Annotated in this window: 55 protein-coding genes, 3 pseudogenes and 1 riboswitch (2 of these 59 running past the window's edge); of the genes and pseudogenes, 19 read left to right on the forward strand and 39 right to left on the reverse strand. The window is 55.0% G+C overall.

Going from position 1 to position 57,671, the window contains the following annotated elements:
• Positions 1-300, forward strand: partial view of a hypothetical protein gene (locus Q7F15_RS12025; RefSeq protein ID WP_171565683.1) — the 3' portion only. It extends 36 nt beyond the left edge of the window; the window shows 300 of its 336 coding nt (coding positions 37-336); its start codon lies beyond the left edge, outside the window; its stop codon occupies positions 298-300.
• 89 nt (positions 301-389) lie between these two features.
• Here the strand turns inward: Q7F15_RS12025 and Q7F15_RS12030 are convergent, their stop codons facing one another.
• The 5 genes from Q7F15_RS12030 to rnz all read right to left on the reverse strand — a co-directional run bounded on the left by Q7F15_RS12030 (position 390) and on the right by rnz (position 3,697).
• Positions 390-1,313 (reverse strand): S8 family peptidase, encoded by a 924-nt coding sequence (locus Q7F15_RS12030; protein ID WP_171565684.1) that lies wholly within the window; start codon positions 1,311-1,313, stop codon positions 390-392.
• Positions 1,314-1,522: 209 nt separating this feature from the next.
• Positions 1,523-1,621, reverse strand: coding sequence for a YjcZ family sporulation protein (locus tag Q7F15_RS12035; RefSeq protein WP_029099369.1), 99 nt, complete (start codon positions 1,619-1,621; stop codon positions 1,523-1,525).
• 146 nt (positions 1,622-1,767) lie between these two features.
• On the reverse strand, positions 1,768-2,388 hold the full coding sequence (locus Q7F15_RS12040; RefSeq protein ID WP_171565709.1) for a YczE/YyaS/YitT family protein: 621 nt from the start codon (positions 2,386-2,388) through the stop codon (positions 1,768-1,770).
• 82 nt (positions 2,389-2,470) lie between these two features.
• Entirely contained in the window at positions 2,471-2,695 is a 225-nt protein-coding gene (locus Q7F15_RS12045; RefSeq protein ID WP_171565685.1) for a hypothetical protein, read from the reverse strand.
• A 24-nt stretch (positions 2,696-2,719) separates the two neighbouring features.
• A complete protein-coding gene (gene rnz, locus Q7F15_RS12050; protein WP_171565686.1) occupies positions 2,720-3,697 on the reverse strand; it encodes a ribonuclease Z in 978 nt (325 codons plus the stop codon).
• Between the two features lie 134 nt (positions 3,698-3,831).
• Here rnz and Q7F15_RS12055 point away from each other — a divergent pair, with 134 nt between their 5' ends.
• From Q7F15_RS12055 to Q7F15_RS12065, 3 genes are read left to right on the forward strand one after another with little or no spacing between them, the layout of a single operon-like run.
• Positions 3,832-4,824 (forward strand): ABC transporter substrate-binding protein, encoded by a 993-nt coding sequence (locus Q7F15_RS12055; RefSeq protein ID WP_171565687.1) that lies wholly within the window; start codon positions 3,832-3,834, stop codon positions 4,822-4,824.
• A 5-nt stretch (positions 4,825-4,829) separates the two neighbouring features.
• Positions 4,830-5,627 carry an ABC transporter ATP-binding protein gene (locus tag Q7F15_RS12060; RefSeq protein ID WP_304414413.1) on the forward strand — a complete coding sequence of 266 codons (798 nt, stop codon included), beginning with the start codon at positions 4,830-4,832 and terminating at the stop codon, positions 5,625-5,627.
• Positions 5,614-6,381 (forward strand): ABC transporter permease, encoded by a 768-nt coding sequence (locus Q7F15_RS12065; protein ID WP_212132340.1) that lies wholly within the window; start codon positions 5,614-5,616, stop codon positions 6,379-6,381. Before Q7F15_RS12060 ends, Q7F15_RS12065 begins: the two co-directional genes overlap by 14 nt.
• A gap of 42 nt (positions 6,382-6,423) precedes the next feature.
• Here the strand turns inward: Q7F15_RS12065 and Q7F15_RS12070 are convergent, their stop codons facing one another.
• The 3 genes from Q7F15_RS12070 to Q7F15_RS12080 all read right to left on the reverse strand — a co-directional run bounded on the left by Q7F15_RS12070 (position 6,424) and on the right by Q7F15_RS12080 (position 8,436).
• The gene (locus Q7F15_RS12070; protein WP_253264271.1) at positions 6,424-6,915 is read right to left on the reverse strand and encodes an arsinothricin resistance N-acetyltransferase ArsN1 family A; all 492 of its coding nucleotides are present in this window, start codon (positions 6,913-6,915) and stop codon (positions 6,424-6,426) included.
• A 149-nt stretch (positions 6,916-7,064) separates the two neighbouring features.
• Entirely contained in the window at positions 7,065-7,931 is an 867-nt protein-coding gene (locus Q7F15_RS12075) for a permease (protein ID WP_212132338.1), read from the reverse strand.
• A gap of 55 nt (positions 7,932-7,986) precedes the next feature.
• Complete coding sequence (locus tag Q7F15_RS12080) at positions 7,987-8,436, reverse strand: MarR family winged helix-turn-helix transcriptional regulator (RefSeq protein ID WP_171565691.1); 450 nt, start codon at positions 8,434-8,436, stop codon at positions 7,987-7,989.
• A 178-nt stretch (positions 8,437-8,614) separates the two neighbouring features.
• On the opposite strand from Q7F15_RS12080, the gene Q7F15_RS12085 reads away from it, so the two are divergent.
• Positions 8,615-9,661 (forward strand): flavin-containing monooxygenase, encoded by a 1,047-nt coding sequence (locus Q7F15_RS12085; RefSeq protein ID WP_304414414.1) that lies wholly within the window; start codon positions 8,615-8,617, stop codon positions 9,659-9,661.
• A 64-nt stretch (positions 9,662-9,725) separates the two neighbouring features.
• On the opposite strand, the pseudogene Q7F15_RS12090 reads toward Q7F15_RS12085, so the two are convergent.
• From Q7F15_RS12090 to Q7F15_RS12100, 3 genes and pseudogenes are all read right to left on the reverse strand, one after another.
• Positions 9,726-9,899, reverse strand: a pseudogene (locus tag Q7F15_RS12090) (low molecular weight phosphatase family protein); the annotation flags it as partial.
• Positions 9,900-10,101: 202 nt separating this feature from the next.
• Positions 10,102-10,368, reverse strand: coding sequence for a hypothetical protein (locus Q7F15_RS12095; protein ID WP_171565693.1), 267 nt, complete (start codon positions 10,366-10,368; stop codon positions 10,102-10,104).
• The gene (locus tag Q7F15_RS12100; protein WP_171565694.1) at positions 10,337-11,371 is read right to left on the reverse strand and encodes a TIR domain-containing protein; all 1,035 of its coding nucleotides are present in this window, start codon (positions 11,369-11,371) and stop codon (positions 10,337-10,339) included. The genes Q7F15_RS12095 and Q7F15_RS12100 overlap by 32 nt, the downstream gene beginning before the upstream one ends.
• A 418-nt stretch (positions 11,372-11,789) precedes the next feature.
• On the opposite strand from Q7F15_RS12100, the gene Q7F15_RS12105 reads away from it, so the two are divergent.
• The 3 genes from Q7F15_RS12105 to Q7F15_RS12115 all read left to right on the forward strand — a co-directional run bounded on the left by Q7F15_RS12105 (position 11,790) and on the right by Q7F15_RS12115 (position 13,375).
• Positions 11,790-12,272, forward strand: coding sequence for a DUF2975 domain-containing protein (locus Q7F15_RS12105; RefSeq protein WP_171565695.1), 483 nt, complete (start codon positions 11,790-11,792; stop codon positions 12,270-12,272).
• A 10-nt stretch (positions 12,273-12,282) separates the two neighbouring features.
• The gene (locus tag Q7F15_RS12110) at positions 12,283-12,498 is read left to right on the forward strand and encodes a helix-turn-helix domain-containing protein (RefSeq protein ID WP_171565696.1); all 216 of its coding nucleotides are present in this window, start codon (positions 12,283-12,285) and stop codon (positions 12,496-12,498) included.
• A 79-nt stretch (positions 12,499-12,577) separates the two neighbouring features.
• Positions 12,578-13,375, forward strand: a complete 798-nt coding sequence (locus Q7F15_RS12115; RefSeq protein WP_304415535.1) for a DUF817 domain-containing protein — start codon at positions 12,578-12,580, stop codon at positions 13,373-13,375.
• Between the two features lie 179 nt (positions 13,376-13,554).
• Here Q7F15_RS12115 and Q7F15_RS12120 read toward each other — a convergent pair whose 3' ends face one another.
• Positions 13,555-13,713, reverse strand: a complete 159-nt coding sequence (locus Q7F15_RS12120) for a hypothetical protein (protein WP_171566549.1) — start codon at positions 13,711-13,713, stop codon at positions 13,555-13,557.
• Between the two features lie 187 nt (positions 13,714-13,900).
• On the opposite strand from Q7F15_RS12120, the gene Q7F15_RS12125 reads away from it, so the two are divergent.
• Positions 13,901-15,373 carry a recombinase family protein gene (locus tag Q7F15_RS12125; protein ID WP_171566548.1) on the forward strand — a complete coding sequence of 491 codons (1,473 nt, stop codon included), beginning with the start codon at positions 13,901-13,903 and terminating at the stop codon, positions 15,371-15,373.
• Between the two features lie 22 nt (positions 15,374-15,395).
• Positions 15,396-15,500, forward strand: a pseudogene (locus Q7F15_RS12130) (ABC transporter permease); the annotation flags it as partial.
• Positions 15,501-15,654: 154 nt separating this feature from the next.
• On the opposite strand, the gene Q7F15_RS12135 reads toward Q7F15_RS12130, so the two are convergent.
• Positions 15,655-16,620 (reverse strand): tetratricopeptide repeat protein, encoded by a 966-nt coding sequence (locus Q7F15_RS12135; RefSeq protein WP_171566547.1) that lies wholly within the window; start codon positions 16,618-16,620, stop codon positions 15,655-15,657.
• Between the two features lie 105 nt (positions 16,621-16,725).
• Positions 16,726-17,100 carry an ATPase gene (locus tag Q7F15_RS12140; protein ID WP_171566546.1) on the reverse strand — a complete coding sequence of 125 codons (375 nt, stop codon included), beginning with the start codon at positions 17,098-17,100 and terminating at the stop codon, positions 16,726-16,728.
• Between the two features lie 294 nt (positions 17,101-17,394).
• Between Q7F15_RS12140 and Q7F15_RS12145 the strand changes: the two genes are divergently transcribed.
• A complete protein-coding gene (locus Q7F15_RS12145; RefSeq protein WP_171566554.1) occupies positions 17,395-17,829 on the forward strand; it encodes a DUF2621 domain-containing protein in 435 nt (144 codons plus the stop codon).
• A gap of 77 nt (positions 17,830-17,906) precedes the next feature.
• Complete coding sequence (locus Q7F15_RS12150) at positions 17,907-18,146, forward strand: hypothetical protein (RefSeq protein WP_171566545.1); 240 nt, start codon at positions 17,907-17,909, stop codon at positions 18,144-18,146.
• 86 nt (positions 18,147-18,232) lie between these two features.
• On the opposite strand, the gene Q7F15_RS12155 is transcribed toward Q7F15_RS12150, so the two are convergent.
• From Q7F15_RS12155 to Q7F15_RS12235, 17 genes are all read right to left on the reverse strand, one after another.
• Positions 18,233-19,420 carry a CaiB/BaiF CoA transferase family protein gene (locus tag Q7F15_RS12155; RefSeq protein WP_304414415.1) on the reverse strand — a complete coding sequence of 396 codons (1,188 nt, stop codon included), beginning with the start codon at positions 19,418-19,420 and terminating at the stop codon, positions 18,233-18,235.
• 22 nt (positions 19,421-19,442) lie between these two features.
• Positions 19,443-20,594, reverse strand: a complete 1,152-nt coding sequence (locus Q7F15_RS12160) for an alpha-hydroxy-acid oxidizing protein (RefSeq protein ID WP_304414416.1) — start codon at positions 20,592-20,594, stop codon at positions 19,443-19,445.
• 18 nt (positions 20,595-20,612) lie between these two features.
• Positions 20,613-21,392, reverse strand: coding sequence for an enoyl-CoA hydratase/isomerase family protein (locus tag Q7F15_RS12165; protein WP_304414417.1), 780 nt, complete (start codon positions 21,390-21,392; stop codon positions 20,613-20,615).
• Positions 21,393-21,418: 26 nt separating this feature from the next.
• The gene (locus Q7F15_RS12170; RefSeq protein ID WP_497197336.1) at positions 21,419-22,072 is read right to left on the reverse strand and encodes a methionine ABC transporter permease; all 654 of its coding nucleotides are present in this window, start codon (positions 22,070-22,072) and stop codon (positions 21,419-21,421) included.
• Positions 22,073-22,081: 9 nt separating this feature from the next.
• Complete coding sequence (locus Q7F15_RS12175) at positions 22,082-23,104, reverse strand: methionine ABC transporter ATP-binding protein (RefSeq protein WP_304414418.1); 1,023 nt, start codon at positions 23,102-23,104, stop codon at positions 22,082-22,084.
• A gap of 116 nt (positions 23,105-23,220) precedes the next feature.
• Positions 23,221-24,027 (reverse strand): MetQ/NlpA family ABC transporter substrate-binding protein, encoded by an 807-nt coding sequence (locus Q7F15_RS12180; RefSeq protein ID WP_304414419.1) that lies wholly within the window; start codon positions 24,025-24,027, stop codon positions 23,221-23,223.
• A 366-nt stretch (positions 24,028-24,393) separates the two neighbouring features.
• A complete protein-coding gene (locus Q7F15_RS12185; protein ID WP_171566544.1) occupies positions 24,394-25,137 on the reverse strand; it encodes a LytR/AlgR family response regulator transcription factor in 744 nt (247 codons plus the stop codon).
• A gap of 252 nt (positions 25,138-25,389) precedes the next feature.
• The gene (lanM, locus tag Q7F15_RS12190; protein WP_304414420.1) at positions 25,390-28,239 is read right to left on the reverse strand and encodes a type 2 lanthipeptide synthetase LanM; all 2,850 of its coding nucleotides are present in this window, start codon (positions 28,237-28,239) and stop codon (positions 25,390-25,392) included.
• 15 nt (positions 28,240-28,254) lie between these two features.
• Entirely contained in the window at positions 28,255-28,437 is a 183-nt protein-coding gene (locus Q7F15_RS12195) for a mersacidin/lichenicidin family type 2 lantibiotic (protein WP_304414421.1), read from the reverse strand.
• A complete protein-coding gene (locus Q7F15_RS12200; protein WP_304414422.1) occupies positions 28,434-29,933 on the reverse strand; it encodes a hypothetical protein in 1,500 nt (499 codons plus the stop codon). The genes Q7F15_RS12195 and Q7F15_RS12200 overlap by 4 nt, the downstream gene beginning before the upstream one ends.
• On the reverse strand, positions 29,918-30,691 hold the full coding sequence (locus Q7F15_RS12205; RefSeq protein WP_171566540.1) for an ABC transporter ATP-binding protein: 774 nt from the start codon (positions 30,689-30,691) through the stop codon (positions 29,918-29,920). Before Q7F15_RS12205 ends, Q7F15_RS12200 begins: the two co-directional genes overlap by 16 nt.
• A gap of 82 nt (positions 30,692-30,773) precedes the next feature.
• Entirely contained in the window at positions 30,774-32,039 is a 1,266-nt protein-coding gene (locus Q7F15_RS12210; RefSeq protein WP_304414423.1) for a M16 family metallopeptidase, read from the reverse strand.
• A gap of 1 nt (position 32,040) precedes the next feature.
• On the reverse strand, positions 32,041-33,234 hold the full coding sequence (locus Q7F15_RS12215; RefSeq protein ID WP_304414424.1) for an insulinase family protein: 1,194 nt from the start codon (positions 33,232-33,234) through the stop codon (positions 32,041-32,043).
• Positions 33,231-33,920 (reverse strand): nitroreductase family protein, encoded by a 690-nt coding sequence (locus tag Q7F15_RS12220; RefSeq protein WP_304414425.1) that lies wholly within the window; start codon positions 33,918-33,920, stop codon positions 33,231-33,233. The genes Q7F15_RS12215 and Q7F15_RS12220 overlap by 4 nt, the downstream gene beginning before the upstream one ends.
• A gap of 28 nt (positions 33,921-33,948) precedes the next feature.
• Positions 33,949-35,277 carry a YcaO-like family protein gene (locus Q7F15_RS12225; RefSeq protein ID WP_304414426.1) on the reverse strand — a complete coding sequence of 443 codons (1,329 nt, stop codon included), beginning with the start codon at positions 35,275-35,277 and terminating at the stop codon, positions 33,949-33,951.
• Complete coding sequence (locus Q7F15_RS12230) at positions 35,274-35,861, reverse strand: TOMM precursor leader peptide-binding protein (protein ID WP_230076809.1); 588 nt, start codon at positions 35,859-35,861, stop codon at positions 35,274-35,276. Before Q7F15_RS12230 ends, Q7F15_RS12225 begins: the two co-directional genes overlap by 4 nt.
• A gap of 204 nt (positions 35,862-36,065) precedes the next feature.
• Entirely contained in the window at positions 36,066-37,034 is a 969-nt protein-coding gene (locus Q7F15_RS12235; protein WP_304414427.1) for a GNAT family N-acetyltransferase, read from the reverse strand.
• A gap of 286 nt (positions 37,035-37,320) precedes the next feature.
• Here Q7F15_RS12235 and Q7F15_RS12240 point away from each other — a divergent pair, with 286 nt between their 5' ends.
• Positions 37,321-38,166, forward strand: a complete 846-nt coding sequence (locus Q7F15_RS12240; RefSeq protein WP_304414428.1) for a sulfurtransferase — start codon at positions 37,321-37,323, stop codon at positions 38,164-38,166.
• 16 nt (positions 38,167-38,182) lie between these two features.
• On the opposite strand, the gene Q7F15_RS12245 is transcribed toward Q7F15_RS12240, so the two are convergent.
• Positions 38,183-39,376: an MFS transporter gene (locus tag Q7F15_RS12245; RefSeq protein WP_230076807.1), complete on the reverse strand. Its 1,194-nt coding sequence runs from the start codon at positions 39,374-39,376 to the stop codon at positions 38,183-38,185.
• Between the two features lie 241 nt (positions 39,377-39,617).
• Here Q7F15_RS12245 and Q7F15_RS12250 point away from each other — a divergent pair.
• A pseudogene (locus Q7F15_RS12250) lies at positions 39,618-39,994 on the forward strand (MaoC/PaaZ C-terminal domain-containing protein).
• Positions 39,995-40,093: 99 nt separating this feature from the next.
• Here Q7F15_RS12250 and Q7F15_RS12255 read toward each other — a convergent pair.
• Complete coding sequence (locus Q7F15_RS12255) at positions 40,094-41,692, reverse strand: peptide chain release factor 3 (RefSeq protein ID WP_304414429.1); 1,599 nt, start codon at positions 41,690-41,692, stop codon at positions 40,094-40,096.
• A gap of 544 nt (positions 41,693-42,236) precedes the next feature.
• On the opposite strand from Q7F15_RS12255, the gene Q7F15_RS12260 reads away from it, so the two are divergent.
• Positions 42,237-43,757: a carboxypeptidase M32 gene (locus Q7F15_RS12260; RefSeq protein ID WP_304414430.1), complete on the forward strand. Its 1,521-nt coding sequence runs from the start codon at positions 42,237-42,239 to the stop codon at positions 43,755-43,757.
• A 429-nt stretch (positions 43,758-44,186) separates the two neighbouring features.
• Positions 44,187-44,765, forward strand: a complete 579-nt coding sequence (locus Q7F15_RS12265) for a mismatch-specific DNA-glycosylase (protein WP_171566529.1) — start codon at positions 44,187-44,189, stop codon at positions 44,763-44,765.
• Between the two features lie 114 nt (positions 44,766-44,879).
• Here Q7F15_RS12265 and Q7F15_RS12270 read toward each other — a convergent pair whose 3' ends face one another.
• Positions 44,880-46,751, reverse strand: coding sequence for a bifunctional homocysteine S-methyltransferase/methylenetetrahydrofolate reductase (locus Q7F15_RS12270; protein WP_171566528.1), 1,872 nt, complete (start codon positions 46,749-46,751; stop codon positions 44,880-44,882).
• A gap of 37 nt (positions 46,752-46,788) precedes the next feature.
• The gene (metH, locus tag Q7F15_RS12275) at positions 46,789-50,235 is read right to left on the reverse strand and encodes a methionine synthase (RefSeq protein ID WP_230076803.1); all 3,447 of its coding nucleotides are present in this window, start codon (positions 50,233-50,235) and stop codon (positions 46,789-46,791) included.
• Between the two features lie 115 nt (positions 50,236-50,350).
• Positions 50,351-50,449: riboswitch (SAM riboswitch) on the reverse strand.
• Between the two features lie 202 nt (positions 50,450-50,651).
• Here metH and Q7F15_RS12280 point away from each other — a divergent pair.
• From Q7F15_RS12280 to argS, 3 genes are all read left to right on the forward strand, one after another.
• Positions 50,652-50,759 (forward strand): YjcZ family sporulation protein, encoded by a 108-nt coding sequence (locus tag Q7F15_RS12280; RefSeq protein WP_171566526.1) that lies wholly within the window; start codon positions 50,652-50,654, stop codon positions 50,757-50,759.
• 173 nt (positions 50,760-50,932) lie between these two features.
• Positions 50,933-51,412 (forward strand): hypothetical protein, encoded by a 480-nt coding sequence (locus Q7F15_RS12285; protein WP_212132794.1) that lies wholly within the window; start codon positions 50,933-50,935, stop codon positions 51,410-51,412.
• A 346-nt stretch (positions 51,413-51,758) separates the two neighbouring features.
• On the forward strand, positions 51,759-53,474 hold the full coding sequence (argS, locus tag Q7F15_RS12290; protein WP_230076801.1) for an arginine--tRNA ligase: 1,716 nt from the start codon (positions 51,759-51,761) through the stop codon (positions 53,472-53,474).
• Positions 53,475-53,563: 89 nt separating this feature from the next.
• Here argS and Q7F15_RS12295 read toward each other — a convergent pair whose 3' ends face one another.
• The 4 genes from Q7F15_RS12295 to Q7F15_RS12310 all read right to left on the reverse strand — a co-directional run.
• Positions 53,564-53,947 (reverse strand): hypothetical protein, encoded by a 384-nt coding sequence (locus Q7F15_RS12295; RefSeq protein ID WP_171566523.1) that lies wholly within the window; start codon positions 53,945-53,947, stop codon positions 53,564-53,566.
• 71 nt (positions 53,948-54,018) lie between these two features.
• Positions 54,019-54,852, reverse strand: coding sequence for a deoxyribonuclease IV (locus Q7F15_RS12300; RefSeq protein ID WP_230076800.1), 834 nt, complete (start codon positions 54,850-54,852; stop codon positions 54,019-54,021).
• Between the two features lie 554 nt (positions 54,853-55,406).
• Positions 55,407-56,963, reverse strand: a complete 1,557-nt coding sequence (locus tag Q7F15_RS12305; protein WP_171566521.1) for a solute symporter family protein — start codon at positions 56,961-56,963, stop codon at positions 55,407-55,409.
• Positions 56,964-57,047: 84 nt separating this feature from the next.
• Positions 57,048-57,671 carry the 3' end of a solute symporter family protein gene (locus tag Q7F15_RS12310; protein ID WP_171566520.1) on the reverse strand. Its footprint extends 903 nt past the window's final position, so only the last 624 of its 1,527 coding nucleotides appear in the window; its start codon lies off the right edge, out of view; its stop codon occupies positions 57,048-57,050.

Below are 57,671 nucleotides of genomic sequence, written 5' to 3' on the forward strand. Positions count from 1 at the left end.
CAGTACGACGAACGGCTGGGCGTTCGGCTTCCCGTCCTCTACCACGACTGGGACGAGTATTCGCCGGAAGAACGGGCCAGCATGCTGCTGGAGTGGGAAGAAATTCGCGCAACCATTCCCGATCGCATCATTCAGTTGGAAGCCATTATCATCGAAAAGCAAAAACAGATGTTTGAGGAAGAAAACTTCGCCCGCTCCTGCGAATTGAACAGCGAAATTCACGAATTGGCCAGCATTATCAATGATCTTAATATATGGTTTCGCGTCCAACAAGACTACGAAACAAAAACGCACCAGTAACCGCAGGCAAACACGGGACGGCACAAAAGGGCAGGCGATAAAGAATCGCCTGCCTCTCTTTTTTAGACGTTTTATTAGGCGTTGGCCGGTCAACTCGCGGCCGATTTTTTCCGCGCCAGGCGCAGCGCGATCAATCCGGTCACGTGCGGCGCCGCCATCGACGTCCCGTTCAGCTTTTTGAAGCTGTTGCCCGGCCAGGTGGACAAAATGTCCACGCCCGGCGCCGTCGTCGTCATTCCTTTGCCGCGCGAGCTGAATTCCGCCAGCTTGCCGTTTTGCGCCACTGCCCCGACACCGATTACCTCCCGATACCGGGCCGGGTATTCCACCTGTCCCCCGTTGTTGCCGGCTGACGCCACCATGACGATTCCCCGGTCCGCCGCCTTTTTGACAATCCGCGCCAGCGCTTCGCTGTACTGCGGCATGCCGAAGCTCATGTTGATGATCTCCATGTTGTTTTTGATCGACCAGTTCAAGGCCCGCATGATGTCGGCCAACCTGGCTGTGCCGTCCTCCCGGAACGTGCGCACATCGTAGAGATCAGCCTCCGGGGAGACCCCGACTATCCCCCGCTTGTTCATTTCCGCTACGATGATGCCGGCCACATGGGTGCCGTGCCCGTTGCGTTTGCCCCGGACCAGTTCGATGCCTCCCTTCACTCGATTGCGCAGCTCGAAATGATTGCGGTCTATCCCTGTATCGATGACGGCGATCTTCACGCCGGCTCCCTTGCTTCTCTTCCACAACCGTTCCGCCCCGACATACTTCACGCCCCAGGGCACCTCTTCTTGCGAGTGCACCCTGACCACCACGTTTTCTTCCACGATCGGATTGTGCCGTAAAAAGTGGTCCTGGTACATCTCAAAAAGTTCATCGCGAACGCACATGCAGGAGACGTCGTCAAAGCAGCGCCACGGCTGTTTCGCCGCCCGGGTAGCCAACTTCAACTTCGCCTTCAGCTCCGCCAAAATGTCGGCAAACGGCGCTTGATGATGAAACGTCAAAATCTTCACCTGGATTCCTCCCTGTCGTGACGAATGTCTGCATCATCCTATGTACAGATGCTGCCTTTTGGGTTGGGTGTTCACACAGGAGCGAGAAAAAGGGCGATTGTCTGAGCGCAGTTCAAACTGTCCGCCGCGCTGCGTCACCGCAAAAGCGCAAAGCAAAAGGGAGCGCGTGTCCGCTCCCTGTTTGCTCATACCCGCCAGTTGTGCCTGGATTAGTTGTCGCAGGCGCACCCGACGATCGTCAGCAATACGAACAACACCAGCACCAAGGCAAAATCGTCAAAGAAACCGCCGTTAAACAGGCTACTCATTACGCTTCCCCTCCTTTGTTGGCAACTACTCATACGGTATGAGCCAAACGGGTGGATTGATTGGACGGACGCCCATGTCCTGCATTTCAGCACCGTCCAATTTGGCTGGCCTGACGCTCGCAAACGCCAAAAAAGCCTGCGCTCCATCAAGAAGCTGCAGGCTTTTTGGATTGGGGGGCAGGCGCCATCCCGTACGGTTTTTGCATGACGGTCTGCCAGAAGGGGATCGTGCGCTGGATCAGCGGACCGGTCAACAGCGCGATCAGCACGGTGCCGATCGACACCGGTCCGCCCAGGGCCGCACCCGCCAACAGGACGGTTACCTCGATGGCGATGCGTACCTTTTGAATGCTCCAGCCCATCCGTTCGTTCATCGCCAGCATGAAACTGTCGCGCGGTCCAGCGCCCAGCCGCGGCGAGATGTACATCCCGATGCCGACGGCCATTATCAGCAAACCGGCGAGCAGCATCAGATACTGTTCCAGCATGGTTTCGGCTGTCGGGACAATGTCCAGCCAGAGAAAAAAGTCGAGAAAACTGCCAAAGCAGACCATATTCAAAAACATGCCAAACGTCGGCTTGATCTTAGCCAGCACATACGAAAGCAGGATGACGATGACCCCTACGATTTGCGTCCAGATGCCGATGGTCAGTCCAAACGTTTTTTGCAGACCGATGTGCAGCACATCCCAGGGCGAGACGCCCAGGTGTGCCTTGATCGTCAGTACGCAGCCAAATGCGCCAATGAACAGCCCCAGCACAAACATGGCGTAGCGAACCGCGAGCGGCCCGCCAAGTCGTTTCCCATACACTCCTGTTCACCTTTCCGTTCTCTCTGTTCTCTGCCGGTTAGCGCCAACCGGCCACCACTTCGTGAAAGATCCCGGCACTGCGGAAGTACGCCTCTGCTTTTGGGCGGTTGATGTAGGTTTCCAGCTCGTTCAGCCGCTCTCCCTCCAGGACGACCTGCCGCTGCCGGTTTTCCTCGTCACGGTACTCCACGATCAGGGACAGGTTCTCCCGCAGACAGTGTTCCCGCAGTTCTTCCGGGGTAGCAAAGGTAACCCGTTTCATGCTCTCCCTCTTTCCTGATGATGATCATTCATTATAGCAGGGATTCGCCGTTTCGCCCACTCCGCCGCGCACTCGTTTTACAGGTAGGCTGGCCAGATCTTCCGCCAACGTCGTATTGGGAAAGACGTCCCTGGCCTCCGCCAAGAGATCGGCCATTGTCAGGTCCCCGTCTTCATTTTCATAGCGCGGGCTGAAGTGGGTGAGGCAGAGCGCCTTCACCCCCGCTTCCCGGGCCAGAAGGGCCGCTTCCCGCGCCGTGGAGTGGCCGCTGCGCACGGCCAGCTCCTTGTCCCGGTAGGCGTACGTCGCCTCGTGAATCAGCAGGTCAGCACCGGCCGCCAATTCCCGGACGGCGCGGCACGGCTGGGTGTCTCCGCTGTAGACCACTTTGCGCCCCGGCTGGACTGGTCCGACAAAATCGCGGCCGTCAAAGACACGACCGTCTGGCAGGGTGATCCGCTCCCCCCGCTTCAACGCCCCGTACAGCGGCCCCTGCGGGATGCCCGCCTGTTCGGCTGCGTCCGCCAGAAACGCGCCGGGGCGATCCTTTTCCACCACCGCATAGGCGTACGCCGGCACCCGGTGCTGCACCCGGCGGCAGGACACCGTGAACGCTTCGTTTTCCCAGATGGTGCCTTCCTCGACGATGTGCACATGAAGCGGGTAATGCAGATGGACGGGACTTACGTCCATCACCGCCTGGATGTAGCGGTCCACGCCCGGCGGCCCGTACAGTTCCACCGCCGATGCTTCGTCGTTGCGCAGCGAGCGGCTGGCCAACAGGCCGATCAAGCCGTACAGGTGATCCCCGTGCAGGTGGGTAATGAAGATTTTTTCCAATTGACTTACTTTTAGCGGGGAACGCAAAATCTGGTGCTGTGTGCCCTCACCGCAGTCAAACAGCCACCACTTGCCTGTTTGAATAAAGCGGAGGGCGATCCCGCTGACGTTTCGACGCGTCGACGGAGCACCCGATCCGGTTCCCAGAAAGGTAATGATCATGCTGCGAGTGGTCTCCTTTTCATTCTGACGTTCAGGTGCCTGTCAGGTTGCTGGGCATTCACCCTTTTTTCCGAGGGCGCATACCCTACATCAAGCAGATTGTTCAGGCACTTGCCTTGTCAGGAGGGATGATGATGAAGCGACTGCTCTCTCTGGGGCTTGCCGCCGGACTGGCGCTGACGGCGCTGTTGACCGGCTGTGCCGACGCCCCGGAAAAAATACGGATCGGGGAAGTAACCCGATCGATCTTTTACGCCCCCCAGTACGTCGCGCTGGAAAAGGGCTTCTTCAAGGAAGAAGGGCTCGACGTGGAACTGACCACCACGTGGGGCGGCGACAAAACCATGACCGCCCTGCTCTCCGGCGGCATTGACGTGGCGCTGGTCGGTTCGGAGACGAGCATTTACGTCGCCCAGCAGGGAGCGGCCGATCCGGTTATCACCTTTGCCCAATTGACGCAGACGGACGGCACCTTCCTCGTCTCGCGCCAAAAAGTGGAACACTTCAGCTTCGACCAACTGAAGGGCAGCGTTTTTCTCGGCCAGCGAAAAGGCGGCATGCCGCAGATGGTCGGCGAGTACGTGCTGAAAAAGCACGGCATTGACCCGCACAACGACCTGCAGTTGATTCAAAACATTGAATTCAAAAACGTCGCGTCCGCTTTTGCCTCGGGGACGGGAGAGTACGTCCAGCTGTTCGAGCCGCAGGCGTCCCAATTCGAGGCAGACGGCATCGGGTACGTCGTCGCTTCGTTCGGCCAGGAAAGCGGCACGGTTCCCTACACCGCGTACATGGCCAAACAAAGTTATCTCGAGAAGCAGAAAGCCGCTATCCAAAAGTTTACCAATGCCATCTACAAAGGGCAACAATGGGTGGCCAGCCACTCTCCCAAAGAGACCGCCCAGGTGATCGCCCCCTACTTCCAGGAGGTCAGTCCGGAGATTCTGGAAAGCTCTGTCAAACGCTATCTGGAGCAAGGCTCGTACGCCACCGACCCGATTCTCGACGAATCTGAGTGGAACCTCCTGCAGGAGATCATGGACCAGGCAGGTGAACTGAAACAGCGCGTCGATTACGCCAAGCTGGTCAACACCACGTTTGCCAAAACCGCCAAGGAAGGGAAGTAAGCGATATGAACCAGCTTCTTTCTGAACCGGCCAAAATCGAGCTGCGTCACGTCACCCATCTCTACGTCACGACCACTCGCGCGTTCATGGCGGTCAAAGACATCAACCTGCGCGTGGCGGAAGGCGAGTTCATCTGCCTGGTCGGCCCCAGCGGCTGCGGCAAAACGACACTGCTCTCCCTGATCGCCGGGCTGGAAAAACCGACAGCAGGCAAGATTCTGATTGATGGACGGCCGGTGGAGGGCACTTCCCGCCAGGTGGGCTACATGCTGCAGCAGGATTTTCTGTTCAACTGGCGCACGATCGAGGAAAACATCTTCCTCGGCCTGGACATACAGGGCATCCGCAGCCGGGAGACGGAAGCGTACGCCCTGCACCTGCTGGAGGAAATGGAACTGGCCGACGTGCGCAAGGCGTATCCGGCACAGCTTTCCGGGGGGATGAGGCAGCGGGTGGCGCTGGTACGTACACTCGCCTGCCAGCCTGACATCCTGCTGCTGGATGAACCGTTTTCGGCGCTGGACTACCAGACCAAACTGAAGCTGGAGGACCTGATTTTCTCCACGCTGCGCCGCCACAAAAAAACGGCCGTACTGGTGACGCACGACCTGTCCGAGTCAATTGCGATGGGCGACCGGGTGTACATCCTGGCGCGCAATCCCGGACGCATCCGAAGCGAAGTGGCCGTGCCGCCAGCAATCCGCGATGCGCTGCCGTTTGAAGCCCGCAATCGTCCCGGGTTTCACGAGTTGTTTCACCAGGTGTGGAAAGAGATGGAGGTGGTGACCGATGCAGCCACATGAGATTGAGGCGATCCACCGCAACCATTTGCGACGGATGGCGAAACAGCGCTGCCTGGTCGTCGCCACCCAACTGGCCCTGTTTCTGCTGTTCATCGGCATCTGGGAAGGGCTCGCCCGTGCCAACGCCATCAACGTGCTGATCTTCAGCTACCCGTCCAAAATGTGGCAGTTGTTCTGGTCGATGATCCTGGACGGCAGCCTGCTGCCGCACGTAGCGATAACCGTGGGAGAGACCGTTGTCGGCTTTCTGCTGGGCACGCTGCTCGGCACGCTGCTCGCCACCCTGATCTGGTGGTCCCCCTTTCTCTCCCGGGTGCTGGAGCCGTATCTCGTGGTCGGCAACAGCATGCCCAAGGTGGCACTCGGCCCCGTCTTCATCGTCGGTCTGGGGCCCGGCCTGGTCTCCGTAATCGCGATGGGCTGCGCCATCTCCGTCATCATTACCACGATCGTGATCTACACCAGCTTCAAAGAAGTGAATCCTAATTATGTCAAGGTAGTCCAGACGCTGGGCGCCAACAAGCGGCAAACCTTTACGATGGTGATCCTGCCCGCCACGATTCCGACAATTCTCTCCACGCTCAAGGTAAACGTCGGCCTCTCCTGGGTGGGCGTGATCGTTGGCGAATTTCTCGTCTCACAAAAAGGGCTGGGCTATCTGATCATCTACGGCTTTCAGGTGTTTAATTTTACCCTCATGAAGGTAATGAAAATACCTGCATTACTCGTACGCGCTGGTGTTCCCTCCAGGTAAGCATTATCAGCCCTTCTGTCCAAGGAATGTCTCCCCATCCTCTCAAAGAATTTTTTCCATGGCCATCACATCAACGAAGTTTCCATCCAATATACCTTGGTTGTGAAACACACCGACTACACGGTACCCGCATTTTCTGTAAAGACCTTGGCCAAGTCCGTTAAACGGAAAGGTAAACAACACGATTTTGTGAAATTTCTGGACGCGCGCTACCTCCTCAAGCCTGTTTAACAGTACCTTCCCGACGCCTTTTCCTCGGTAAGACCGCTCAATATAGATTGATAAGTCAGCGACGCCGTCATAGGCACATCGATTCGAATAACGGTTAAGAGAAGCCCATCCAATGACGGCACCATTCATCTCTGCGACAAGAACGGCGTATCGCCCCTGATGTTCATCAAACCACTTTTTGATGTACGTGTAGTCCTTCTCTTCTGATTCCAAGGTCGCGATTCGGTCAGCAATCCCTTGATTGTAGATCGTGAGGATTGATTCAAGATCTGCCGCACTTGCAGCTCGAATGCAAAGGTTCATGACCGGAATCCCCCTTTTCACAGTCCTCCGACTCATTTGGGCTGCAAACAGAATCTTTTGTATCCTTGACCTCTTCGATTTTTACCTTGCAACAAGAACCCTCTTTTTTTCCAAACAAACCTTTCAAGAATCCCATGTTATACTCCTCCTCAGATAATATAGAATAAAAATCCAGACATGGTGGACATGGTGAACACAGATACAACAAACGCTCCAACTAATCGCTTTTTAAAAATAGAGTGAAGCAGTGTTAACTCTGGCAAGCTTGCTCCCGCAGAACTGATCATAAGCGCCATTACTGGACCAAGAGCCATTCCTTTTGCAATCAAAATTTGCGAAATGGGGATCATTGTCGAGAGTCGAATATAGAGCAGAATACCAATAATGGCTGCGATTGGCACCATCCACCACTTATCTCCACCTATATAGGTCGTAATCCATTCGGTAGGTACAGCACCATGAATGACAGATCCAATCGCAGCACCAATAATGAGATAAGGATAAACCGATTTTATCAGTCCCAATGTTTCGGCGAAGGCAGCTTTCAGGCTAAAGGACTTGCTTGACTCGTTGTATCCAGTCATGACAACTTGTTTAACTTGTGTTTCAAACCCTAATCGTTCCAGGGTAAACCCGATGATCACCGATAACACGGAAGTAATGACAGTATAGGCAATCGCTACTTTTACCCCGAGCATTGTTCCCATGAGGGTAATTATAGTTGGGTCTAACACCGGTGATGCGAAAAGGAACACCATCACAATCCCGAAACGGATTTTTTTGTTTAACAAGTTCACAACCACCGGTATGGTTGAGCAAGAGCAAAATGGTGTAACGAACGCGAATACCAATACCATAAAGGCACCCAGGGCTGTGTTTTTCCCCGCCAAAAAATTTTCAAGCTTTTTATAAGGGATAAAGCTCTGGAGAAAACTGATGGCAAACGAGATCACAATAAACAATACCGTTAACTCTAATGCGATCCATAAAAAACTGTCCAGAACTTCGCGCCACATGTTCACCACCCCTATTTATTTGCATTTTACAAGTATTTTAGAAAGAAAAGTGGGTTTAATCACCCATGGGATTGCAGCATTGCTTGGTTCTAGCCATCGCTTGATTCAACAATTGTAGGGAACGAATCACCGTTTCTTTTTCAAATTGGCTCATATGAGAAAAGATATCCTCATAATACGAGCACATTAGCCTATCAATATAATCATGAATGCGTTTCCCTTTTTCCGTTAAGGAAAGGATATGCACCCTGCGGTCTTCTGCATACGGAGTCTTTTTTACGAGTTCTGCTTCAACCAATGCTTGAACCTGGCGGCTGAATGTCGTGACATCCATTCCTAAAATCTCAGCAATTTGTTGCATGGACGGCTGATGGTTCCGGTTGATTTCGTATATGATGTGGCTTTGCACAACCGATATGTCAATTCCATCTACTGAACAACAGTTTTTATTTAGAAGTCCAATACGCCGAGTCATCGTCTGTAAAATTTCACGTATATTATCCATTTCCTCACCTCTTTACCCATTTATACACGAATTACTTGCAATTAGCAAGTTATTTTTATAAATTCTTTATGTAGAGATTAATTGGTACCTATATACGCAATTGTTGTAAGTGAACACTAATAATATTTTTCTAAAAATCACATCGTTATAATCCGATTTTGCGAAAGGAATGATTAAGGTGCCCCCTATTTATGATTGTATTGTCATCGGTGCCGGTCAGGCTGGTTTAGCGGCTGGTTATCACCTTCAACAACAGCAGCTTAATTTTCTTATTCTCGAAGCTGCTGATAAACCTGCAGGCTCATGGCCACAGTATTATGACAGCCTTACCTTGTTCTCCCCTGCTCGCTACTCCTCCCTTCCCGGGCTGCCGTTTCCAGGAGATCCCACTCGCTATCCTGTCCGAGATGAAGTCGTATCGTATTTGATACATTACGCCCAATATTTTAACTTGCCTATTCGGACCAATACCTCAGTTACTGATATTCAAAAGGAGAAACATTTGTTTTTGCTCGCAACTGGATCGGGGGAATTATTCCAAGCAAAAAATGTAATCGCTGCTACGGGCGGATTTAGTCGTCCATTTATCCCTCATATTCTTGGGATTGAACATTTTCAGGGGACCACTCTTCATTCCAAGGATTATAAAAACCCCTTTCCCTTTCAAAACCAACGAATTGTAGTGGTCGGGGCAGGTAACTCAGCGGTCCAAATTGCAGTCGAGTTGGCAGCACATGCAGACGTTACCATTGCCACACGCTCGCCCATTCTCTTTAAGCCACAGGTAATTATCGGTAAGGATGTTCATTTCTGGGTCACGGTGCTTGGGATCGACCAAACTGGTTTTGGAAAATGGCTGCTTCAGTCAAAACCAGAGGGTGTCCTGGATACGGGGAAATACCAGAAAGCCATCGAGAATCAAAAGCCAAGTCGGAAGGAGATGTTTGTCCAATTTACGAAAGATGGCGTTATTTGGTCAGACGGTACGGAAGAACATGTTGATACCGTCATCTTCGCCACCGGTTATCGTCCGAACGTCAATTACCTTTCCTCTCTTCAAGCTTTGGACAAAGATGGCTCCCCTTTGCATCATAAGGGCGTCAGTACAACTGTAAAAGGTCTGTATTATGTTGGACTCCCTTGGCAACGCTCTTTGGCATCAGCGACACTTCGTGGGGTTGGGAAAGATGCGAAATATGTGATCAATCATATGAGGAATACCTAGCTATATGTTCTTTCTAAAGTAAACGACCATGAATCGCATGGTCGTTTACGAATGCCCCTACTTCCTAGATACCTTCAGCAAGAAATTTTTCAATGCGAGCTTTGATGGAATCACGTACAGTACGGTATCGAGTCATAATTTCTTGTTCGGTTCCTGTTGCTTTCGCAGGATTGTCAAAACCCCAATGCCATTTCACGATGTTTTTATTGGAAATAACAGGGCAATGTTCATCTGCATACACGAGTGGTTTTTTATCCATGATCTATTCTCCTTTTGTATTGTTTGTATTGTTGAAATATCTCTTATGAAACCAAAGCGTAACGTTTACTACTTCAATCATGACTGACACTTCTGCCAAGGGACCGATAATGGCTGCAAACGCTGCACCCGAATGAATCCCGAACACCCCTAAAAAATGAAGGAGGCTCGTCGCCCCCTGTTTATCCAAACATCGGTTCGTCAAAATGAACATTGCGCGTTGCTACAATTCGAACATGGTCATCATTCTTGGTAACACTCGGACCGTCAGCGTAAATTTCTTGAAACAGCTTTTCATCGGGTTTCGCATATTTTTTCCTGGCCTCCATGGCAGCCTGGACCGCAGCTTTTCTTTTTAATGTAATCGCAAAGTCGGATGGTGAATGAACGACGAACGCTCTGACCTTTCTGCCAATCTTAGTAAATTTGCGCGGGTTGTTGTTCAACATATGCTTCAACTCCCCTTTCCAGAAACGTATTTAACGAACTGAGGATTGCTTGGTTTTCCTTTTCAATAAACTGTTCCAGCAGCGCATCGTATCGTTCTTCAGGCACTTGTCTATTGATAAGCAAATGGACGGTCACCACAAACGTTTTTGCAATCGGAATACAGATGATATATTCGTATTCACCGCGAACCGTATTTTGTTCTTTAAAAGCCATGATGGATTTGTTGGACAAGAAGGACTCAACAACCCAACTCTTATCCTCCGGGAACCTCTCATTATGATCCAAGCTGTACCGTTTTCCTTCATCTACGTCTCTGGCGTGACCGATTTGTACCAGTTCATCTTCAACGAGGGAAAATAGAGTTGCCGCTGATGGGCTGAATCCGTCGGGAGTTGAACAGGAACCAAGAAAGTTCTCCATGACCCGATTGTATTTAATCGCCGTGTGATTGCTGTGTTTTACCAACGAGTAAAGAAAATTGACTTGAGCGGTGAGGCGTTTGTTTTTTTCCATTATATCACGCGAATCCTGTCTGCGGCCGAGCCTGTTGATAATTTCACTGAGTTGATAGGCAAACACACTGACGGCTGACATTGCGTTATCGTCGTCTCGATCAATCTCGTATTCACCTGGAGTAATGCCAAACAAGTCCGTGGGAATGCGGAAGTCTGCAAGTCCTCTTGGCTTGACGAAGAAAGCACGGTCAGCACCAAGTTTTCCAATGGAAAGTCCAAGTTCAAAAATCACATTGTCCCGTGCTGCTGTCAGTTCCGCCCCCCGCAGATATGTACGATCGTCCGGAGAGAAAATAAATACGGCAAAATCTGTCGCATCGAGGTGATTCAACAGACTTTGTAACGCTGTTTGATTTAGTTGAAATATCCCATGTGACCAGATTGTGACCTGGGCTTCATGTGTCAGTGAAGCATGGAGCGCTCGTGCCAGTCGGTGTCCCTCTGCGGAAGAGCCAATGAAAACTCTGGGTTTTACCGCAACATTCATGGTACGCCCCCTCTCACACCGAAAATGAACGTCATCTCAATTGGTAAATTTCCGTCTATTTTCTACATTATTCAGCCGTTCGCCATCCGTATACCTTTTTCGTGCCGATTCTTTTCCTCCACTGTGTCAGCTTCAAAAACCACGCTCTTACCCCAAGGCATTTCCACCTCTTTCCATTTTCGCATATTGGATGCAGAACATTGCCAGACAACTGCTATGCGTTTTGGTTCTTTTTACTATCGGGATAAAGAGCCATTGGAGGTAACGATTCAATGGCTGCTTCCGTATTTGTAAGCGCGGGAACGCCTTGTTCCACAAAAAAACAACAAAAATATATCTTTTTACGGCATTTTTTTATTGAAAAACGATAAATTGAGTGGTAAAGTCAAAGCGAATTCAGCAAAGTGAGGGGTTTTTTATGAGACGAGGAACAACACTCTTTTTAAAGGGAGCTGTTATTCTGATTGGAATGCCAGTTCTCGCCATGTGCCTGTTTTTGGTGCCTGAGATCGCCAATTACGCAGCTGAATTGTATCCGAATATCGCGATGATGAAATATCTCGTTTTTATCCTTTTGTATGCAACAGCGATCCCTTTTTACGTTGCGCTGTATCAAGCGTTTAAACTTTTAAGCTATATTGACCAAAATAAAGCCTTCTCAGAATTATCTGTAGTCGCTTTACAGAAAATCAAATACTGTGCCATTACCATCAGTATTTTGTACATGGCAGGCATGCCGCTTCTCTATCTGATGGCTGAAGCTGACGACGCCCCAGGCATCATCGTCATCGGATTGGTCCTGATATTTGCCTCCATGGTGATCGGCGTTTTTGCTGCGGTTCTCCAAAAGCTGTTGCAGGAGGCTATCGAAATCAAAGCAGAAAATGATTTGACGGTCTGAGGTGAGTAACGTGGCGATTATTATCAATATTGACGTGATGCTGGCCAAGCGGAAAATGAGCGTTACAGAACTATCGGAAAAGATCGGAATTACAATGGCCAATCTTTCCATATTGAAAAACGGAAAGGCAAAAGCAATTCGATTATCAACTTTGGATGCGATTTGCAAGGCGTTGGATTGTCAGCCTGGAGACATTTTAGAGTATAAAAGCGACGAAAACACGTAAGGTTCTAAAGAGAATCAACATAACCGTTTGTGAATCTGCGTAGAAGGTGAACAATTTGAAACGACGATTATTCCATGCCATGCAGCAGCTGGTACGCTTCGGCTGGCAGCAGGCGCTGTCCTGTGTCTTTCCTGTGGTCATCTTTGCCTCACTGGCTCTGACAAAGTTCATTCACCTTCCCTGGCTGCCCCGTTACGACTGGCTGCTAATCATCTGCCTGGCCATGCAGGTATGGATGCTGCGCTCCGGTCTGGAAACACGCGACGAGCTGAAGGTGATCACCGTCTTCCACTTGATCGGTTTGGCGCTGGAACTGTTCAAGGTGCGCATGGGGTCCTGGTCATACCCGGAAGAAGGCTGGACGAAGGTGTACGGAGTCCCTCTCTACAGCGGATTTATGTATGCCAGCGTGGCCAGCTACCTGTGCCAGGCCTGGCGACGCCTGAAGGTAGAACTGGTTCGTTGGCCTTCTCTCTGGTTGGTTACCCCGCTTGCCGCTGCAATCTACCTGAATTTCTTCACCCACCATTTTTTGGTTGACATTCGCTGGTGGCTGGCTGGCTTGGTGCTGATCGTCTTTAGCCGAACCTGGGTTACCTATGAGGTCGGCCGTCATCGCTACCGGATGCCGCTTATCCTCTCCTTCGTGCTGATCGGCTTCTTCATCTGGATTGCGGAGAACGTCGCCACCTTTTTTAGCGCGTGGGAATACCCGAATCAAGCCGACAGCTGGCGTCTCGTCCATGTAGGTAAGGTCAGCTCCTGGGTTCTGCTTGTCATCGTCAGCTTTCTAATCGTCGCCTCGTTGAAACAAATCAAGGAAAAGCGAACTGAGAATGGAAAAGACAGCGGCACCCCCACTCGTCAGGAGAATTAAGTGAAAAGAGGATGAGAGAGCGCAATTGCTCCTCATCCTCTTTTTGTACTTCGACATTGACCACATCATCGATACCCAAGGCAATGCACCGAGCAATGATGAGAGACTCACTTACTTGATGCCGATGCTGTCCATTTTAACCTCCCGTTGGGCTTGTCCGTTTGCCCGAGATCGGGCAATCAGGCAGAATTCGCCTGCTTCTTTCCTTTCTGCTTCTGCGTCAGTATGCGAATCATGGCTGGCAATAATGCGGTATATGCCATTTCAAGCCGTTCCTTGCTTGGATAGTTGGGGTCGTTTCGGGGATAATCAGGCGGCAACGTCACAACAACCTTCATGTTCATCCCCTCCTTTAGTGTCACTTTATGTCGAGCAGCTTGTTTAACATGACGCTCAACCCGGCTCACCCTCTCAATGGCTGTGGAAATCACGGTCAATTTTGGGGAAGCAGCGCAACGTATCATTTGCGTTGCAGACACGGAAGAATTGCTGCATATGCATTCCTGTAGGGAGGGGAGTCGCATCATGAAAAAAGCCGCTTTATACATCCGTGTCAGTACGGACGAACAGGCGAAAGAAGGATATTCCATCCCTGCTCAACGCGAGCGGTTAACGGCCTATGTAACATCGCAAGGTTGGGAAATCGCTGATTACTACATCGATGAGGGGGTGAGCGCGAAGAATACCAATCGTCCTGAATTACAGCGCATGCTCAATGACATCCACTGCGGGCTGATTGACGTTGTGCTTGTGTACCGGCTGGACCGGCTGACGCGATCTGTCCTGGACTTGTACAACCTTCTTCAGGAGTTTGATCGTTACAACGTAACGTTCAAGAGCGCTACAGAAGTATACGACACGACAACAGCGATCGGCAGGCTGTTCATTACGCTGGTTGCCGCCCTGGCTCAATGGGAACGGGAAAACCTTGGGGAACGCACGAAATTCGGCAAAGTGGAAAAGGCCCGGCAAGGAAAACGGCCAGGCGGGAAAGCCCCTTTTGGATATGACAAAGTAAATGGAGAGCTCGTTGTGAACGAGAAAGAAGCAGAAACTGTCAGGATGATCTTTCGGCTATATGCCAAACACGCCAATCTCAATAAAGTAACCGAAGAGTTATATCGTCAAGGGTGCAGAACGAAAAACAATGCCATTTTTTCTGTCAACACCGTCCAAAAAATCTTGAAAAACCCGATATATATCGGCACACTCCGCTATAATTACACCACCCAAACAGGCACCATCACAACCGTAAAACCGGAAGAAGACTGGATCATCGTTGAGGATGCGCTTCCTCCCATCATCGATAAAGAGGAATTTTATTTTGTTCAAAAAATCCTCGACGCACAAGCGATGAAAAAACCACGGAGTGTAGCTTCCGGGTACCTCTTTTCCGGCCTGGTGACATGCCCGAACTGCGGCAGCACGTTGAACGGAACCACTTACCACAGCAAAGGAAAAAAGACGCCAGGTCAGCCTATCAGGTATTATCGCTGCTCGTTTACAAAGCCAGGTGCTTGTCATCACTTCCAAATCCGTGAAGACAAATTGGAGCGCTTGTTTTTGGCTGAGCTGCGCAACCGTACCGATCAGATCAGGCGTGAGGTAACAGGAGACAAAAACGCTTGCCTGAAAGCCGCAAACCTTGACGACTACAAACGAGAACTGGAGTCTCTGAAGCAGAAGCGCAAACGCCTCCAACAGCTTTTCATCACAGACCTCATTGAGATGGATGAACTGCGAGAGCAGCTGGAGGCGTTCAATACTCGCCAAGCCGAGCTGGAACAGTTGATTCAAACCGAGTCCGAACAGCTGGAAAACCGTTTCTCAAATGAACAATTGCTCTCCCTGTACGAAAATCTGCAACAGTCTTGGGAAGAACTGTCCTTTGAGGAAAAGAAACAATTTGTGTCTATCCTGGTCAAGAGCATTACGGCGCAAAGGCACCCGAAAGAGCCGCGCGGATATGTATTGGAGTCGCTTGTGTTTCACGGATGATTTTTTAAGCAGTTTTATTACCTTCACGCTGGTCATGGTGAGCCTGGCGATCATTGCGGTAGTCGCCACCCTGATGTACCAAGGCGTCGCCGTGCTCGAACGGATGCTCACCCGCCAGTTTCAATAGAGGCTTGTCACCGGCGCCAATCCGCTTTCACAGGGAACGGCGCCGGTCTGCGTGAAACACGTTCCGTTCGTCCACGGCACAGACTCACCCGCTTCTCCCCTCACACAAAAAACGTCCGGCTGTACATACTGCCGGACACCTGGATGCAAACGGGCTATTGCCAAAACTTCCACCAACTCTTTTTGTTCGATTCTGCCTGTCTGGGTACCGTCGGCGTCTGCGCCTGCTCCCGCATTGCTGCTTCCGTCTCCTGTGCTCCCGGCACCCGGGCCAAAAATTGGTCCACCATTGGCTTGTACTTGTCGGCCAGATGCTGCTGCATCTCACGCAGGATGGCGATGGCCTTCTCCTTCTGGTCCGTGGCCAGCAGCGCGTTGGCGTAGTTGAAGCCCGCGTACGGGAGTTGGAATGTGGGCGTCCAGTACTCCTCGCAGATCTGGATCAGTTGATAGACGTACCCGGCTTGTCCAAGTTCGCCGGTGACAGTCATGACCACGTCTTCCTTCCCCTTGGCACCGTCGATGGCCTGCCTGTACCACTGCACCGCCTTCAGCAAATTGTCCTCCGTCAGGAACAGGCGCGCTATGTGCAGCTGCGGCATCCACGCCCCTTCTTTGGCGGCAAGCGCCTCAAGCCGCTGTTTCAGCTCTTCCCGTTTGCCAAACTTCAGGAAGCTTTCCATGTACATGTTCAGCCCGTTCTCCTGATTGGGGTCCTTGAACAGTCCGGCTTCCAAGGTTTCAAACGCTTTGGCCTCGTCGCCCTCATAGGCGTAGATTTTGGCCAGATTGGTACAAGCTGTGCCGGAGGTGGGAAAGCGCTCCAAACAGTCGATCAGCATCGCCTTGGCCTTGTCGAACTCAAGCGCCTGCATGTGCACCACGGCGCGAAACAAGATCGCAGACTCGATCGGTCCGTACAGTTCCAGCAGTCGATCAGCCGCGATGGCCGCCTGTTCGGTGAACTGGTCGCGCACCAGCCCCATCGCAAAATCGCGGAGCTTTTCCTTCTCGTCCCAGTACTTGTCCAGATAGTTGGGGATTACTTTCTTCTGGAAATCTTCGCGCGACATCTGGATCGTTTGGCCAAATTCGTTGGTAAACGTCACAAAATCCGACATGCAACAGCCTCACTTTCGTCTCTGTGCCATGTCAAACAGGGACATGCCCCCAAGAAGAAGAACGATTTCCTCGCAAGGAAACCGTTCGCTGTCCAAGGGCCCCCGTTAGATCCAGGCTTTTATATTCACTTTGCGAATGAACTCTTCCATTGATTCCTTTACCGGGTCGCCATTGTCCGCTGCTTCATCCTGCATGCCCATCAGTTGGCGGAAGAGAGCCTCGTTGCGGGTAGCCAGCGCAAAGTCAAGCAGTGCCTCCCGTTGGATGCGTTCCGCCTCCTGCTCGATCAGCTTCTCTTCCAAGGCGATGTCCTCTTCCGGTACAGCGTACTGCTTATCTATCTTTGGAATGCGCACAATCCACGCAAACGCGCTGTCGGGATTTCGATCACGACCAATCAGGTACCCGTATTCACCAACCGGCAACCCTTGTTCAAAGGTGTCAGCAATGATGACGACACGTTGTCCTAGCTTGAACATGGGCGTCAGCTCCTTTTGAGTCTCATTCTAATAATACTAAATTGTATGTGCGCTTGGGAAGAGTAAACCGCCTACTTCGCACATCTGCCCGTCAACTGTATCCCAAATGCCGCCTTCCGCTTCTCCTCTCGGCTGCCCTGCCCGCTTGCAAACATCCTGCGCTTCCAGTACGCTGTAACCAGGTACTTTCGGGAATGGCGCACGACGTGTGGAAAAAAGATTTGTTGGAACGCGTGAAATGCGCTATAGTTGCGCTTAGAAGAACTGGATTGAGGGGTTGCATACGCAATGCAAATGTCCACGGGTTTTTCCTTGTTTATCATCGGCTGGTCGTTTGTGCTGGTCATGCTGATGGGCATCGGCGGGTTTTTCATGTTCCGCAAGTTCCTGAAATCCATGCCAAAACAAGACGGCAAATCGGAGCTGGACTGGCAGGACTACTATATCGAACAGACCCGCTCCATGTGGACGGATGAAGGGCTTGCCCTGCTCAACGAACTGGTGGAACCGGTGCCGAATCTGTTCCGCGATGTGGCCCGCCGCTCGATCGCGGCGAAGATCGGCCAGCTCGCCCTGGAGGAAAAGGCGACGACCATCACCACCGAGCTGATCGTCAAAGGCTACATCATCGCCACGCCGAAGCGGGATCACAAGTGGCTGATTCAGCACCTGCAGAAAAAACAGATCGATTACACGCCGTACGAACGCTATCTGCAAGCGAAATCGTAAGCTCGTCGTCCTTCTGAAACCGGGCGCCCGCCTGTTCGTACATACAGGTAGACCCCCATGACAAGGAGACGATGAGCATGTCCATCATTCTCACCATACTCGGCATCGGCCTGCTGCTGTTGATCATCGCAGCAATCGTGGTGATCGCCCTGCTGAAAAAAGGGGCCGGTCTGCTGATGAAAACAGGCGGATACCGCCGCTACAGCAGCAGCGATTACCGCCACCGCGGCCACTTCGGCCATTTTGGGCACACTTCTTATGGCCATAAGCACTACCGCCGCAAACACAGCAGCCACAGCGGTTTTTTCAGCAGTTAACAACCCGGCTTCAACAGTGAACAGCCCCTTTCCCTCAGAAAGGGGGCCGTTTGCAGGCAACGTCCGTGGTGTGGACGAGGATGCTGTCAGATGATCTGGTTCTCCTCTAGCTCCCGGATTGCTTCTTCCGAATACTTCAGTTCCCGCAGCACTTCCCTGGTGTGTTGGCCCAGGCAGGGAGCCGGGCGTCTTACTTGTCCCGGTGTTTTGGAAAACTTCGCGGGAAACCCCAGATTTACAATTGGCCCGGCAGCGGGATGCTCATACTCGATGATCATCTCACGCGCCCGGATATGCGGGTCGTTCATGGTTTCGTCATACCGGTATATGGGGCCGGACGGAATCCCCGCCTTGTCCAGCTTTTCCAGCCAGTACTGGGACTCTTCGCGGATGATGATCTCCCGGATGATGGCCTCCAGTTCGTCCACATGCCGGATGCGGTCGCTGTTCGTGATGAACCGGGGGTCTTCCAGCAGTTCCGGCCGGTCAATCACGTCCTGGCAAAAACGCTCCCACAGCTTTTGATTGGCCGCGCCGATCAGAATGTGCCCGTTTTTGGTCTGGAAACCTTGATAGGGGGCGGAGACGCGATGAGCAGAGCCGTTCGGTCCGGACACTTCCCCCGCGCCGAAATAGGCGGCCGCTTCCCATACCGTCCACGCCAGTCCCGAATCTACCAGCGACAAATCGATGTACTGGCCTTCCCCTGTCCGAATCTTGTGGACATAGGCCGCCAAAATGGAGTAGAGCGCGGTAACGCCCGCCGCGATGTCGTGGATGGCAATGCCGCTTTTGACGGGTCTGCCCCCCTTTTCACCGGTCATGCTCATGATCCCCGACAGGCCCTGTGCCATAATGTCAAACCCGCCTTTGTGACTGTACGGACCCGTTTGTCCGTATCCGGAGATCGAACAGTAGATCAGGCCGGGGTTGACGGCTCGCAGGGTTTCATAATCGATCCCCAGCTTGCAGGTCGTGCCGGGCCGAAAGTTCTCGATAAAGACATCAGCCGTTTTGACAAGGTCATACAAAATGGCACGGCCCGCTTCTTCCTTGATGTTCAAGCGGATGCCCCGCTTGTTCCGATTCACCATCATATAACAGTAGCTTTCATCTTTCACAAACGGCCGCATCGTCCGGGTGTCGTCCCCGTCGGGATACTTCTCCACCTTGATCACGTCGGCTCCCAAATCCCCCAACACCATCGTGCAGTAGGGACCGGCAAGCACCTGCGTCAGGTCGACGACTCTCATGTTTTGCAACGCTTGCTGCATGTTGGACTCCTCCTGCAGTGTTTTACAGCCGAGTGAGAATGCCGCGATTCAGGTCGCTGACAGATTTGCTGCCGGACAGGGCCAGTGACACATCCAACTCGCTGATCAGCGTATCGATGACGCGCGCTACTCCTTTTTCCCCCGCAACAGCCAGGCCGTACAGGAACGGACGTCCAATCAGGACGGCATTCGCTCCCAGCGCAAGCGCCTTGATGATATCCGCTCCCGTGCGAATTCCGCTGTCCAGCAGGAGAGGGATACGTCCCCCCACCGCTTCCGCAACGGACGGCAGTGCATCGAGACTGGAGATGGCTCCGTCCAACTGCCGTCCCCCGTGATTGGAGACGATCAGGCCGTCGACTCCATGCTCGACGGCGAGCTTCGCATCTTCGGGATGCAGAATGCCTTTGAACAAAATCGGCAGACGGGTCTGCTGCCGCAAAAAGCCAATGTCCTCCCAGCTTAATGCCGGGTGATAGATATTGCGAAGAATTTCCTGCACGGCGGCCTCTTCGTTGACGACCGGCAGCCGGGAACAGAAAACCGGGTCGTTGATGTAGTTAGCCAGTCCTTTGCCTTCCTTGAGCGGCGAATACCCGTTTCGGAAATCACGCCGCTTCCATCCAAGCATGATCGTGTCGACGGTCAGCACAATCGCACCGTACCCGGCCGCTTCCGCCCGCCGCACCATGCTGGCGGACACCTCCCGGTCATTGGACCAGTAGAGCTGGAACCAGCGGGGCGCATCCCCCATGGTCTCGGCGATCTGCTCCAACGAATAGGTGGATACGGTGCTGGCGATAAACGGTACATTATAGGCAGCCGCCGCCCGTGCAGTCGCAAGCTCTCCCTCCGGATGGGCGATGCCCTGCATGCCGATCGGAGCCAACAGTATGGGCGTGTCCAATTGCTGACCAAAGAGCGTGATGCTCAGCGTGCGGTCGGACACGTCTCGGAGCATTCTCGGCACGATGGCCCACCGCTGAAACGCAGTGCGGTTGGCCGCAAGCGTCTCCTCCGCTCCCGATCCGCCGCAGATGTAATCGAACGGTCCGTCAGGCAGTATAGCTCGTGCCCGCTGTTCCCAATCCTCACTCGAGATGGGCAGTGCCTGCGTGTCCTTGTCGATTTTGGTAAACTGTGCGGTTGCCGTTCGTTTTTCTGCTTCCACCATGGTTCGCTTCCTTTCCCTTTACGAAAATCGCGGTTGTCTTTTCTGCAAAAACGCCTGTACGCCTTCGCGGTAATCCTCCGAGTGAAACGATTCCAGCACCATCTGCGCCAACTCCGGACTTTCCTCGATATGACCGTCGAGAATCGCCTGCACCATTTTTTTGGTCCCGTGTATGGACACTTGGGAGCGCTCCGCCAGCAGGCGGGCAAATGCGTAGGTCTGCTCGACGATCTCATCCTGCGAATAAATGCGATCAACCAGGCCGATCCGGCGGGCTTCGTGGGCATTAAGTGCATTGGCCGTGTAGAGGATCTCCTTTGCCCTGGAGGGACCGACGAGATCCACCAGGCGCTTGGTGCTGGTCAAATTGTACACAATCCCCAGCTTGGCCGGTGTAATGGCAAAGACGCCGTCGTCCGAGCTGAAGCGAAAATCGCACGAGAGCGCAATATCCAGCCCGCCGCCAACTGCGTACTTTTGAATCATGGCAATGGTCGGCTTGGGAAAGCGGTGCAGCCGGTCCACCGCCCCCATGGACTGGTCGTTGTAGCGTTTCGCCTGTTCCGGGGAAAACCGATTGGAGATAAACTCGCTGATATCCGCTCCCGCAGAAAAGGCGGTGTCATCCCCCCCGCGAATGACCACCACTTTCGTCTCCTGGTCATTCTCTAACTGCAGCAGCAGCGTGGACAAGGTGCCCCACATCTCCAGATTGAGGGCATTCCGCCTTTCCGGCCGATTCAGCACAATCGTCGCAACGGCCCCTTCCTTTTCCACAAACAGATGCTGTTCTCCCACATCGCTCGCTCCTTTCGCATGTGCTGTCAGTCTTTTTTGTATTTCGCCGCCATCCGGTTGCCGATGGTCTGCAAGCCCTGTACGAGGAGGATCAGGATGAACACAGTGACGTACATGACATCCACTTCGTAACGCAGATGCCCGAAGCGGTACGCCAGATCACCCAGCCCCCCGGCGCCGACCAGACCCGCCATGGCGGTCGCGCCGACCAGGCTGATCACCGCGATGGTCAGGCCCAATACAATGGAGGGACGCGCTTCCCGAAGCAGCACATGCCAAATGATGTCACGCGTCCGGATGCCCATCGACTTGTACGCTTCGACCACGCCGCTGTCCACTTCCAGCAAGGCGCTTTCCATCAGACGGGCGATGGACGGGGCGGAATGCACGATCAACGGGACAATCGCCCCTTTTACCCCAATCGTTGTTCCCACCACCAACTTGGTAAACGGCAGGATGAAGAACAACAGGATGATAAAGGGGATCGACCGGATGACGTTGATCACGAGGTTCAGGAGCTGATAGACAAACCGATTCTCCCACGCGTTGCCCGTTCGGGTGAGGATCAGCAGCACGCCCAGGGGCAGGCCGATCAATACGGAGAACAGCAGGGATATGGACACCATTTGAAAGGTTTGCACGACGGACTCCCCGATAATGGTAGGCGTTCCTGGACAAATGTTTGCAGATCAGACATGGCCCCTCTCCATCTCCTCCACGTATACGCCTTGTTGCTCCAGAAAGGCAATCGCCTTCTTCGTCTCCTCGCCCTCTCCCTGCAGATGGACCACCAGCGACCCGATCTTCTCCTGCTTCAACTGGATGATTCCTCCCGCCAGGATATTGGGAGAAACGTCAAACTGCCTGCTGACCGCTGCCAGCACCGGCTTCCCGGTGCTTTCCCCCACAAAGGAGAGCCTGACCACAGGCCCATTCTCCCGCAGTTCCCTGAGCAGGGACGGGGGCAGTTCCCGGTGGTAGGTCCCGTTGACAAACCGTTTGGTGGTGCTGTGTCTGGCATTGGCGAAGATGTCCACCGTTCTCCCCTGTTCAATCACTTCCCCCTTTTCCATCACCGCCACACGGTCGCAAATCTTCTGGATTACGTTCATCTCATGGGTAATCAGGAGAATCGTGATCCCCAGTTCCTGGTTGATCGTGAGGAGAAGTTCCAGAATCGACTCCGTGGTTTCCGGGTCCAATGCGCTGGTCGCCTCATCGCTGAGCAGCAGTTCCGGCTCCTGCGCCAACGCGCGGGCAATCGCCACCCGCTGCTTTTGTCCCCCGGACAGTTGGCTGGGGTAGGCGTCGTGCTTGTCTTCCAAACCGACGATGCGCAGATACTTGCCGACACGCTTGTCGATCTCCTGTTGACTGACATCCATCAGGCGAAGCGGGATGGCGATGTTGTCGTAGACCGTGGCTGTCTTCAGCAGGTGAAACCCTTGAAAAATCATCCCGATCTTTCGCCTGATCGCCAGGAGCTCGTGTTTGGGCAGACGGGTGACATCCGTGCCATTGATTTCAACCGTCCCGGACGTCGGGGTCTCCAGCAGATTGACACATCGGATCAACGTGCTTTTGCCTGCCCCGCTGTACCCGATGACTCCGAAGATTTCCCCTTTTTGCACTTCGAGCGAGACATTGGTAAGCGCCCGAACGATGCCTGTTCTCGTATGAAAGTGTTTGGACACGTTTGTCAGCTTGATCACGCTTGCACTGTACCTCCCTCCCCGACAAAAAACCATCCCCGTCGGTGCCGCGCAGCACCACCCGATGCCAGAAAGGAAGCCTCACCGAAATGAAGCTTCACGGGCTGCCCGGGATGTTACCACAACGGAATAACCGATCCCTGGAACGTCTCTTCGACGAATGCTTTTACCTCGTCGGAACGGTACGCTTTCACCAGTTTTTGCACCACGGGATCATCCTTGTTTTCCGTCCGGACCACAATGACGTTATGATGCTTGGACTCTTTCTGCTCAAGGAAGATGGCATCCCGCCCCGGATTGAGATTGTTCTTCAGCGCATAGCTGGTATTGATGGCTGCGGCAGTCAGGTCGTCCAACTGCTTCGCGATTTGCGCGGCGTCCAGCTCGACGAACTCCAGCTTGCGGGGATTGTCTGCGATGTCCAGCACAGTCGCTTCCCCTTCGATGCCATCCTTGAGCTTGATCAGCCCTGCGCCTTGGAACAGATGCAGTGCCCGGTCACAGTTCGTCGGGTCGTTCGGCAGGCCGATTTTATCACCTTCCTTGATTTCGGAAATGTCTTTCACTTTTTTGGAATACATGCCCATCGGATTGAGCACGGTTTCGCCCACAGCGGTCAGCTCTGCGTTGCGCTCTCGCTTGTAGCTTTCGAGAAAGGGGATGGTTTGATAGCTGTTGGCATCAATCTCCCCTTCCACCAGGGCAACATTGGGCATTTGAAAATCAGAAAACGCCTTGATTTCCACTTCCACGCCGTCTTTGGCCGCCACTCCCTTCACTTTTTCCATAATCTGTTCGTGCAGGCCGGACGTCACCCCCACGACGATTTTCTTCTCATCCAGCGCGCCGCCCGTATTCCCGCCGCATGCGGCCAATGCCAGAACGAGCAGACCGGAAGCCAGTACACCCAGCATGTTTTTCATGTTGTCTCCCTCCATATTCATACTATACCTATTTGTATACTATGATTTATTATTGCACGTAATCACGGGTTTGTGAGGATGCTCACAACCTGTGTCACGTAAATTTGAAAATAGTATACGATGGCTATATATCCAAGTCAACCACTATGTTTTATGGGATTACCCCATAATTCACTTGATACTTTCCCGGTCATGCTGTCATCTCATGGCTCTCCAAACAGTCGGCTTGGTGCCGTCTCTCTTTGTCCCGCGAAAACAAGCCTGAAAACACAATAATACCCTCCTCTGCGAGAAGGGCTAACGCTGCATCGGTTTGTCCGGGGGTTTCTCAGCATCCGGACTTTATTTAATCCAAAGATGGCCATTTTAGCCAATGTTGACCATTTTGTACAACGTTCCGATTTTGTTTTTGCTTACGTATGCAATCTCCTGCAAACCTTTAAAGGTGGCGATATACGTTTGGCCTGATGGATAAATTTTGTGAAGATATCGCAAATTGATCAGATAACTGCGGTGAGTCCGAAAAAAGCTTGTCGCATGCAAGCGTTTTTCAAATGAACACAAGCTTTCGGAAACTTTTATTACTCTGCGGCGTTCAGGGGAGTGAAGGTAGATTTTGGTTACCCGTTTTTCGGATGAAATCAAGACGATGTCGCGCTGATCAATAAACTCAATCTCATTGTTGTTGCGGATGCCGATAAAACTGCTTACAAAACGAGGGTCCGCCCTTTTCCCGAAGAGATAGCACTCAATCTTGTAGAGGCTCTTGTGCAGCCTCTCCCGTTCAAAGGGCTTTACGATGTAATCGACCGCATCAATTTCAAACGCCCAAGATGGGTGGGTGGAATCGGCCAGCACCAGAACTGATTCCGTATGCGGAAACAACGTAGCAAGTTGTTGGGCCACATAGGTCCCTTTTTGATCACGCAATTCAGGATCGAGAAACACGATATCCGCTTTGTTCCGAAATACTGCATCAATCGCCTCCTGTCCTGTTGTCGCGATCCCGGTAACTCCCCACATCCTTTCTGTCAATAAATTGGAGAGGAATTCACATGTCTCTGGGTCCTGATGAGCGACGATCGCTGTAAAATACATGTCCACATACATGCCTCATTACCCCTTTGGTCTCAACTCCATCCTATGAACCAGAGTCTTTTTTTCCTCTTCAAATTCTATCATTCTCAATATTTTCTAGTCCAGCATATATTTACCAAACATTACTTCTTCATAATTTCTTCATAATTTTCTTCATATATCCACGCACCGATTGGTGATTTCCGCCCGTTTGCACTCCATCATGACAGGAACTGTTATCCGCCCCCCCATCAACCAGCATCGAGGAAGCATTTTCTCCATGACCTACATGTAAAGGGCAAAAGGAGGAACCTTTTCCGGGAATGATGAACGCAACAGTGCGTATGCGATTCCCGACACCCCCCGGTATAAGCCGGGTGTATCGGATGAGGACGGAGAATCAAACGTCCAGCCTGTTCGAGCGGCCAACTTTTGAGCAAGTTTTGCTGCCTGGCGGATGCAATCGGGGTCATTGAAACACTGTCCGCCGAGGAGAAGCACTTCTACCGCTCCGGCCGTTCCGCTCGCATATCCATCATTGGGCAAGGTTTGCTGAGCAAGCTGTTGAAATTCTCCTTCTGCAATTTCTCCTTCTATGGATTTGAAGCAGGCGCCTGGCTCTCCGCCCAAGCCAAGGCAATCTGCAAGTACATGGAGACGCTCCCACTGGGAAAGGTTGTGCAGGGACGGACGCTCGAAATTCAACGCGCCCGCAGATGCCACTCCCAGTCGTTCCAGACGTTTGACCAACGGGAGAACCCATTCCTTGCCCTGGCTGTCCTGCTGCAGTTTTTGATACAAGCGCGCGGCGATTTCGTACACCGCCGTACGCGCCGCCTCCGTTTGATCCGCTTCCCAATAACACACAGATGCCTTCGCCGCTTCAAACAAGGACACAACGTTCTCCAAACGGTTTTCCCGCACCTCGCGTATCAGCAACCCTGCCTGCTCTCTCGCCCATTCCGCATAGCGAACGTCTCCGAGAAAACGGTGCAGCATCACGCTTCCATACAGGACATCTGCCCGGCGGATGGGACGCTTGCTGCCCAGGAGCGTGTGAAACGCAGCCAGGCCTGTGTCGATATAGCTCCCTTCCTTCAACATCGTCCCTGTACCCACCAACAACAGCGACAGACCGACCAATCCGTCGGAGAGGGACCCATCAAGCACATCGTAACTCCACTGACCGAACCGGTTGCACTGAAAGCCAATCCAGGTGGCTTCCGTACGAAGCGGATTCCAAAAAGCCTGATCAACCAGGTGGTTGGCAATTCCCCGCAAACACCCGAGCACGTCCCCCCCGCTCACTTCGACCGCTGTCGGCCGGCTGTCTCCACCTCCCCCCTGCACGTCCATGCGCTCACGTTTGGTGGAAAGGATCGTCTTCCGGATGATGGCAAGGGATTTTGCCAGATCGTCTTCCCCCAGCAGATCCAAGCGGCGCATCACGCGATCCCACCCGCTTGCTTGCGACATGGTGACCACGCATCTGCCTTGCGCGTCCCGGACGTCCCTGGAGTCCGGTTGGGTCGTGAACAAAGGGATGTCTCCGTACAGCAGGTCCCGTTTTTCATGCGGAACAAATTGCTTTCGCAGCGGATATCGCTTTGTCCCGAGGTACAGTCGATCCAGCAGCTTTTCGCGGTCCCGTCCGCTTTTCAGGTAGTCAGGGTGATTCCCCGCCTGCAGAAAATTGTAATAGTGTTGGGTGGAACGGATCACATAGCGAATGCGAACGCGGCGGAACCGGTCCAATATTCCCCCTTGAGCCGTCAACTCCTGTTTGCGTTCAGCGAAGAAGCGGTATATCCATTCAAATCCCTTTTCAATAAACGACAGAAAGTCGACGGCCTTCATCCTCTTGCCGTCCAACATGGGCAAATTGTCAAACGGAGGCAAGGGGAAGGAAGAGCGCCTGAATACGGGAAGATCGTCCCCTTCCGTATCCAGCCATTCCACTGAATACGTGACTTCCGACTCATCGCCGCCCAGACCGCTGAATTCCACCCCCGGCTGCCCCTCGGACGGATAAGCCAAGACGGGCAGCAGTCCTGTCCGCAGGGGGGAATCGAACAGATACTGGCTGGCGATTCCTTCGGCCGTACCGCTGTCAAATTGGAAAAACGGCGTTTGGAACAGCGTCTCCACATCGATATAAAGGGGATGTTCCCCGTGCGCGATCACATTTTCCGCATGAAAATCATTTCCGTCCAACAGATGCCAGATGGCCAAATAGGCCCCCTGTCTGAAGAAAAATCGCTGCACTTCCTCCACAGACTGGCATTCCTTCGGTTCAACATACGGCACCCAGCCGCACACTTCACAATCCAGAACGCGTTGGACGTAAAACGGGCAGGGGAATCCTTGGTCGTTCAAGTATGCCAACAGGGATTGAACACATACATCCACAGCCATTGACCGCGGTTTGTAGACGACGATTTGATCGCTGTTCGACACAAAAAACAGTACGCTTCTGCCGCGGTTATGGGGGTCGGATACTCCCCCGCGCACCTCCGCCAGCTTGCCAAACGTCCCGTCCATCAGTGCCTGGATGTTAGGGAAATGCTGGACGAAGTGGCTCAGGGCTTCCAGCGAAAACTGAATCCAGTACAGCGTACGCGTCGCCAACAGTCTCCCCAATACCGGATACTCCTCCAACGTCGCCCGGAAAAATTTCGGATCACGCAGCTTGCTTTCCGCAAATGAATGGAGCCGCTCGGAGGCGGTCTGCCCCGTTAGTTCGTTGGTCAAATCAGCGATATGCAGCTCCATGGCCAATGCTCTCGACGCAATGTCATGCAGTTGTTCTCCCAAGGCGACCAGCAAGCTGTTTACCAATGACAGCTGATCCACTTCCACTGTTTCTGGTCCAAACCCCAGTTCGGGGATTGCTTCCGTCCATCGTTCGCGCGCAAAATGCAAAAAAGGTTCCACAAACGAAAGAAACGGAAGGCTTGCGTCCTCGTTTCCGGGAAGAGGCGTCAGCGATACGGCGGAATGGAACTCGGGTCGATTAGCAATGGTTTCCAGAATGTCCTCCCATCCCCGGTCGAAGTCACCCACCGTATCAACATTTGATTGCCCGACAACAGAAAAATCCCCCGGGTAGGATGCTGCCAGCCATTTTGTTTTCATCGATTCACCCCTCTTCTATTCCTGATCCAGAATCTCCTCACTGAGTTCATCCAACGGATACCCGGAGGGGTGCGGAACTCGTCCGAGGAGGTGAGACAATTGCTCGCGGTAGTCGGGATCTTTCCAGGCGCGGATTAATTCTTCCACCCTGATCTTCTTGCCGTTTACCTCGACCCATCCCTCTTGATCCACAATCATTGAACGAACCCTCTCTTTCTGCCCAATACCAACAGGATCAACGGCGGAGCTGCAAACACGGCCCAAATGAGCGCGGGTTCCAGCCACATATCCGTCCATACTTTCCAGAAGGCCCCGATATAAAACAGTGCCCCCCAAAAGGCCACCGCCGACAGGAGCGAGCGGGGAACCTGTTCCAGCATCACCTGTTGACCGGACTGCTCTTCCATGACCTGTTTTTTCAGGCCGCTCTTGTCGAAGGTGAGAATGCCTACCTTAAGCAAAACGGTAAGCGTGGAGATCAGCAAAGTATTGCCCAGCCCGGCAGCAATTGCCCAGCCCGGCTGTTTCGTGCAAACGCCCAACAGGAGACTGCCGATGAACGCCGGCAAGGTGATCAGGAGCGATGCACTGGCTGCTTTGCCAGCCACCAGCGAGGTGTAGGAAATGCCAGCCACCTGATACAGATACACGCATTCCCGTTCAGCTGTATACAGCGTGACGGCAATCTCACCAAAGACCAGAGCGGAAAGGAATACGGAGATGAAGGGAATCAGCGAGCTGGCGGCAACCGACACGCCCCAGAACGCGAATTGACCGTCATTTGTATGACTGCTGATCAACCAGGCAAGGCCAAGCAATAACACTCCCCATACGATCAAGCGGATTTTGGTGATCGGATTCCGCCAGATGACGGCCACATCCTTCGCCTGAATTGTTCCGGGAATTCCGGGAACGATGCGAACAAAACCGGACTTGGTGGACCGTACCGTGTGTCCGGTCTCCTGCATGCGAAGCCACCCGTCTACATACCACGTCCCTACCCTGCGAGGCATCAGCGCCAATACCAGTCCGGGGATGCCGAGGATGCCCATCGCGTACAACGTATACCGCTCCAGTGCTGCAACATCAGCCGACGCGAACATCGGCATCCGCACCAGCAGGTAAGCCACCCCTGCAATTACGGCGATAAAGCCTACAATGGACAAGCCAAACAGCATCTTCACGAGCCGCGGCTGAAGGTACACAAAGACGGCCAGATACAAACGGCCCAACAGCTCCCAGAGGGCGTTGGCCGCAAACGACACCGCAAAAACGGCCGCCATGGCGGTTATGCGATCGAGCCCCTGAAAATTCCCCGTCAACGCATAGGAGAAAATCAGGGCGGACCATCCCATCATCGGCAGGGAAGCAAGCCACATGCCGGTCAGGTGGAGAAAAGGCGGGGCTCCCGAGGCGACGATGAGAGGCATGAGCCGATGCTGGTACATTTGGGACGAGACGTCAAAAAACAGGCGCAAACTTCCTACCAGCATGGCCTCAACAGCTGCCAGATACAGCAGGGCGGTTAGATCAAAGTTAACCAGCAGATGAGCCACACGGTCGACCAGCAGAAACGCAACGAGCACTTCGCTCAACCGCATCCACAGCGCAGGTTTCAGACGACTGTGGCGGAAACCGGTATTCCAACGGGGTTTCAGGTAGAGCAAACAGATGGATTTCAACTGGTCTGACATGCCTGACTCCCTCCTTGTCCCTCTTCCCCGGTCAACGACAAAAAGATTTGCTCAAGGGTGGCGTTGGGCATCTCGACGACAGACCTCAGCTCCTCCAATGTCCCCTGGATTTTCAATTGCCCTTTATGCAAAATCGCGATGGTGTCCGCCAATTCTTCCACGATATCCAGGATGTGTGTTGTCAAGAAAACGGTACATCCTTCGCGAGCAACTTCCTTGATCAGTTCCTTCACTTCCCGGCTCGCTCTGGGGTCCAGACCGTTGGTGACCTCGTCCAGCAACAAGACTTCCGGTTTGTGGATCAAGGCGGCTGCAATCGCCATTTTCCGTTTCATCCCCAACGAAAAGTCGCGAATCAAATCATCGGCTCGCTCCGACAACCCCATTTGTCCCAGCAATTGATCAGCCCGCTGCCTGGCAGTCTCAAGCGGAATCCCGTACAATCCGCCAACGAACCACAGCATTTCACGAGCCGTCAGCCCTTCGTGCAGCAGAGGGGTGTCAGGAACATACCCGACCTGTTTTCGCGCTTTGCGATCTTCCCAGATATCCTGGCCCAGGATATGCACCTTTCCCCCCGTCGGCCTCAGCTGTCCGGTCATCATTTTAATCGTCGTGGTTTTCCCGGCACCGTTATTTCCCAGGAATGCAAAAATGCTTCCCTTTTTCACGTGCAGCGTGAGATCGTGAACGGCTTCGAAATCTCCATATCGTTTTTTCAGGTTCAGGAGTTCAATGGAATATTTCTGATCATTCATGTTTTCTCCTCACAATCCATCCGGGTGTTGAACGGTAACTCCAAGCGGGGACGTCATTCATTTGGGTGAATGTTGAACATGGTCAACAAACAACGCTCACTGCCATGTTTTCCGGAACTAGCAAGCGCTCGATCGCATCGCGGAGATGTCGTGCGGAAATGTTCCTCAAGGTGCGGTCCAAATCAAACCCCTCCAGCGTTGTCCACCATTTTTCCAGATAATACGTCAAGACGCTCAGGTCATTTGCTTCTTTTTGGCAGCGCAGCAGCCACAATTTTTTCCAGTCATCCGCAAGCGATTCCGACCATGGGGCATTTCTCACCCGCTCTGCCGCCTGCATGACAGCTTCACGAAACCATTCCCACGAATCGGTCTGAGCAGTGATCTCCAGATATCCGGCATCGGCTGCCCGGCAGTAGTTCACCCTAATGGCGTCAGCCGATCCATCATCACCGGTCAATTCCTTCTCGTTGAGCAAATTGTACAATTCATGTTCCAGCATCACGGCGCAAATGCGAATGACCAACTCCTCCTGAAACAGAGCGGTTGCTGTCAGACCGGCATGGACATGCTTGTATCCGACGTGCACGTACGCCTGATTCAAGCCCATTTCCGCAAGCGAGAAGTCCTGCACGGCGTTAGGCGGTTCTCGCCACTCAGGCAGATCTGCCGTGGCGGCGAATGGCTTTCGGGAAACCATTTGCTCTGCTCGTTCCACCAGATCGTGTATGTGAACATTCCCCGCGACCAGAAGCAGACAATTGTGCGGTACGTAAAACAGGGAATGGGCCGTTCGCACATGGTCGAGCGTGATTTGCGACAGAGACTCCTCTGTCCCTTTGACGTCCTTTTTGACAGGATGGTTCCAGTACAAGGCATTCAACATGTTTTGTCTCGCCACTTCAGCCGGATCTGCTTGAGACATCAACATTTCATTTTGAATGACTTGTTTTTCCAGCTGAATCCTGTCTTCCGTGATGTTCGAATGAAATGCCAACTCCAGCAAAAAGCCCACCGTGTCCATGACGTTTCCAACGGTGGTGGAATAGAAGGCCGTTCGGTCAATATAGGTGGAAGCCTGCAAATCGGCTCCGTATTCAGCCAGTTGAACGTACGCGTCATTGCCCTCACTGGGAAAAAGGGCGTGCTCAAGAAAATGCGCCACACCTTCGGGTTGAACCACTGTGGCGGATGAAATCGGGTCAAAAAACCGGTGGTGAAGCGAACCGTACTTCACCACGAGCCGAACGTGTGCGGAGTAGTATTGCGGTTTTTCGATAAACAGAACGGTCATCCCGTTGTGGCACTCCACACATTGCCAATCGGAACCATTTCGAATTGCCTTCATATTACTCCTCCATCAGAACAGGTTCCAGGAAAGACACAGCCTCCATTACATCCTGCTTGGTCACGTCTTGAATAAGCGCAACCCTGGATGCAGGTTCGAATGGTTCCCCTGTCTCGACATGAGCAAGATGACAGCTGACGATGGAATCACAATCATCCATGGTGTACCACGCATCACTGATCAGAAACCGCTTGGTCACCTGCAGGTCGCGATCGGTAAAATCACCTCGCTGCAGGGCGTGGAGCTGTCCCACCATCTCTTCGCGCACCTGATCGCGATTATCAGGCTCCGCCCCTGCCACCATCACGATTGTTCCCGTCGTTTGATCCCACACGGAGAACGCGAAGTAAGCCAACCCCAGTTCTCTGCGTATGCGGGAAATCAACTTGGAGTGGAAGCATCCGCCCAACAGGGCATTGGCAACCTGGAGGCTGATGCGCGCTGGCAAAGAGGGGGTCTTCGCTGTCAGCCGGTATGGCAAGACAATCAGATGGGAATCGCCGGCATCTGTCCCGGAGACGGGATCGGGAACACGCGGATCAACTCCCGTCCTTTCCTGTTTAACGTCAGCAGTCCACAGCCGCGAACGCTCTCCACACCAACTCTGCAGCACTCTCCAATTTTGGGCGGGATCGCCTGTTCCAATTGCATAACAGATAGCGGGAGCCTCCCGAACAAGATGGTCGTACTGCTGTGCGATGAAGGAACAATCCAACAGTTCGTCTCCCCATTTGTCGCCGTCCGCGTCCAGAAAACGCAGCAAAGATGAGGTGACAGGGTCGATTGCGCTCGTGACGTGAATCCTTCTGCGTGCGATCTTGCGGGGGGCTGCGGACATCCATTTCTCGTACGCTTCCTGGTTAATCAGCGGCGCACAGACGACGGACAGGAGGAATTGGACAGAGCTGTCATCTGTACCAAATGGTTCGCCGCTCGACAGCGATTCCATCTTGAGCCCAACATAACTCGCCTCTTGAAACCTGTGCTCAACAATCTCCGGCCGTTCCCACCTGCGACTGTCCGGATGCTGTATACGGTGAATCGCGACCAGGCTGTCCATCAGGCCGCTCCAAAACCATAGCGGCCAGTCAGGCGGGACACGAAACAGAACGTAATAGGCTGACGTCAAAAATTTACCTGTCTCAACGTTTACCAACCGGAGATTGTCGTTGACAGGCCGCTCCTGAACATTCAAGCGTCTACCCCCTGTTTGAACACCGTTAACACGGCAAAAGCCGCTTCGTAAAAGCCGTCGATCCCCATTCGCTCATGAAGGCGATCATCAAAAAATTCCACATGCACCTTATGCGGGATATGGTCACGCTCCCACCGGGTCGTGATTTTTTCAACCATTCTGCCAGTCTGCAGCAGCACCGCACGATAACCGCGTTCTCCGTGCAGCAGCATCCCTCGATCGAGATTGGCCGTCACGATGATGGCCGAATCCGCTTCCCCCTCAGCGGAATGGATCAGCGCGTCACGCAGAAACGAATCGGAACTAGTGCGCAGCGGGACCAGCTTTGACCGGCGGAAATCAAAATAATAGAAGGTATTGACGCCATGACTGCTTGTCACAGCATAGAGTTCCACGGCATTCAGCCCGGCAGCGTGCGGCGCCAAGTCTTTCAAGGAGCGTATGGAGGAAGGAAGCTCCTCTCGTTCGTTTATGTCCAATTCTTCTGCGATTCCATAATCTTTATACGAGTGTTCCACATGATATCGTTCATGCAGAATCGACAGCAGTTCTTTTCTCGCTTCCTCTTTTGCCCAATATACAGAGGGAAACAGCTTGCTGTTTTCGTGATACCACGCAGTCACATGTTCCGGGTGCAAACGATTGTGCTCGATCAAACGGAAAGAATAGTCTATTCCTCTTTTCATCGAAAACCTCCCAGCTCCAACGGCTCTGTTACGGAAGGGGATGTGGCATGGGATTCAATTCGTGGTATGTGTAGGGACGGTCCAGGTATCCCATCTCAACAGGCACCTGATAAAGCCGGGTTCCGCCCGCAACCTTTTCCTTTTCACTGCGCGTAATGTCGACCGCCCCGGGAACGATGACCCGATAGACGTGCAAGCCGAGCTGTCTGACGTCCGGCAATGTAATGTCGACGGCAATCACCTCTAGTCCGTTCCGTTCCAGCGCTGCGATACACTTGTCCAACTCCTCCGTCACATTCAGTTCGGACAGCCATTTCCCCGCCGGCACATCGTTTTCGACCGTTGACTGATAGACGAATGCTGCATGGCTGTGGTTCAGCTCGTCACAATAGAAGAACGGACGCAGCACGAAATCCTCAACTTCGTCAGGCGTGAGGGTAAAGTGAATGTATTTGGTAGAAAGGTAGCGGCATCCCATCCACTGCTGCGCAATCTCACACAGCGCCTTAATGCATGCTTCCTCCAGGGAAGGGCGGGAAGCGGCTCCGACAATGGTTCGTCCATTCGGCGCTTTCATGATGGCGCAAACTGCAGGAATGCCAAGCGTCGTGGTCGTATCAACCAGATGATACCGGAAGTGTTCCGCGGCAAAATACTGTTGGTAGATCTCATGAAGCCGCTTGTTGCTTTCCACATTCAGCCTGGGCAAACTTAGTTTGTTGTGCCACATGATGGAATACGAGTCCCGTTCGACGATTTCCAATATCCCCCGCAATACGGCTTCTTCCGCTGTGGGGGCGCATGAAAGTCCCGTGGTCAACCCTCTCCACACGAGCGCTTCGTCCTCGCCGGGAAGATAATTTTCCCATACTGCTGCCGCCGGGACCCATACCTCTTGCCCCCGTGTCAAATTGTATCCGGGCACCCATCTCACCTTGGTGTCCTCCGTAAACCGCACAAAGGGAAAATCCTCTTGCAAATATTGATCCGGATGAAACCAGGCAAAACGCTCCGGATGAACCGCTCCCTTCAGTTCTCTCCAGGAAGCCAATGCCATTCCGGAACGCACGTAGTACGAGCCGCAGTAACGTTCGATGGCTTCCCCTACAGCGGAACGTCTTGCTTCTTCCCGGGTAAATCCAACCCCCGTCGTAATCTCGGGGCTGCCGCTGATCCCAGGCACCAATTCGTTCGCGTAGGTGGGCGCCGCCATCGCCGCATACAGTTTTTGATCGCCGGGATCATTCAAGCAATCAGCGAACCATCGCACAATGCCGCCATACCGACTGACAACCGAACGCAGCGCACCGAGAGAAGAAACGTCTTTCCAGTCGCCTGCCAATCGCTTTCTGCTCATGAGCCAACCTCCGAAAAGCGGGTCATCCACGGCTGTACATATTGATGGATGCGGGTTTCCACACCACACACAGGGCAGGTTGGAACACGCAGGACGGGATGAAGCTCCCCTTCAAGCGTCAAAAAGTCAATCTCCAACATCTGGTCCGTAATATGGGCAGCCCCTGCGCGGTGATCCTTGGAGACAAATTTGTACGTTTCCAATGCGACAGCGTCACACATCATCCGGCGCACGTTTTCTTCCAGGCATTCGGGAATCTCGGGACGTTCCGGCTCCTCGACCATATTGGCTTTCATCCGAAGCGACAGGCACTCAAAGCAGGGACCTTCCGTAGGATGAAATACGGGACCTGCAAGCACTCTCCCTCGGTCCCATAGAACATGAAGCCAGCGTTTCCCTTCTTTTCGCATGAGTTGGTTTATCTGACTGCCGAACGTACCGGCATTGACCACAACAAGCAAATCAATCTCCGACCGCTGCTCTTCCAACGATTCGATGACACGGGCGGAGAGATTGAACAATTGATAATGATTCGCCAATTGGGCGGCCAAATCACGGTTGTCTTTGACCAAAATTCCAATCATCGCAAATCACTCCTATGTATGGGATAGACAGGATTGAACCTGACGTTCAATCCTGTCTGTCGCCTGCGATTACAGCAAGCGAATAGTCCAGATGATCGTGCCAACATCTGCTTTCTTTTCAGCAGCTGCAGGGTTGGCAACAGCTTTCAGGAGTTGCTCTTTGTTCATTCCTATCACCTCCTTTCAAGAGCATGCGGATGTTCGCTAGGAGGAAAACGATGCGACCTGTTCTCGTTCACCCAGCTGTGCCAATTGCTCGAACAGTCCGACGACAGCTACTTCCTCGTGCTCCTTTTCTTCTGCTCCGAGTTCTTTCAGCTTGCCCGCCAGCTGCATGTGATGCTCGGAACACCCTGCCTGGACGCCGATCAAACCGCTTTTCGCCTGCTGTTTTGTTATCAATTTTCGTGCAAGATAGGAAACGAATGCGGTCTCCAACTCGCTCTCCCACCATTTCGGCAGAAAACATATCCGGACGATTGGATGACTGTCCGTAGTGGATACGGAAGCGTAGCCGACCAACTCCCCCTCATAACGCAGCTCGTGCACGGCCCCCAGCCACAGGGGCTCGATTACGCCTCCCATTCCCTCGACATGTGTTTGAAACTGTCGGGAAAACATCTGGTTGGCGACGAATTGCAGCGCTTCCTTTACCGCCTTCTTCGGCAATCGGTTCAGCTGGAGCCGGTTGTATACATAATCATGCTTTGGAATGTTGGCCTCCGGGATGAGTATGACGCGATCGTAATAGCGAGTCATTCCCATCTTTTTCGTAGTGAGCTTTAATGATGGTTTATTTTCACTGGAGATTTTTCCGATAAAATAGCGCAGTCCTTTCTGATGTGCATACTGGGCATAACGAACCAGGAACGCGAATCCAGCTCCTTTTGCCTGATATTCCGGATGGATGAAGATGTCCGTCCCAATCGCAACCTGATTCCGGTACATGACAAACATGAAGCCTATTTCCGAACCACTCTCAGCGTCAACCAGCTTTATCCCCTGAAAAAACAGCATGCAGACGAATGGAAAAACCAGATATTGAAACAGGAATTTTTTCAGCGGGTGATTCATCCATGCCCGATACGTCAGATCGCCGGTTTGAAAGAAATGGTTGCAAAGAATCAGGCTGGCTCGATACGCTTCCCACGGCTTCATTTTTGCTATCTTCATGGTTGGGCCTCCCTCATTCCACGCGAAGCGTTTTGCTGTTCCGCCTCGCTGTCCGATGTCGCGTCCCTCTTTAAACATAATACAGATCATGGAAAATACAACATTTTTACCACGATATGTAAGTTTGGGCGGACGAAACGATTAATAGAAGGAACGAGCGGACGCTGGCGAACAGACGAAAGGTACAGTTCGCTTCTCCTGCCGGTGCGGATTCTTTTTTCTGAAAAGTGATTCACGTAAACGGGCTATCTGCTATCATGGAAGAAAAAAGAAAGTAGGGTGAATCATGCAACCGCTCGTTACTCCCCGTTGGCTGTACGAACACCTCCAGGACGACCGGCTAAGCGTCATCGACTGCCGCTTTGCCCTGAACAACCCCGCTCTCGGCGAGGAGCAGTACCGGCAGGAGCACATCCCCGGCGCCCTTTATTTCCATCTGGAGCGGGATTTGTCCGGTCCCAAACAGACACATGGCGGACGCCATCCGCTGCCTGATCCGGAAGCGCTGGCCGCCCGCCTGTCCCTCGCAGGTATTGACGAAAATGTCACCGTGATCGCCTACGACGATCAGGAAATGTCCATGGCCGGCCGGCTTTGGTGGCTGCTCCGCTATCTGGGGCACGAAAAGGCGGCCGTGCTGGACGGCGGATTTGCCGCCTGGAAGAAGGCTGGCTATCCGGTGACGGCCGATGTGCCCACTCCCGCTCCGCGCTCCTTTGTCCCCCGGGTGCAGCCGGACATGCTGGCGGACATCCGCAGTGTGCAGGAACGCGGCGAACATACCGCGCTGATCGACTCCCGCGCCAGCGAACGCTACCGCGGCGAACAGGAACCGCTCGATCCAAAAGCGGGACACATTCCCGGCGCCCTGCACTACTTTTACAAGGACAACCTTTCCGCGGACGGCACGATGCTGCCGCCTGAACGGCTGCGGGAGCGGTTTGCCCCCTTGGACGGGCAGGAGATCATCGTCTACTGCGGCTCCGGCGTGACCGCTTGCACCAATCTCCTGGCCCTGCACTCCATCGGACGGACTGACGCCAAACTGTACCCCGGCAGTTGGAGCGACTGGTGCTCCTACGATCTGCCGGTGGCAAAAGGACCTACTCCATCCGATGACATTGTGAAGTGAGATCGCCTTTCCCCGTTTAGCGATCAATCGGCGTTGCCGCTCCCTGCCGGATCAGCCGGTGCAGACCGGCGAGCAAAAACGCGCCGCCGGTGACAAAAAAGACAATGAAGAACGAGTGGTTCCAGTTGTCGATGAGGCCCGCCACAATCGGGCTGAGAATGGCACCGGCGGAGGTGACGGCGGAAAACAGGCTGAACGCGCTCCCGTACAGCTCGCGCGGCACGTGAAGCATCAAAACAGTGGACAAGGCCGGGAACAGAAGGCCGGAACAGATGCCGAACAGAAACATCATCACATACAGCGACACATCCAGGCCAATCGCCAGCCCGTACGCAAGCAGACTCATCAGGCAGAGGCCGACGAGCGTGCGCTGCTCCGGAGACGTGCGGGCCAGCCAGAACTGGCTGAGCGCCGCAAGCGCCCCCAATCCCTTGAGACTGAACAAAATACCCGTCACAGAAGGCGACAGATCGCTCCGTTGGATGAGCATGGGGACCTCGTAAATCAGCACCCCCTGCGCGTAGACGACGGCAAACCCGCCGACAAAGGCGGGATAGAGGTACGGGTTTGCCACCACGGCCAGCAGCGAAGACATCTGCGGCAGGCGGGCAGCGACGGCCGCATTGTCGGCGTTGTTGGCAGCGCTGACGGATGCGCTCCCGCCGCCCGCTCGGCGGCCGGGCAGGACCAACAGGGCAAACACCCCGGCAGCTCCCATGATGCCGCCCAGGATGACAAACGACTGCCCGTAACCAAACTGTACCGCCAGGAAGCTGCCCACCGCAGGCGAGACGATCGCCGCTGTCGTCAGCACCATCCCGTTTTTCGCCATCAGTTCGCCCTGTTCCGCCCTCGTCTGTCCGGTTTCCCCCAGCATGGCAAAACAGGCCGGTGAGACAAACGCCATCAAAAACCCCAAAATCAGGCGCAGCACGAAGAAATGCTCCGGCGCCTGCACCACCCCTTGGCCGCTCAGGATCAGCCCGGCCAGGAGCAGCCCTCCGGCGACAAACCACTTTTTCGGAAAGCGATCCAAAAACGGTCCGGCGATCAGGTTGCCGGCCAGGTTGCTGATCGCGTACGCCCCCAGGACCACGCCGATCATCGCCCCCGACGCCCCCAGCACGAGCATGTACGGCGCAAGCAGTGGCGTCTGCGCATGCATGTCAAACGATACGAGAAACAAGACGACAAACAGGAGAACCCGCATTTCCTTCCACTCCCTTCTCTATCTCCCATCTATATGACGCAGGTCGTCCACATAGAAAGGAGCTGTCTTACCAGGAGGCACCCGATTGGTTTTTCGGATCATGGTGATGTCCTCGGGAGGTGTTGCGTTCCCTTTGTTGACGTTTAGACAGAATATTTTGTATAATACCAAAATTGACAAGCGCCCAATCCAACCAATTGGTATTTCCTACAGTTGCAACCGGACGCAGAAGAAAAGGAGGATGCTTATGCAGGCTGGCGATGTCCTGACCTGGGAGAGGACATTTACCGAGCAGGATGTGCGGGAGTTTTGCAGAATCTCCGGCGACAACGGCGCGCACCATGTTACACCGGACGAACACGGGCGTTTGGTGGTGCATGGTTTGCTGACCGCTACCTTGCCGACGAAAATTGGCGGGGACCTGCATGTTCTGGCCAGGAACATGACATTTACCTTTCTCCGGCCGGTCTTTACGGGAGACACGATTCGCTGTGAAGTGACCATCACCCGTTACGAACGGCAGGAAAGCCGGGCGGAAATCGCTGCCACTGCGGAGTGCTATAACCAGGAGGGAAAAAAGTACTGGAAGGCACGTTTGACGGGATTATCAGGTGTTAGAAAAGGAGACTCCCCCGGTTGGAGAGTCTCCCTTATCGGACATGTCATTCGCACCATATGGGCGAATGTGCTTTGTTGGTTTGCTCGTACCGTTGCCGCCTAGGCATGCACTGTTTTCAATCCCAGCGAGCTTTCGTGGAACTTGATGTTTGGATACTTTTCCATCGCCATCCGCAGTTGGTACTCGCTCTCAAACAGCATCACCGGCCGGCCGTAACGGTCCGTCACCGTTTTGTTCTTCAGGGCGTCCAGCGCCGCCTTGTCTCCTTCCAGCCAGCGGGCGATCTGGTACGGCAGGCGGGTCAGCGTGATCTCCACCCCGTACTCCGCTTTCAGCCGGTACTCCAGCACTTCAAACTGAAGCACCCCGACCACGCCAAGAATCAGCTCCTCCATCGGGTAGGTGCGGAACAGCTGCACCGTTCCTTCCTCCGTCAACTGCATGATCCCTTTTTGGAACTGCTTGTGCTTCATCGCGTCCTTTACCATTACCCGGGAGAAAAACTCCGGCGAAAAGTGGGGCATCTCTTCATACTCGAACGGCTTCCCGACGCAGAGCGTGTCGCCGATCTGGAAGATGCCCGGGTCGAACAGGCCGATGACGTCTCCGGCGTACGACTCCTCGACAATTTCCCGGTCCTGGGCCATAAACTGCACCGGCTGGGCCAGCTTGATATCTTTTCCCAGTCGCACGTGTCGGACGGTCATGCCGCGTTCAAAACGCCCCGAGCAAATGCGCAGAAACGCCACACGGTCGCGGTGCGCCGGATTCATGTTGGCCTGGATTTTGAAAATAAAGCCGGAAAACGGATTGCTGCATGGGGCAATCAGGCCCACACTGCTCTTCTTGGGCGACGGCGGCGGAGCCATTTGCAAAAAGTTGTCGAGGAACGTCTGCACCCCGAAATTGCTGATCGCACTGCCGAAAAAGACGGGGGTCAGTTCTCCTTTGCCGATCAACTCCATGTCAAAGGCGTCGCCCGCCACGTCAAGCAGGGCGATTTCCTCCTGAAGCTGCTGCCACAAATCCTGACCGACGCGTTCACCGATCAGCGGATCGTCCGGGCCGCTCACCTCGAAGAAGCGGATGTCCTCATGCTGCGAGCCGTCTTCATACAGTTCCACACGCGATTTCATCCGGTCATACACGCCGCTGAAGTGGCTCCCCATGCCGATCGGCCAGTTCATCGGGTAGGAGCGGATGCCCAGCACCCGTTCAATTTCTTCCAGCAGCTCGAACGGATCTTTGCCGTGTCGGTCCAGCTTGTTGATAAAAGTAAAAATCGGGATGCCGCGCATCCGGCAAACCTTGAACAGCTTGATCGTCTGCGCCTCTACCCCTTTGGCCACGTCGATGATCATCACCGCGGCGTCAGCAGCCGTCAGCGTCCGGTACGTGTCCTCGCTGAAGTCTTGGTGGCCCGGTGTATCCAGAATGTTGATGCGATGCCCCTTGTATTCGAAATCCATCGCGCTGGACGTAACGGAGATACCGCGCTTCTTTTCGATTTCCATCCAGTCGGAGGTGGCGTGTTTGGAATTCTTCCGCCCCTTGACCATCCCCGCCTCACGGATCGCTCCACCGTAGTACAGCAGCTTTTCCGTCATTGTCGTCTTGCCCGCGTCCGGGTGGGAGATAATCGCAAAGGTGCGCCGTCTGGCAATCTCTTGTTCCCATTGGGGGTTTTTTTGACTCATCTTCATTCTCCTGTCGTAGTTCTTTGCCATAGCGTATTCCATAATGGATTCCATAACAACGATTATAACGACAAACTGACGTGTGAGCCAGTTCCAGCTTGTAGACAAAGTCCGAAACGCATGGGAGATCGGGCCCACTCGCTCGCTTGACGCCCAGCAAAGAAGCAGATGAAGTCCGCTCCAAAACGAGACGCGGGCAGGGGACAAACATCTGGGTGTTTCGATGAAGTGAGACTTGTGTCCCCTGTGTATCCCCGCGTCTTTCGTTTTTCCGCTGAGCAGGTCGTCAAAGGAGCTCGCTTGGCCCATCCCTCCATGCGATGTACATTGTCTTCCGCTTCGGTTGATGAATGGGCAGGCCTTCCGGCCTGAAAATCGTTTTCTTGTGGGCGATTACTCAATGAATGAAACTGACGTGTGAGCCAGTTCGTATCTTTCCTTTTCCATCAGATCAGGTATAATAGTGGATTATAAAGTAGTAAAAATTTTTTGACTGCATGTGCATCCTACCATGTGCATCCTACATAGAAAAGGGAGGAACCCTATGACAAGCTCTGTGGAAAATCGTGCAGCTGCTTTTCGCGAGTATGTGAAAAAAATGACCAGCTTCGGCCAGGCGCTTGCCGTGCTGCATTGGGACATGCGCACACAGGCGCCGCGCAAAGGGATGGACGCCCGCTCCGAGGTGATCGGCGTTCTGTCTGGCGAACAGTTCAAACTGGCCACCTCCAAGGAAATGGAAGAACACCTGGAGGCACTGAGCGAACCAGCCGTGCTTGATTCGCTCGACCACATCACCCGGGCGACGGTACTGGAGTGCAAAAAGGAGTTTGACCGCAACAAAAAAATTCCGGCGGACCGCTACCAGGAGTTTGTGGTGCTGACCTCGCAGGCGGAGACCATCTGGGAGGAAGCGCGGGCCAACAGCGATTTCGCCATGTTCCGCCCCTATCTGGAAAAAATCGTCGACTTCCAGCTTGAGTTTATCGACTACTGGGGCTGCGACGGCAAAAACAAGTACAACACCCTGCTTGATCTGTACGAGCCGGGCGTGACCGTAGACCAGTTGGACCCGATCTTTGCCACCCTGCGTGAAAAAACGGTCAAGCTGGTGGCGGCCATCGCCGAGTCGCCGCACAAACCGGACACGTCTTTCCTGAAAAAACACTTCCCGGAGAGCGAGCAGGATGCGTTCAGCCGATATGTCCTGGAGAAGATCGGGTACGACTTCCAGGCAGGACGCATGGATCGCAGCGTACATCCGTTCTGCACGTCGTTCAACCCGGGCGACGTCCGAATCACGACCCGTTTCGACCCGAACGACTTCAACTCAGCGCTGTTCAGCTGCATTCACGAAGCCGGTCACGCCATGTACGAGCAAAACATCAATCCGGAGCTGCTGGGCACGCCGCTGTGCGAAGGCACTTCGATGGGCATCCATGAATCCCAGTCCCGCTACTGGGAAAACATGATTGGGCGCAGCCTGCCGTTCTGGCAGCATTTCTACGGTGATCTGCTGAAGGCCTTTCCGGTTCAGTTTGCCGGTGTGGACGTCGAACAGTTCTACCGCGCGATCAATGAGGTCACTCCATCGTTTATTCGTACGGAAGCGGACGAACTGACGTACAACCTGCACGTCATGATCCGCTACGAGATTGAAAAAGGGCTGATCAACCAAACGATCAAGGTGGCCGACCTGCCCGCCATCTGGAACGACAAAATGAAGGAGTACCTCGGCATCGTCCCGGCCAACGACAAGGAAGGCGTGCTGCAGGACGTGCATTGGGCGGGAGGCAGCTTCGGTTACTTCCCCACCTATTCGTTGGGCAACGTCTACGCCGCCCAGTTTACCCATGTGATGCGCAAGGAGCTCAGCGGCTACGATGAACTGGTGGCCAAGGGCGAGTTTGGACCGATTCGTCAGTGGCTGAAGGAGCGCATCCATCAGCACGGCAAAACAAAGAGCCCAAACGAGCTGGTGAAGGAGATCACCGGCGAGGGGATCAACGCATCGTACCTGATGGACTATCTGGAAAGCAAGTACACGTACATCTACAAGCTGTAAGAAGAGTGAGCGCCTCGCAAGTCGAGGCGCTCAGCGTGTAGACAAAGTTCGCGGCGCATGGGAGATCGGGCCCGCTCGCTCGCTTCACGCCCAGCACAGAAGCGGATGAAGTCCGCTCCAAAACGAGACGCGGGCAGGGGACAAACATTTGGGTGTTTCGATGAAGTGAGACTTGTGTCCCCTGTTGGTCCCCGCGTCTTCGTTTTTCCGCTGAGCCGGTCGTCAAAGGAGCTCGCTTGGCCCATCTCTCCATGCGATGCACATTGTCTTTCGCTTCGGTTGATGAATGGTCAGGCCTTTCGGCCTGGAAATCATTTTCTTATGGACGCTTATTCAATGAACCGTTTGTCTTCAGTCTGAGCGCTCGCAAGTCGAGGCGCTCTCAGTGTATACAAAGTCGTGTTCAATGGGGCAAAAGGAGGTGCAACGGTGGTACACTTTACTGAAAAATGGCTGCCCACCTACATCCGCCGCGATCTGATTGTGCTGTTCTGCGGCATTAATCCGGGGCGTGTATCGGCGACAGTCGGCTATCACTACGCCAATCCGTCCAATCTGTTTTGGCGCGGGCTGTACGAAGGCGGCCTTACCCCCCGGCAGCTAAAGCCGGAAGAGACGGCATGCCTGCTTGAGTACGGATACGGCATCACTGATCTGGTCTGTCGCCCCACCCGCTCCTCCGGTGAGCTGCGGGAAGCGGATTTCTCTGCCGGAGCGAAACAGTTCCGGCAGATGGTCCAGACGTACCGTCCCCGGGTCATCTGCTTTAACGGCATTACTGCGTACCGTCACGCCACCGGGCGCAAAAAGGAAGCAGTCTCGCTCGGCCTGCAGCCGCAGCTCGCCTTCGGAACCGCGGATTGGGCCGGCAGCCATCTGTTCGTCATCCCCTCCACCAGCGGCGCCAACGCCTCCTATACGCGGGAAGAACGGCTGGCGATGTTCGGTGAGCTGAGCCGTTTCCTGCGCGAGAAAGGGTGGCATCCGCTCGATCCGCAACGCACGTAAGCCCCCGCCCCGCAAGGTACGGCAGACAGCATGCACCAAAAAAAGACTCGGGCACGACGGTACCGATGGCGATACCGCCCGCCCGAGTGATGTTGGCACGGTTGGTTGCAGGCATCAGGCCTTTGCGGCCGTTTTCAGCAATTGGCTCTGCTGACGAACGTACTGGATCAGCTCCACGCTCATCTGGTAGTAGTTAAACGGCGTGATCAAATAGATTCCGTTGAAGTAGGTGATGGCCACGTCCAGCAGCTCCTTGGCCATCTTGATGCCTTCCTGTCTGGCCGCTTCTCCCTGAACACGCCTCATCCGCTCCCTCGCTTCGTCGGAGAGCTTGATCCCCGGCACTTCGTTGTGCAGAAATTCCGCGTTGCGCGAGCTGGTCAGCGGCATGATCCCGATAAACACCGGAATCTTGATGTGTTTCGTCGCATCGTGGACGAGCCGGATTGACTCTGCGTCGTACACAGGCTGCGTCATGATGAAGTCGGCTCCAGCCTCCACCTTTTTCTCCAGCCGTTTGATCGCGGCTTCGATGTGGCGCACGTTGGGGTTGAAGGCTGCGCCCACGATGAACTGCGCCTTTTGTTTCAGCGGCCGGCCGGAGAACGAGATGCCTTCGTTGAGCTGTTTGACCATGCGGATCAAGTCAAACGACGTGACATCAAACACCGAGCTGGCTCCCGGCAAGTCACCAAAGCGGGAGGGGTCGCCGGTCACCACCAGCACCTGGTCGATGCCGAGCGCGTGCAGTCCCATCAAGTGAGACTGCTGCCCGATCAGATTGCGGTCCCGGCAGGCGATGTGTACGAGCGGATCGATGCCGTACTGGCTTTTCATGATCGCTCCCAGCGCCATGTTGCTCATCCGAACGTTGGCCAGCGAGTTGTCCGCCAGGGTGATGGCGTCCGCTCCGGCCTTGTGCAGCTCAAAACAGCCGGTCAAGAATCCTTCTGTGTCCAGATCCTTTGGCGGGTCAAATTCTACAATAATTGTAGTGCCGGTTTTGACCCGCTCCACGATGCTGGGTTTCTGCCGCTCCCTGACGCTGTACGAGGCGACGGACGGCCGCTCCGTCAACGCTTCGGACGGGTTGACGCGCGGCAGCGGTGCAAGTCCCTTCAGCGCTTCCGCCATGGCCCGGACGTGGTCCGGCGTGGTTCCGCAACAGCCGCCCAACAGGCGCACGCCTTGTTCCCGGAGGCGCAGCGCGCTCTCGGCAAAGTACTCCGGTGAGGACTTGTAGGCGTACTCGCCGTCGCTGATGCCGAGCCGGCCCGCATTGGGAAAGGCGGAGAGCAGCGCCCCATCCGGCACGCTCGCGCTCTCGAACGAGCGGAGAATCTCAGCCGGCCCCAGCCGACAGTTGAGACCGATGATGTCCGCCCCCGCCTTTTGCAGCTGGGAAAACGCCTCCGTCAGCGTATAGCCGTCACGGGTCCGTCCCACGTCCAGCGTCGCCAACTGGCAAATCAGCGGCAGGCCGGTGAGCGGGCGGATCACGTCAATCGCGAGCAGCAGTTCCTCCAGGTCGAGAAACGTTTCCAGAATCAAGCCGTCCACTCCGGCGTGCAGCAGCGCGATCGCCTGCTCTTCAAACTGATCGCGGTACTCGTCCAGCACTTTTTTCCGCACCCGTCCGGCGATGATGGAGCCGATGCTGCCGACGACATAGGCGTCGTCCTGTGCCGCCTCCCGGGCGATTGTGACGGCGACGCGGTTGATGCGCGTCACCTTGTGCTCCAGCCCGTAACGGGCGAGCGCGTCCCGATTGGCGCCGAACGTGTTGGTTTCCATTAAGCGCGCTCCTGCCTCGTAATACGCCTTGTGCACGTCGTACACCAGGCGCGGATTAGTCAGGCACAGTTCCTCAAAACTGACGCCCACCGGCACCCCCGAACGGTACAACTGGGTCGCCATCGCCCCATCCCCGACCAGCAGGTGGTCTCGCAAATATTCGCGCAAATCTTTTTTGGCTGTCAAATCCATCCCTTCTCTCCCATTGCTCTGTGAAAAGTCTATCGGTCTACAGGTCGAACGCGGACGGGCCGGCGTTGAAATACCGCGCCTCCGGATGGGCGAAGACCATCGCCGAGACGGAGGCTTCCGGCTCCATCATGAACCCTTCCGTAAGCTGGATGCCAATGTCCTCCGGTTTCAATAAACGGAACAGCTTGGCCTGATCCTCCAGGTTGGGGCAGGCCGGGTAACCGAACGAGACGCGAATCCCCTGATAACGGGCACCAAACCGCTCCAGCATGGTCATCTCCGCCGGATCGGGGAAGCCCCAGACGTCCCGCATCACGTGGTGCAGCCGCTCCGCGAAGGCTTCCGCCAATTCCAGCGCCAGCGCCTGCAGGACGTGGGAACGGAGGTAGTCCCCCCGCTCTTTCAACAGGGCGGAGCGCTCGCGGATGCCGGAGCCGGCCGTCACGGCCAAAAACCCGACGTAATCCATCTCGCCGCTCTCTACTGGCCTGAGGAAGTCAGACAGACAGAGATACGGTTCCTCCTGCTGACGAGGGAAGTGGAAGCGCTCCAGCAGACGGCTGTGGTCGCGCGGATCGTAGACGAGGATGTCGTCGCCATCCGCCTGGGCGGGGAAAAACTGATACATCCCGTGCGCCGTGATCGTGCCGTCCTGATTGGCTTCCGCCAGCAGCTCCTGCACCAGCTGATACAGCCCGGTCACTTTTTCATCTCCGGTCTCCAGCAGTTTCTCCACGTTGCCGCGGACGCCGAGATGCTTGCCGAGCAGCATCCGCAGGTTGAGGTAGGGCTGCAGATGGCTGATCGGATAGTGGCGCAGCACATGCCGCTCGCAGTCGGGCGGCACGTGAACGGGCACGGTGCGGTTGACGGCGGAGCGCTTCGGCTTGAGCGATGACGCCGCTGTTTCGGCCTGCTTCGTCGTCGACGCTTCCTCTTCCGCTGCCTGCTGAGCCGCACGCAGCTTTTCCCGTTCCACGGGGTCCTGCAGGCGGTTGACCAGGTCGAGCCCATCCATCGCGTCCTTGGCGTACAGCACGATTCCCTTGTACTCCGGCGCGATCCGGTTGGAGGTAAACTTGCGGGTCAGGGCCGCGCCGCCTACCAACAGCGGCACGTCAATCCCGGCTGCCCGCAGGTCCTGGGCGGTAATCACCATCTGCTGCGCCGACTTGACCAGCAGGCCCGACAGGCCGATCGCGTCTGGCTGCTCTTCACGGCAGGCGGCAATCAGCTGCTCCGGCGGCACCTTGATGCCCAGGTTGACCACTTCGTACCCGTTGTTGGCGAGGATGATCTCCACCAGGTTCTTGCCGATGTCATGCACGTCCCCTTTTACCGTCGCCAGCAAAATTTTCCCTTTGGTGGCCGTCTCCGTCTTTTCCATGTAAGGTTCCAGGAACGATACGGAGGCCTTCATCACTTCGGCGCTCTGCAGCACTTCCGCGACGATCAGTTGGTTGTCGTTGAACAGCCGGCCTACCTCTTCCATCCCGGCCATCAGCGGACCGTTGATGATTTCCAGCGGCGTGTATTTCTCCAGCGCCAGCTTCAGGTCGTCCATCAGCCCGTCCTTGGAGCCTTCCACCACGTAACGGGCCAGACGCTCTTCCAGCGTGAGCGACGACGCTTCCACGCGTACTTCCTTTTTCTTCTGCCGGTAAAACTCGGTAAAGGCGGCCAGCGTCTCGTCGTTGGTCTCAAACAGGAGCGCCTCTGCCAATCGCCGCTCCTCTTCCGGAATGGAGGCGTAGCGTTCCAGCTTCTCGGTATTGACGATGGCGTAATCAAGTCCGGCCAGAGTCGTATGGTAAAGGAAGACGGCGTTCAGCACCTCCCGTCCGGCCGCCGGCAGCCCGAACGAGACGTTGCTGATGCCGAGAATCGTCTTGCACTCCGGCATCGCCTCCTTGATCAGGCGGAGGCCTTCCACCGTCTCGCGGGCGGAGCCGATGTACTGCTCGTCGCCGGTGCCCACCGGAAAGACCAGCGGATCGAAAATGATGTCGCGCGGGTTAACCCCGAATCGATTGACCAGCAGATCGTAGGCGCGTTTGGCCACTTCCAGCTTCCGTTCCCGGGTGACTGCCATGCCGGTCTCGTCGATCGTGCCGACGACCACAGCCGCGCCGTACTTGTGAATCAGCGGCGCCACCTGTTCAAACCGCTCCAGCCCGTCTTCCAGGTTGATCGAGTTGAGAATCGCCTTGCCCTGCGAGTACCGCAGTCCAAGTTCCATGACGCGCACGTCGGTGGAGTCGATCATCAGCGGCGCTTTCACTTTTTTGATGACAAACTGCAGGAACTTCTCCATGTCCCCGTACTCATCCCGGTCCGGGTCGGCGAGACAGATGTCAATGATCTGTGCCCCCCGCTTTACCTGGGCGCGGGCGATGTCGGACGCTTCCTCGTACTTCCCGGCCGCGATCAGGTCGCGGAATTTTTTCGACCCGATCACGTTGCTCCTCTCTCCGACAAGCAGCGGCCGATTGTCTGCTTCCGCGTAGACGACCTCGATCCCCGACACGGCGCTGACCGGCTGTCCGGCCGGGACACGGGGCTTGCAGTCCTTCAATGCTTCCGCCAGCGCGCGGATATGCTCCGGCGTCGTGCCGCAGCATCCTCCGGCGACGTTGAGCCAGCCCTGCTCGGCAAACGCCCGCATCTTGGCGGCCAGTCCGTTCGGCGTCTCGTGGTAATGGCCGTTTTCATCCGGCAGGCCGGCGTTGGGATAACAGCTCACCCCGCACTGGGCCAAATTCGCCAGCGTGCGCAGATGGTCACGCATGAACTCCGGCCCGGTGGCGCAGTTCAGACCAATGGTAATCGGCTTCAGATGCTCCAACGAGACGTAAAACGCTTCGATGGTTTGCCCGGCCAGGGTCGTGCCCATCGGCTCAATCGTGCCGGAGATCATCACCGGCACTTCCCTGCCCAGCTCCGCGAACGCCCGGCGAATGCCGATGCCGCCGGCCTTGACGTTTAAGGTGTCCTGCGAGGTCTCCAAAAGCAGCGCATCCACGCCGCCGATCAGCAGCCCTTTCGCCTGCCGGTAGTACGCTTCCACCAGCTCTTCAAAGGTGACGCCTCCCGTCAGAGACAGCGTCTTGGTCGTCGGCCCCATCGAGCCTGCGACGTAACGCGGCCACTCCGGGGTGGAATAGGCATCAGCCGCTTCCCGTGCCAGCCGGGCTGCAGCGATGTTGATCTCCAGATCTTTGTCTGCCACGTCGTACTCGGCCAGGACGATCGAGGTGGCACCAAACGTGTTGGTCTCCACGATGTCCGCACCCGCCTCCAGGTATTTTTCATGAATGGAGCGGATCACGTCAGGACGGGTGAGATTGAGCAGCTCGTTACAGCCTTCGTAGGCCTCACCGCCAAAATCATCAGCAGTCAGGCTGGCCTGTTGCAGCATCGTCCCCATCGCACCGTCCAGAATCAGAATTTTCCGGTAAAGCTGTTCACGAAGACTTATTTTCATGGGGCAAACTCCTTTTCTTCCAAACTCACACGCATTGGTCCGTGTACAATAAAAAATCCTCTTCTGTGTGCAACAAGAAGAGGATTTGTCCGCGAAACATACACGCATGACCATCCTCTTATCTTTCAAAGCACACGCTTTGCTGGAATTGGCACCTGGTAATCCGGTTGCCGAGGCTTCATTGGGCCAGTCCCTCAACCTCTCTGGATAAGAGTCGTCACTGTCTGTTATGCAGTTTTGTCAAACGGTAACGATGTTTGAATGTATCTTAACACCCCCTTTTCCTCGCGTCAATGTAGAATTTGTCTATTTTCTCCAGACTGCCCCCGCCCATTTTTTGCGAGCTGGTCATTCGCCCACAACAACCGGCACATTCGTGTATAGACTAAAGCATACGGAAAGGAGGGGAAACAACAATGAGTACTTCCTACTGCGGTTCCGGCTTTTTCGGTGACACGTTCGCAATTGTGCTCGTTCTGTTTATCCTGTTGGTCATCGTCGGGTGTTCGAACGACTGCAACTAAACGAGTGCGTACATCAACAAGGAGCCTAGCTAAACCTAGGCTCTTTTTTCGCTGGACAACCCTGTCCGCCTGCCGTTCCCTGCGGGACGTTTGCGCCTGATGCTGGTTCGTTGTCAGCCGCTGTCCGTTTTTGCTATGATGAAAAGCGATTCCGTACAAAGGAGCGAACCGCTGTGGATCAATTGGTACCCTGTAACCGACAGGAATTCCTCTCTCGCCTGGAGACGGTGAAAGAGTTGGAGCACACGGATTTTGAGACATATTCAATCGTCAAGAATCAAGCGACGGGGCAGCACTACCTGCGTTATTCGTTTACGCATCTCAACCTGTTTGAAGGAGGCAGGCGGGACGAATACGACCACTTCCTCCCGCTGGAATCGGACGACGTGCTGGGCATTCTGTTTGGCGACCAGCCCTATCGCTTTCCCGATCACTGGCGCTCTCCCTATCTGCGCAGCGGGACGGATGAGCGGCTGATGCCGTTTGATCCCAGTGAAAACCACGATCTTAAGGAAGCGGCCGAAGCAGAACGATCGCTGCTCGCCAAGCTGGCCCAGTACAAGCGGCAGTGGCAGTCGGCCGACGACAAGGAACGGCTGACGCGGGACCTGTTCCACGATTTGGACGATTTGCTGAAAAAACCGGAAGAGTGAGTTGCATCCCGCAGGAGATGCCGCTATAATGCTAGAAGAATATCGTTGTCGCTGAAGAGGAGAGTACTCCGTCAGAAAGCAGAAGCGAGCCGGGGACGGTGGGAGCCCGGTGCAAACTGACGCGGGGAAGCGCACCTCGGAGACGCGTCCTGAAGGTCCGGACAGCCGGATTGCGTAGGGCACGCCGGGTCTGCCCGTTACCGCAGGCAAAGCGGCTTTCGCCTTTTCCCGTGCGGGAGGCGAGAGCAACAAGAGTGGCACCGCGGGAGTACAACCTCTCGTCTCTTCCCTGATGAGACGCAGAGGTTTTTCTATTTTTTAGATTCCAGACCGAAAGGAGAATTCCATGAGCTATAAGCATCAAGCGGCCAGCATCATTGCCGCAGCACTCACCCGCCTCGGCGCGGACCAATTTACCGCCGAAACCGTATACGACATGCTGGAAACGCCACCCAATCCCAGCATGGGGGATATCGCCTTCCCCTGCTTCCAACTGGCCAAGGCGCTTCGCAAAGCGCCGCCGCTGATCGCCTCCGAACTGGCCGGCGAGGTTAGCGGTACGCCGATCCGCGAAGTCAAGGCGGTCGGTCCGTACCTCAACCTGTTCCTCGATCAGCAAAGCGTCGCCCGCGACGTAATCGGCACGATCCTGACGCAGGGCAGCGCATACGGCAGCCGCGACATCGGTAAAGGGCGCAATGTGCCGATTGACCTCTCCTCTCCCAATATCGCCAAGCCGTTCTCCATGGGCCACCTGCGCTCCACCGTAATCGGCAACGCGATCGCCAACATCTTGGAAAAACACGGCTACCGTCCGATCCGCATCAACCACCTGGGCGACTGGGGGACGCAGTTTGGCAAGCTGATCGTCGCCTACAAGCTGTGGGGTGACGAAGAAAAAGTAAAAGCCGAGCCGATCAAGGAGCTGCTCCAGCTCTACGTCCGCTTCCACGAAGAGGCAGAAAAAGACCCGTCGCTGGAAGATCAGGGACGCGAGTGGTTCAAAAAGCTGGAGGACGGAGACGAGGAAGCGCGCCGCCTCTGGCAGTGGTTCCGCGACGAGTCGCTGAAAGAATTCATGAAAATCTACGACCTCATGGGCGTTCGATTTGACTCGTTCCACGGCGAGGCGTTCTACAACGACAAGATGGACCGCGTCGTCGCCATGCTGGAGGAACAAGGGCTGTTGACCGAATCTGAGGGCGCCCTGGTGGTCAATCTGGACGAGTATGACATGCCGCCGTGCCTGATCAAAAAATCGGACGGTGCCACTCTGTACGCCACCCGCGACCTGGCAGCCGCCCTGTATCGGAATGAGACGTACGACTTTGCCAAGGCCCTCTACGTCGTGGGCAACGAGCAGCGCCTCCACTTCCAGCAGCTGTTCAAAGTGCTGGAAAAGATGGGCTTTGAATGGGCCAAGGAAATGTACCACATCCCGTTTGGCATGATGCTCAAGGACGGCAAGAAAATGTCCACCCGCAAAGGAAAAGTGGTCCTGCTGGAAGAAGTGCTGGCTCAGGCCATCGAAGACGTGCTGAACGTGATCCGGGAGAAAAATCCGTCGCTGGAAAACAAGGAAGAGGTGGCTAGACAGGTTGGGGTTGGTGCGGTCATCTTCCACGACCTGAAAAACTACCGCCTGAACGACATCAATTTCTCCTGGGAGGAAATGCTTACGTTTGAAGGCGAGACCGGTCCGTACGTCCAGTACACGCACGCCCGCGCCTGCTCGCTGCTGCGCAAGGGCGAGTACGTGCCGATCAGCGAGGTGACGCTGCCCGAAGGCGCCCTGGACAGCAAGGAAGCCTGGGCGGTCATCACGCTGCTGAACAGCTTCCCGGAAGTGATCGACCGGGCGCGGGAGCAGTTTGACCCGTCGCAGATCGGCAAATACGTCATCGACCTGGCGCAGGCGTTCAACAAGTTCTACGCCAATGTCCGCATCCTGGCGGAAGAAGCAGACGTCAAGACGACCCGTCTGCAATTGGTCGCCGCCGTGGTGACAGTGTTGAAAGAGGGGCTGCGCCTGCTCGGAATCGCCGCGCCGGAAGAGATGTAATCGCCTGTTGACGAAAATACACCCGTCAAAAAAGCCGACGTTCCTGTTGTGACAGGACGTCGGCTTTTCTTTTCAATGGTGAACAGGTGCTACTTTTTCCCAAACCACGTCTTGCCGAGCAGTTCCACCACCTGCTTGGACAGGGAGCGCGGCGGCTCTGTTTCGGCGCCGGACGCGTCGACGAGACGGTACAACAGCGCCTTGTCGTCTGCCGGGTCCGACTTGGTCTCCAGCGTCAGTGCGCCAATCGTCCCCGCTTTCGTCCATTCCTCGATCATGATCTGATACTCGCCGGGAGCCAGTTCGATGTAGTCCCCGTCGGGCAGGTCGATCACGGCATAGCCGTCATGCTCGATTTCCGCATCGTATGTATGTCCGTTTGCCGCCTCATACAAGGCCAGCTCTTCCGGATTGTTCAGGTTTTCCCGGAGCGGAGCAAAATCCTCGATGGTAACCTTGACTCTTCGTTTCACACAGACTCCTCCTCGCTGACAGCGCACTGTACGGTTTACTCTCACACTCTACCATACGACCGGTCAGCCTGTCACGGCCCGGCCAGCTGTCGCACCAGGGCAATTTCCTCCCGGTGGTCCCCGCCGGGCGGACGGGGCGTTTCCAGCACGACCGGAATTCCCCGCAGTTCTGGTGTCCGCAGCAGCGAGACGAACGCTTCCCTGCCGATCGCACCACGCCCGATCGGCGCGTGCCTGTCGCGAAAGGAGACGGCCGGATACACCGAATCGTTGAGGTGAACAGCGGCCAGCGCGTCCAGATACCCGAGATTCCGCATGCGGTCGGCCACCTGCTCCCAGTCGTCTCCCGTCCACAGCCCGCTGGCAAAGGCGTGGCACGTGTCGAAGCAGAAGCCCACCTTTTCCGGATGATTCAGCAGCTGCCGCACCTGGGTCAGTTCTTCCAGCGTTGTCCCCATGCGGCTGCCCTGGCCCGCGTTGTTTTCGATCAGCAGCTTCGCCGCACCGCTCCAGCCGTCCAGAATGTCGTTTACCATCCGGATCATCAAACGGTACCCTTCCAGCACATCCGCCCCCTTGTATTGGCCGAAGTGGACGACCACCCCGATGGAACCGCATGATTCGGCGATTTCCAGGTCGTTTCGCAGTGAATCAGCAATCGCTTCATACAATGCGCCCGGCGCTGCGGCAAGATTGACAGGATAGGACGTGTGGGCGATGGAGACGATCCCCTGCTCTCGGCAAAAGGCGCGGCATGCCTCTGCATCCTTCGGGTCGAACGCTTTGAGCGTCAGACTGCGCGGGTTTTTGGGAAAGTATTGGAACGCGTCGGCTCCCAGCGCCAAAGCCGTCTTTGCTGCGGCCAGATACCCGCCGCGAATGCTGACGTGACACCCGACGTACACGCAACTCCCTCCCTGTGGCATGTGGTATCCAGGATCCTTTTCCGCGATTCACAGGCCGGATTGGAGACACTGCTCCGAAAGCGTCCCGCTGCGATTGGCCAGAACCTCCCGTTCGGAAGCCTGTCCGCAACAGTTTATCCCAATTGCAGGAAAATATTTGGAGGGAAAAATTGGCTAATGGTGAACTGGTATACTTTGATGTCTGATGATCACTGGGAGTAATGTGTTATGGTTGGCAGGAAAGTCCTGAAAATCCTAAAAGAGGTCATATTGTTTCCGATAGAGCTGATGACTGGTTTGGTTACGGCAATTCGAAGTTTAATGAAGAAACCGAAAGTAACCACTCTTGTGATTCTGGTTTGTTTGTTGATTACGCTTATGGCAGGTTGGGTAATCTTCAATCTTCCAGGCACTTGAGTGAGCACTTCAGAACAAATATTGAGAAACCACCCCTCAAGTCGAATACGTTGAGGGGTGGTTTTGTTGTTGAATATGAAGGACAACTTCCGTTGTGCGTGAAAGCGGCCCGTCCTGATACGCCGACTGCGGCCGCTCTATGCGTTTGGCGTGCGCCTGTACCGGTCGGCGGGCGGGCGGATGCCGGTATACGCCTGCACCAGCACCCGATCGTACCGCTCCGACGCCCCCGGCGACGGTCGGCTCAACCAAGTGCCCAGCATCGCGCCGAGGAACCCGAGCGGAATCGAGACCAGGCCCGGATTGGCCAGGGGAAACAGCGGTTCGGCCAGAATCATGCCGTGCTCGGGATGCATTACCGACGGGCCGAGACTGACGAGCAGGAGCGAAGCCACAACACCGGTGATGACTCCGGCGATCGCTCCCTGCACCGTAAACCGCCTCCAGTACAAGGTAAACAGGATCATCGGCAGGTTGGCCGAAGCCGCCACAGCAAAAGTGAGCGCCACGAGAATCGCCACGTTCATCTTCTCCGCACCGATCGCCAGCCAGATGGAGACGAAGCCGACAGCGACGGACGACGCCTTGGCGACCAGCACCTGCTCCCGTTCGGAAGCCTGCCCGCTGCGGACGATGTGGCTGTAGACGTCGTGGGCGAACGCGGAAGACGCGGCGAGCACCAATCCGGTCACGACTGCCAGTATCGTGGCGAAGGCGACGGCCGAGATGTAGGCCATCAGGAATTCGCCCCCCAGCGCATCAGCCAGCAGCGTCACCGTCAGATTTCCCCCAAACCCGGCCTGATTCAGGGTCTGCCAGCCGATAAACGCGCACGCGCCGAATCCCAGCAGAATGGTCATCAGGTAAAACGCCCCCATGATCCAGGTGGCCGTGATGATCGACTTGCGCGTGGTGACTGCGTCCTTCACCGTAAACAGCCGGGCGATGATGTGCGGCAGGCCGGCCGTGCCCAGGATCAGCGCCAGATGCAGCGAAAGGATGTCCAGCGGCTTGACGTACTGGTTGCCCGGATAGAGGTACCGCTCCCCGAGCGGAGTAGCCGTGCTGACGTAATCAAACAGCGCTGCCAGGCTCCAGTCAAAGCGGGCCAGCACGATCATGGAAACGATGCAGGTCCCCGTCAGGAGCAGAATGGCCTTGATAATCTGCACCCAGGAGGTGGCCTCCATCCCGCCAAAGACGACGTAGATCGTCATCAGGCTGCCCACCACCATCACCGCGGTCTTGTACTCGATGTCAAACAGGTGGTGGATCAGCGCTCCCGCCCCCACCAGTTGAGCGATCATGTAAAAAATCGTGATCAGCAGTGTCGTGCAGGCGATCACCCCGCGCAGCCCTTTGCTGTCAAAGCGAACGGCGATCGCGTCGGCCAGGGTGTATCGCCCCAGGTTGTGCAGCGGTTCCGCGATCAAAGACAGCATCACCAGATAGGAGACGAAAAATCCGATCGCGTAGAGAAAGCCGTCAAATCCGTACAGGGCGATCGTACCCGCAATGCCGAGGAAAGACGCAGCGCTCATGTAGTCTCCCGCGATGGCTACGCCGTTCTGCAAACCGGTCAGACGGTTGCCCGCAGCGTAGAACTCACGCGGGTTGACCGCCCGCCTGGCTGCCGAATACGTGATGAACAGCGTGCCGATAATGACGCTGCAAAAGAAAATCACCGCAGACATGCCAGCCTCCACTTCCGCCTGAATGGCAAAGAAGCCGGGGCGTACACCCCAGCATCTCCAGTTTCCTGTATACTTATCCGCGGGCTATGCCGTTTCCTTCATGCCCGTATTGGCCTTGACCAGAATTTCTTCAAATTTGGCGTCGTCCCGCGAGGAGGAAAAGTACGTGCCGATCCATGCGGCCAAAAAGCCCAGCGGGATGGAGACGATGCCCGGATTGCTGAGCGGGAAGAGCGCTTCGCCGACGAGAATCGCCTTGCCCGGCTCCGGATGCCAGACGTTCGGGCTGAGGGCGACCAGGATCAGGGAGCTGAACAGCCCCACCAGCATGCCGGTCACCGCTCCCGTCGTGTTAAAGCGGCGCCAGTAAATGGTGAAGATGATCACCGGCAGGTTGGCGCTGGCTGCCACCGCAAACGCGAGCGCCACGAGAAAGGCGACGTTCAGCTTTTGCGCGAACAAGGCAAGCAGGATGGAGATGACAGCCACGCCGACCGACGCCCACTTGGCCGCCAACATCTGCTCGCGCTCCGACGCTTTGCCCTGCCGGATCACGTGGCTGTAAAAATCGTGCGCAAAGGCGGACGCAGCCGACAGGACCAGCCCCGCCACCACAGCCAGGATCGTGGCGAAGGCGACGGCGGAGACAAACGCGAACAGGAAGTTCCCCCCGAGGTACTGCGCCAGCAGCGGAGCGCCCATGTTGCC

It is taken from the genome of Brevibacillus aydinogluensis, assembly GCF_961514395.1.
Lineage (GTDB): Bacteria > Bacillota > Bacilli > Brevibacillales > Brevibacillaceae > Brevibacillus > Brevibacillus aydinogluensis.

Coding starts and splice junctions, on each gene's coding strand:
- Q7F15_RS12180 (WP_304414419.1), bottom strand. CDS start 24,027: ATGAAAAACATGCTGGGTGTACTGGCTTCCGGTCTGCTCGTTCTGGCA.
- Q7F15_RS12220 (WP_304414425.1), bottom strand. CDS start 33,920: ATGAAAAGAGGAATAGACTATTCTTTCCGTTTGATCGAGCACAATCGT.
- Q7F15_RS12225 (WP_304414426.1), bottom strand. CDS start 35,277: ATGAGCAGAAAGCGATTGGCAGGCGACTGGAAAGACGTTTCTTCTCTC.
- Q7F15_RS12245 (WP_230076807.1), bottom strand. CDS start 39,376: ATGCGGGTTCTCCTGTTTGTCGTCTTGTTTCTCGTATCGTTTGACATG.
- Q7F15_RS12185 (WP_171566544.1), bottom strand. CDS start 25,137: ATGTATGTGGACATGTATTTTACAGCGATCGTCGCTCATCAGGACCCA.
- argS (WP_230076801.1), top strand. CDS start 51,759: ATGAGCTATAAGCATCAAGCGGCCAGCATCATTGCCGCAGCACTCACC.
- Q7F15_RS12125 (WP_171566548.1), top strand. CDS start 13,901: ATGAAAAAAGCCGCTTTATACATCCGTGTCAGTACGGACGAACAGGCG.
- Q7F15_RS12140 (WP_171566546.1), bottom strand. CDS start 17,100: ATGTTCAAGCTAGGACAACGTGTCGTCATCATTGCTGACACCTTTGAA.
- Q7F15_RS12120 (WP_171566549.1), bottom strand. CDS start 13,713: ATGAAGGTTGTTGTGACGTTGCCGCCTGATTATCCCCGAAACGACCCC.
- Q7F15_RS12070 (WP_253264271.1), bottom strand. CDS start 6,915: ATGAACCTTTGCATTCGAGCTGCAAGTGCGGCAGATCTTGAATCAATC.
- Q7F15_RS12240 (WP_304414428.1), top strand. CDS start 37,321: ATGCAACCGCTCGTTACTCCCCGTTGGCTGTACGAACACCTCCAGGAC.
- Q7F15_RS12135 (WP_171566547.1), bottom strand. CDS start 16,620: ATGTCGGATTTTGTGACGTTTACCAACGAATTTGGCCAAACGATCCAG.
- Q7F15_RS12235 (WP_304414427.1), bottom strand. CDS start 37,034: ATGAAGATAGCAAAAATGAAGCCGTGGGAAGCGTATCGAGCCAGCCTG.
- Q7F15_RS12210 (WP_304414423.1), bottom strand. CDS start 32,039: ATGAAGGCAATTCGAAATGGTTCCGATTGGCAATGTGTGGAGTGCCAC.
- Q7F15_RS12305 (WP_171566521.1), bottom strand. CDS start 56,963: ATGTCTGCGGTGATTTTCTTTTGCAGCGTCATTATCGGCACGCTGTTC.
- Q7F15_RS12080 (WP_171565691.1), bottom strand. CDS start 8,436: ATGGATAATATACGTGAAATTTTACAGACGATGACTCGGCGTATTGGA.
- rnz (WP_171565686.1), bottom strand. CDS start 3,697: ATGATCATTACCTTTCTGGGAACCGGATCGGGTGCTCCGTCGACGCGT.
- Q7F15_RS12160 (WP_304414416.1), bottom strand. CDS start 20,594: ATGGTGGAAGCAGAAAAACGAACGGCAACCGCACAGTTTACCAAAATC.
- Q7F15_RS12280 (WP_171566526.1), top strand. CDS start 50,652: ATGAGTACTTCCTACTGCGGTTCCGGCTTTTTCGGTGACACGTTCGCA.
- Q7F15_RS12035 (WP_029099369.1), bottom strand. CDS start 1,621: ATGAGTAGCCTGTTTAACGGCGGTTTCTTTGACGATTTTGCCTTGGTG.
- Q7F15_RS12260 (WP_304414430.1), top strand. CDS start 42,237: ATGACAAGCTCTGTGGAAAATCGTGCAGCTGCTTTTCGCGAGTATGTG.
- lanM (WP_304414420.1), bottom strand. CDS start 28,239: ATGAAAACAAAATGGCTGGCAGCATCCTACCCGGGGGATTTTTCTGTT.
- Q7F15_RS12055 (WP_171565687.1), top strand. CDS start 3,832: ATGAAGCGACTGCTCTCTCTGGGGCTTGCCGCCGGACTGGCGCTGACG.
- Q7F15_RS12045 (WP_171565685.1), bottom strand. CDS start 2,695: ATGAAACGGGTTACCTTTGCTACCCCGGAAGAACTGCGGGAACACTGT.
- Q7F15_RS12200 (WP_304414422.1), bottom strand. CDS start 29,933: ATGTCAGACCAGTTGAAATCCATCTGTTTGCTCTACCTGAAACCCCGT.
- Q7F15_RS12270 (WP_171566528.1), bottom strand. CDS start 46,751: ATGGATTTGACAGCCAAAAAAGATTTGCGCGAATATTTGCGAGACCAC.
- Q7F15_RS12255 (WP_304414429.1), bottom strand. CDS start 41,692: ATGAGTCAAAAAAACCCCCAATGGGAACAAGAGATTGCCAGACGGCGC.
- Q7F15_RS12230 (WP_230076809.1), bottom strand. CDS start 35,861: ATGATTGGAATTTTGGTCAAAGACAACCGTGATTTGGCCGCCCAATTG.
- Q7F15_RS12145 (WP_171566554.1), top strand. CDS start 17,395: ATGTCCACGGGTTTTTCCTTGTTTATCATCGGCTGGTCGTTTGTGCTG.
- Q7F15_RS12075 (WP_212132338.1), bottom strand. CDS start 7,931: ATGTGGCGCGAAGTTCTGGACAGTTTTTTATGGATCGCATTAGAGTTA.
- Q7F15_RS12150 (WP_171566545.1), top strand. CDS start 17,907: ATGTCCATCATTCTCACCATACTCGGCATCGGCCTGCTGCTGTTGATC.
- Q7F15_RS12100 (WP_171565694.1), bottom strand. CDS start 11,371: ATGAATGTTGCGGTAAAACCCAGAGTTTTCATTGGCTCTTCCGCAGAG.
- Q7F15_RS12040 (WP_171565709.1), bottom strand. CDS start 2,388: ATGTTTGTGCTGGGGCTGTTCATTGGCGCATTTGGCTGCGTACTGACG.
- Q7F15_RS12095 (WP_171565693.1), bottom strand. CDS start 10,368: ATGTTGAACAACAACCCGCGCAAATTTACTAAGATTGGCAGAAAGGTC.
- Q7F15_RS12065 (WP_212132340.1), top strand. CDS start 5,614: ATGCAGCCACATGAGATTGAGGCGATCCACCGCAACCATTTGCGACGG.
- metH (WP_230076803.1), bottom strand. CDS start 50,235: ATGAAAATAAGTCTTCGTGAACAGCTTTACCGGAAAATTCTGATTCTG.
- Q7F15_RS12105 (WP_171565695.1), top strand. CDS start 11,790: ATGAGACGAGGAACAACACTCTTTTTAAAGGGAGCTGTTATTCTGATT.
- Q7F15_RS12115 (WP_304415535.1), top strand. CDS start 12,578: ATGCAGCAGCTGGTACGCTTCGGCTGGCAGCAGGCGCTGTCCTGTGTC.
- Q7F15_RS12195 (WP_304414421.1), bottom strand. CDS start 28,437: ATGATTGTGGATCAAGAGGGATGGGTCGAGGTAAACGGCAAGAAGATC.
- Q7F15_RS12060 (WP_304414413.1), top strand. CDS start 4,830: ATGAACCAGCTTCTTTCTGAACCGGCCAAAATCGAGCTGCGTCACGTC.
- Q7F15_RS12155 (WP_304414415.1), bottom strand. CDS start 19,420: ATGCAGCAAGCGTTGCAAAACATGAGAGTCGTCGACCTGACGCAGGTG.
- Q7F15_RS12205 (WP_171566540.1), bottom strand. CDS start 30,691: ATGAATGATCAGAAATATTCCATTGAACTCCTGAACCTGAAAAAACGA.